Consider the following 45,506-nt stretch of genomic DNA (forward strand, 5'->3'; position numbering starts at 1 on the left):
GCCGGTTCCGGACGACCTGGACACCGCCGCGGTCCGTACTACCGACGCGATCCCGTTCGACCGCCCGCTCATGGAGCCGGTGCCATGAGGAGCGCGTGCCGGGCCGGTGCCGTGACCGCCGCGTACGGAGCAGGGGCTGCCGGGTCTGGGGCGCATCCCTGCATCCCCTCCGCCGTTCCCCCGGCCCGCACCGGGCGCCACCTCAGCCACCCCCCGTCCCGTCCCCACCGCCCGAACGGCGGTACCGCGTGCAAGGGAGCCCGCGATGAGTGAGCTGATCACCGCGGAACTGGTCGACCTCGACCTGTCCGCAGAAACGAAGGAAGCCGCCGCCCGGTCCCTGGCCGAGCGGATGGCCGCCTCCGGTCGCGTCACCGATCTGGAGGGCTTCCTCGCGGATGTCGCCGCACGCGAGGCCCAGATGCCGACCGGTCTGGACGGCGGGATCGGCATTCCGCACTGCCGCAGCGAGCACGTCACGGAGCCGACGCTGGCCTTCGGACGCAGCGCCTCCGGTATCGACTTCGGCGCGCCGGACGGCCCCGCCGACCTGGTCTTCCTGATCGCGGCCCCAGCGGGCGGCGACGCCGACCATCTGTCGATCCTCTCGACCCTCGCCCGCCATCTGATGGACGAGAGCTTCACGGGCGCGCTGCGGTCCGCCGCTGAACCGGAGCGTGCGGCGGGGCTGATTCGGGGGGACGAACCGGGGGCGGCCGAGGGGGAGGCGGAGCCGGCCGCGACCGTGGCGGTGGCCGACGAGACCTCTACCGCGGCGGCCGACGAGACGCCCACTGCGGCGGCCGCCGAGCCGGCCGCTGAGCTGGGCGCCGAGCCCGCACCCACCCAGCCCGCCACCGAGACCCCTCCCACCCCCTTCCGCATCGTCGCCATCACCTCCTGCCCCACCGGCATCGCGCACACCTACATGGCCGCCGAGTCACTGGAGAAGGCCGGACAGGCCGCCGGTGTCGAGGTGTTCGTCGAGACCCAGGGCTCGGCAGGCTTCCAGCGGCTCGACCCGCAGCTGGTCGCGGACGCGGACGGCGTGATCTTCGCGCATGACGTCGAGGTGAGGGAGAAGGAACGCTTCGCCGGGAAGCCGACCGTCGACGTCGGAGTGAAGGCGGGCATCAACCGCCCCGCCGAACTCATCGCCGAAGTACGGCAGAAGGCCGCACACGGCGAGACCAGCGCCCCGGCGCGGGCCACCGCCCCCATGGACAAGGCAGCCGAGCCGGGCGACAACTTCGCCACCCGGCTGCGCAAGTGGCTGATGACCGGCGTCAGTTACATGGTGCCGTTCGTCGCCGCGGGTGGCCTGCTCATCGCGCTCGCCTTCGCCATCGGCGGCTACACGATCAACAAGGCGCCGTCCGTCGCCGAGCACTTCCTCTGGACCGAGTCCGCCAGCTGGGCGGCGCTGCTCTTCCAGATAGGCAGCGTCGCGTTCGGCTTCCTCGTCCCGGTCCTGGCCGGCTTCATCGCGTACGGCATGGCGGACCGGCCGGGCCTGGTCCCGGGCTTCGTCGGCGGCGCCATCGCGCTCACCATCAACGCGGGCTTCCTCGGCGGCCTGATCGCCGGCCTGCTCGCGGGCGCCGTGGTGATGGCGATTCAGCGGGTCCGCATCCCACCGGTGCTGCGCGGCATCATGCCGGTGGTGGTCATCCCGCTGATCTCCGCGGCGATCGTCGGCTTCCTGATGTTCCTCGTGATCGGCAAGCCGATCGCCGCGCTGCAAAAGGGGCTGACGGACTGGCTGTCCGGCCTCACCGGCGCCAACGCGATCATCCTGGGCGTGATCCTCGGCCTGATGATGTGCTTCGACCTCGGCGGCCCGCTCAACAAGGTGGCGTACGCCTTCGCGGTCGGCGGCCTCGCCAACCCCAACGAGGGCAGCCTCAAGGTCATGGCCGCGGTGATGGCGGCCGGGATGGTCCCGCCGCTGGCGATGGCGCTGGCCACGACCGTCCGGGGCCGGCTCTTCACCAAGGCCGAACGGGAGAACGGCAAGGCGGCCTGGGTGCTCGGCGCCTCCTTCATCACCGAGGGCGCGATCCCCTTCGCGGCCGCCGACCCGCTGCGCGTCATCCCCTCCGCGATGGCCGGCGGCGCGGTCACCGGCGCCCTCTCGATGGCCTTCGGCTGCACCCTCCGTGCCCCGCACGGCGGCATCTTCGTCGTCCCCCTGATCGGCCAGCCCCTCCTCTACCTCCTCGCCATCGCCGCGGGCACGGGCGTCAGCACCGCCCTGGTCATCCTCCTCAAGGGCCTGCGCAAGCCGTCCCCCACCCACCCGGCGCCCCTCCCGGCCGACACCCCGAACGAGGTACCGGCGGCCGCCTGATCCCCGCCGCCTCTGTCTGCCGTTTCCCTGCCCGAGCCCCTGGCGGACCACTACCGTGCGTATTCCGGCCCTTACGTGAATGGGCCCGGAATTGGGCGCGAATGCCGCTTGTCCGCGGTAATTCGTCGCCACGCACCGTTAGTTCCACACCTTCCACGGAGGAGGTCGCCATGCCGCCGAGGCGAGCGGTCACCGGTCGCAGTCAGGAGCCCCGCCAACGGTTCATGGAGGAGCTGCGATTACTACGGGCCCAAAAGGGCGACAGCCTCCGGCAGCTCGGTGAAGCGCTGGGGTGGGACTGGTCGCTGTTCGGGAAGATGGAGAGCGGCCAGACACTGGGCGGCCCGGAGGTGGCGCAGGCCCTGGACCAGTACTACGGGACAGCTGGACTGCTGCTGACGCTCTGGGAGTTGGCGGCGGGGGATCCTACGCAGTTCCGGGAGCAGTATCGGCGGTACATGACTCTTGAAGCCGAAGCGACAGGCATTCTGTGGTACTCGCCGTGTGTGTTGCCGGGCCTGCTACAGACGGAGGCGTACGCCCGCAGGCTGCTGCTTCGTGGCAGCCTAGGGCCGGGCGCCAAACTCGACCAGCAGGTGGCGGCGCGGATGACTCGCCGCGAGATCCTGTCCGAGGACGGGGCGCCGCCATTCCGCGCGATCCTCGACGAGAACGTGCTGCGTCGCACGCTGCTGGACCGCGAGGAGTGGCAGGAGCAGCTGAAGCTCCTCAACGAGATCGCCGGGCAGACCAATGTGACGCTCCAGATCCTCCTGTTCGCCGCTGGGCCGTGCGAGCTGATCAACACGGATACCGCACTTCTGCGACTGCCGGAGGGCAGAACAGTCGCCTGGGTGGAGACTGGGTACGACGGGCAACTGGTCGAGGAAAACGCCGGAGTTGAGCAGCTTCAGTTCAGCTACGATCGGCTGCGCGACCACGCGCTGTCCCCGCGTGAGTCCGCGGTGTTCATCCAGCGTCTCCTGGAGGAAGTCCCATGTCTGCTCCCCGATTCGAAGTGAGTACCGCTCGATGGCGTAAGTCCAGCTACAGCAACCAAGAAGGCGGCGCGTGCGTCGAGGTGGCCGACGGCTTCCCCGCCCTTGTTCCTGTCCGTGACAGCAAGGCCCCCCATGGCCCCGCCCTCCTCTTCGGGGCGCCCGCCTGGGCATCCTTCGTCACCGCCGTGAAGAGCGACGGGCTTCCCCGCGCCTGACCCCACACCCTGGTCCCAGGGGATCGGCCCGAAGGCACGGAGAAGATGACGGAATCCCCGGACACGGACAAGCTCGGAGCGTTCGGATGACGGGCGAGCAGCCGTCCGAAGTGACCTTGTCCAAGCCGGTCCGGCCAGGCGGCCAGGAGCAGTCGGTTCCGGCCGGTGTACGCAGTGGCCGGTGGGTGACCGTGGCCGCGCCGCTCGCGCTGGTGGTGCTCACCGCGGCATGGCTGTTTCTCGGGGCCGGGGCACCGGGAGGCGACCGCTCCGCCGGCCTCGCGGAACGGCTGCACGGCACGCCCTGGCCGTCGCTCCGTGCCGTCGGTCTGCTCGCCGGCCTGCCGACGCTGGTGTGCCTGTGGATCGTGCTCGCGGTGGCGGAACCGGACTCCGGAGGCCGGGCGGCGGCGTTGCGCGAGGCCGGAGCGGTGACGGGCAAACTCCGTATCACCGCCATCGAGCACGAGGTGACCGAGGGGCGCGGGCGGCAGGCGGACGCCACGGCCCAGTACACCGTCCTCCTTCCGCCGGCGAACGGGCAGTGGGGTGGCCGCGGGGTTCCGGCGAGCTTCACGGCGGACACCGAACGGCGCCAGGAGGTCGGCGGTGAGATGTATGTCGGCTACGTCCCGGCGCACCCCGAGCTGGGGGCCGTGGGTGACGATCAACAGGCCGAGGTGGAACGAAAGTTGGCCGGGCGGACGGTGGAAGCCGCCACGTTCTGGGTGGCCGCCGGTTTCTGGATCCTGGTGACCTTGGCACTCTGCGCAGGCTGGTGGCGGGAGGGCGTCACGCGTCGGGGTGCGTGCAGCACCGGCGAGGGCTGGGTCGCCCTGCGGGTCCGCGTCACGGGCGGCGGAAAGCATACCGACGCCCCGCCGGCCGAGGGCACGGATCGGATGACCGCGCGCGAACGCCGGGACAGCACCCGGCAGCTGAAGTGTCTGCTGCTCGCCGTCGACGGCACGGACCGGACCGTCCCCTTCCACGGTGAGCTGTCCAGCACCGTCGCGGGGACCGTCCTGGCAGGAGCTTCAGGGCGGCTGATGTGGCATCCGCAGCGGCGTCGGGGCAAGGACATGCTCGCCGAGCTGATCGGCGACGACGGCTGGCAGTTGCCGGGTGCGGTGCCGGCCCGTGTGGCGCATCACATGGGGGCGGCCACGCCGGGCCCGGACCGCAGGGCGCTTCCCGGGGCCGGGCGGCAGGTCCGGCTGCTGGACCTCGGCGCCGGTTGGTCCGCCACCGTCCCGAAGCCGTTGCTGGCCTGCCTGGTCTGCTCGTTGGTGAGCATGGGGGCGCTGCTGGCCGTGCCGGACAACGGTGCGTGGCGGCTGTGGGCCGGTGCGGCCGGTCTGCTGGCACCGCTCGCCGCCCTGTTGGTGCGGACGTCCCGGGCAGCCCCCGACAGCGATTGACGGGTCGCACCGGGCAGCGACCGAACGGGCCGTCGCAGCAGCGGCTGACGGCCCGCCCCGGCGGCCACTGACCGACACCGGACGGGCCGTCCCTCCTGCGCGAGGGGCGGCCCTTCGCCATGTCGACGGCGATCCAGCGATGCGGTCCTCTCCCCCACGGCCCTGCACGGCCACGCACCCAAAGGTAAGTACGCACCAAAAAGTAGGTACTTGTCCCCTGTCGCGCTCCGGCCAAGACTGAGGAGGCGGCCTCCGGAACCCTCGGGCGGCCGTTGAATCATGCGCAATGAGTGAGGCGGGAGTTCGGTTCGTGACGACGGTGAAGAAGCGTGTGGCGGTTCTTGGGCTGGGGAGCATGGGGGCGGCGTTGGCGGAGGCGCTGCTGGGGGCCGGGCATGACGTGACCGTGTGGAACAGGACGCCCGGTCGGGCCGAGGGGCTTGTGGCGCGTGGGGCGCGGCGGGCCGGGTCGGTGGCCGAGGCGGTCGGGGCCGGTGAGATCGTGCTCGTCTGCATCCTTGATTACGGCGATATCGGACCACTGCTGGAGCAACAGGGCGGCGGGCGGGCGGCGTTGCAGGGGCGGGTGGTGGTCAATGTGACCAACGGGTCGCCCGAGGAGGCCCGTGCGATGGCGGAGCGGGTGACGGCTCTCGGGGCCGACTACCTCGACGGCGGGATCATGGCCGTGCCCGAGATCATCGCGAGCCCGGAGGCTTTCGTGCTCTACAGCGGCTCGCGGGAGGCATTCGCGGCGCACCGGGAGGTGCTGGACGCGTTCGCCCGCAGCGTCTACCTGGGTGAGGACCCAGGGCTCGCGCCGCTGCACGACCTTGCGCTGCTGAGCGGCATGTACGGCATGTTCGGCGGCTTTCTGCACGCGGCCGCGCTGGTGCGCTCGGCGGGCGGCCCGGTGGCGGAGTTCACCACGACGCTGCTTCAGCCGTGGTTGGCGGCGATGGCCGGTGGCCTGCCCGCGATGGCGGCACAGATCGACTCGGGTGACTACACCGTCACCGGGTCCCCCCTCGCCATGCAGGTCGCACACGACAGCATCGGGGAGGTCAGCCGCGCCCAGGGCGTCAGCCCGGAACTGTTCGCGCCGCTGTTCGCCCTGATGGAGCGGCGGGTGGCGGACGGCCATGGCAGGGAGGGGCTGGCGGGCCTGGTGGAGCTGGTACACCCGCGCTGAGGCGCACGGAGCGGTCCCGTACGGGCAATGGGGGGCGGTCCCGTACGGGCAAGGCGGTGGCCGGCCCCCTGCCAGGGGACCGGCCACCGCCTTCAGATGTGCCTCGCGAGCGCCGTCCGTCAGGCCGCGCTGCCCGCCTTCCACTCGGACCAGGACATGTTCCAGCCGTTGAGGCCGTTGTCGGGCTTGACGGTCTCGTCCTTCGAGTTCTTGACGATGACGACATCGCCGATCAGGGACTGGTTGAAGAACCACTTGCCCGGGGTGTCGCCCCCGCCGCCCTTGTTGTCCCGCAGGCCGACGCAGCCGTGGCTGGTGCCGGCCTGGCCGAAGATGGACGGGGAGCCCCAGTAGTTGCCGTGCAGGAACGTGCCGGAGGCCGAGAGCCGCATGGCGTGTGGGACGTCAGGGATGTCGTACTCGCCCTTGCCGTCCTTGTTCTTGAAGCCGACCGTGGAGCCGTCCATACGGGTCTGCTCGAACTTCTCCGAGATCACCATCTGGCCGTTGTAGGTGGGGTTCTCGGGGCTGCCGCCGGAGATCGGGACGGACTTGAGGGTCTTGCCGTCGCGCTTGACCGTCATGGTCTGGGTGTTCATGTCGACGGTGGAGACCTGCGAGCGCCCGATGGTGAAGGTCACCGTCTTGGACTGGACGCCGGTGATGCCCTGGCCGCCCTTGACCCCGTCCAGGTCGATCTTCATCGTGATCTTGGAGCCGGCCTTCCAGTAGTCCTCGGGCCGGAAGTCGAGGCGCTGGGTGCTGAACCAGTGGCCGACGACCTGCTGGCCGCTGCTGGAGGTCACCGTGATGTGGGACTGGACGTCCTTCTTGTTGGTGATCGCCTTGTCGAAGTTGAAGGACACCGGCATGCCGACGCCGACGGTCTTGCCGTCGTCGGGGGTGTAGCTGCCGATGAAGCTGTTCGCGGAGGACACCGTCGTGAAGGAGGCGTTCTCGGTGGCGGCCCGGCCCTTGGCGTCCTTGGCCTTCGCCACGATCCGGTACTTGGTGCCGCGCTCCAGCTGGACGCCCGGCTTCCAGGACGTGCCGTCCGGCGATATGGCGCCGGCGACGTCCTTGCCGCTGGCGTCGGTGAGCTTCACCTCGGTCAACTTGCCGTCGGTGACCTTCACACCGGTGTCGTTGATGCTGGCGTTGGTGGCGCCGTCGTCCGAGGAGACCTTGATCTTGACGTCGGAGGCGTTCTTGGCGGCCGCGGCGTCCGCGCCGGCCTGGCCGTTCTTGCCATCGTCGTTGCCACCGGCCGAGGCGTCCCCGCCACAGGCGGACAGGGTCAGCGCGCCGGCGGCGAACAGGGCCGTCACGGCGAGCGTGCGGCGCATCCGCCGGTTGCGGCGCGGCGTGCCCGGCGCCGGCTGCTCGACTGACGGGAGCAGCTGGTGCGGGGTGCGGGACCGAGCGGGCGCGGGGTTGTCCGGCGTTGTCACGAGCTGCTCCATAACAGGGGTGTTGTGATCCGTGCTGGTAAACAGCACGAGCGGGCGGATTTGGTTGCGGGTACGGCTCTCTTGTGATGAAGGTCACATGCGCGGTGGCAAGGGGTCGTCGGACGACCCTGACAGCCAGGTTCGCAGTGCCGTGCCGTGTTCGTCCAGGCGGGGTGGAGCGAAGGGTTGGGTCACCGGGGTACCCGAAAGGCGGAGTGGGCTGGTGACTTGGGGGACGCGCCCCTCCCCAACCGGTGTCACCGGATCGAGACCGAGGCGCGCCGCCAACTCCAGGGCCTCGGAGACGGTATTGACCGGACCGCACGGCACGGACACGGCGGTCAGTCGCTCGGTCCAGCCGCGCGGGGTATCGGAGGCCAGCCGCGCCTCCAGCGCTTTGATGAGATCTGTACGGTTTTGCACCCGGTCCTCGTTGCGGGCGAACCGGACGTCCCCGGCGAGTTCCGGCGCGCCCAGTGCCCGCGCCAGCTCCCGGAACTGACGGTCATTGCCCACCGCCACCGCCAGCAGCTGCCCGTCGCGGCAGGCCAGCGTCTCGTACGGGGCGATGCTCGGATGTCGATTGCCCATCGGGCCCGGGTCGAGCCCGGTGGCCAGATGACCGGACGCCTGATTGACCAGCGAGCCCAGCAGCGACGAGAGCAGATTGACCTCGACCAGCTGGCCGCGGCCGGTGCGGTCGCGGTGGCGCAGCGCCGCGAGGATGCCCGTGGTGGCGTCCTTCGCGGTCAGTACGTCCACCAGCGCGACGCCCGCCTTCAGAGCGGTGCCGCCGGGCTCCCCGGTGATGCTCATCAGCCCTCCGACGGCCTGCACGACGAAGTCGTAGCCGGGCAGCCGGGCGCCCGCGCCGGAGCCGAAGCCGGTGATCGTGCAGTGCACCAGGCCCGGGTTGGCGGCGCGGGTGGCCGTGTGGTCCAGGCCGATGGGGGTCCCCCCTGGACGGAGCTTGTCGGGTCCTTGGGGGAGGGCCAGCGCGCCGGGGCGGAAGTTCTCGATCAGTACGTCGGCCCGGCGCGCCAACTCGCGGGCCGCGGCCGCGTCGTCCGGGTCGGCGAGGTCCAGGGCCAGGCCGCGCTTGGAGCGGTTTGCGGCGTCGAAGTAGGCGGCCGTGCCGCGGTGCGGGGTGCTGTCCTTGTGTGGCGGGCCGTCCTCGGGCGGGGTGCTGTTCTTGGGCCGTGCCCGCCTCGCGCCGGATGGGGTGTCCGTGCCGGACGGGGGCTCTGCGGCGAACGGGGGGTCTGCGACGAACGGTGGGCCCCAGGCGCGGGTGTCGTCTCCGGTGCCGGGCCGTTCGACCTTGATCACCTCGGCGCCGAGGTCGGCGAGCGTCGCGGCGGCCAGCGGTCCCGCCAGTACCCGGCTGAAGTCCGCGACGAGGATGCCGTCCAGGGCGCGGGCGGGCGGTGCACCGGGCGGAGTGGCGTCGGCGGACGCGGGGGTGGCGCCGGCGGGCGGCCGGGGCTGCGGCCGGTGCGGCTGCGGCACGTGCGTACTCCTCACGTCGCGGACGGGTGACGTCATCGTCCGGGACGATCTTCGCCGGGCGGAAGCCTCCGGGGTGTCCAACGGGGCGGGGGCAATCCTGCCGGGGCGGCCTCATGGGGTGGCGCCTTCATGGGGCGTGCCGGGAATGTAGCGATATGTCATAGGAGATGTGTCACTTCGGGACGTACGGCCCAAGATCTCCTGTCCGAACCCCCGGGGAGTGGTGTCTACTGGCCTCCGGGCTGTTTCTTTCGGATCGGCCCGGATCAGTCCGCGGCGTCCACTGACAAGTCCTGGCCCAGCGCCTCACCCCTCCGGGAGGACCACATGCTTCCCTCCGCTCCAATTCTTCAGCAGATCAGCTTCGGCGTCCTTGTCGCCGTGGGCGTCATCTGGGCCATCGGGATCACCAGACTGCTGCGACGGGGCCGGTACGAGGCCGCCCTGCGGCGGGACCAGCGGGAGATGCGGGCACGGTATTCGTCGCGGGGACGCTTCGCACCGGGTGGCTCGTTCGCCGCACCCGGGCCGGAGGGGCTGCCCGGGACGGAGCTGCCCGCACAGCCGGAACTGCTCGGATCGGTGCCGCGGCAGACCGGGCCGGGCGGGCCGCCCTCGGAGTGCGTGGAGCTGAGCGCCGCCGAGCGGGCGGCCTTCGAGGGGCTCGTACGGCAGCTGAGCAGCCGTAGTTGAGCGGGTCATAGCCCTTGGCCCGTCGTGGCCGACCGGGCGTAGGGACCGGCCGCGTGGGCCGGCCCCGGATTCAGCGGACCGGGCCCAGCCGCAGCAGGGCCAGTGCGGCCAGCATCTGTACGGAGACCGCGGCCGCCGACTTCCACGTCGACAGGTGGTGCTGGCCCCGTATGAGCAATATGGCGAGGACATAGCCGAAGCCCCAGGTCGTCCAGGTCGCGGCCTGGACGAAGGTGGCGTCGGTCGGCAGCCAGGCGGCGATCGCCAGCCGCGGCAGATCCGTCACCCAGAAGAGCACGATGAACAGGCTCGCGGTCGGCGCGAAGCGGCCTATGCCGCCGAGCGTGCGGGCGATCGCATGGGCGACCGCGCCCAGCACGAAGCTGGCGGCCAGCACCCCCGCCTCGGCCAGCCCGATGAGCTGGAGGCCCGCGATGCGGTCGACGGCCCACTGGGTGTGGAACGCGTCCACCGACAGCACCCCGATGGCACCGCTGATCAGCGACAGCAGCACCGCCGCGCTCCAGGCACTGCGGTCCCGCGCCTCGTCCAGCACCTCCACCGGGCGGTACCAGAGCCCGAATATCAGCCGGTGCCACCACAGTCGGCGACGAGGAGCCGGCTTGCCGGGGGCCGGCTGGACGAGCGTGGGCGGTGGAGGCTGAGGGGGCGGTGCGGACATAAGCCGTTTCTACCACCGGCCATTCCGGGGCGGCGCGGGGGCGTCGAGCGGGGCACGGCCGGTACGGGTGAGACGCTCGGCCGATGACCTTGCAGACACCGGACCACGACGAGGCGCACGGCGGCGGGCTCGGTAGCCGGCTCAACTGGCTGCGGGCGGCGGTCCTCGGGGCCAACGACGGCATCGTGTCCACCGCCGGGCTCGTCGTCGGGGTCGCCGGAGCCACCGACTCACGGGGCGTGTTGTTGACGGCGGGGCTGGCGGGGCTGCTGGCCGGTTCCCTGTCGATGGCGGCCGGTGAGTATGTATCGGTTTCCACTCAGCGCGATTCGGAGAAGGCCGCGCTGGCGCAGGAGAAGCGGGAGCTGGCGACCGAGCCGCAGGCGGAACTCATCGAGCTGACGGGGATGTTGGAAGGGAAGGGGCTGGACGCGCAGCTGGCCCTGGAGGTGGCCGAGCAACTCACCGAGCACGATGCGCTGCGGGCCCATGCCGAGGTGGAGTTGGGCATCGATCCCGACCAACTCACCAATCCGTGGCATGCGGCGGGGGCGAGCTTTCTCGCGTTCACGGTGGGGGCGTTGCTGCCGTTGCTGGCGATTGTGCTGCCGCCGGCCGCGTATCGGTTGTGGATCACGGTGGGGGCCGTGGTGGTGGCGCTGGCGTTGTGTGGGTGGAGCAGTGCGCGGTTGGGGAGTGCGCCGGTGGGGCGGGCGGTGTTGCGGAATGTGGGGGGTGGGGTGGTGGCTATGGGGGTTACGTATGGGGCGGGGTCGGTTTTGGGGGCGGTGGGGGTTTGAGGGGGTGGGGTTTGGGGGCGTGGGGGGCTGACGTGGGTGGGTGGCTCTCCCACCGTGGCGTCCGTCGGTACGGCGGGCGGGCGGGCAGGCGCGGGCGTGGGTGGGGCCTGTTCCGCCGCCCTCAGGCCGTCCCATACAGGTCGCGGTAGGACGGGAAGATGCCGCCGGGGCCGCGCACCGTTTCTGCGGTGAGGGTGGCGTTGACCACGGCGCGGGTCAGGACGTCTGCGCCGGCGGCGAGGAGGTCGTTCAGGGCGCCGGCTTCGGTGTGGATGCCGAAGGCGGGGTCGGTGGGCGAGTCGTCGGGGGTGAGGGGGCGGGTGGCGGTGGACAGGGCGAAGACCGTGTCGCCGTCGGAGAGGAGATGGACGGGGCGGAGGGCACGGGCCAGGCCGTCGTGGGCGGTGCCGGCGAGTTTGTGGGCCTGGGCGCGGGTGAGGGTGGCGTCGGTGGCGACCACGGCGAGGGTGGTGTTGAGCGGGGGGACGACGGACGCGGCCGAACGGGTCAGGGAGGTTTCCCGGGCCTCGGCCAGGCGGCGCAGGGCTGCGGCGTGCACCTCAGGGGACGGCAGGGCGGTGGGGTCCTCGTACAGATGGCCGTAGAGGGCGCCGGTGCGCGGGTCGGTGACGGAGCCCGCGGCGTTGACGGCGGCCAGGGCGGCGACGGTGGCGCCCGAGGGGAGGACGGTGCTCGCGGTGCCGGTGCCGCCCTTGAGGCCGCCGGCCACCGCGCCCGTGCCGGCGCCCGTGTTGCCCCGGGCGACGGGAGCGCCGGGCTCGGTGGCCGCTGCGGCGGCGGCCGCCTCCCGGCCCAGGGCGGAGTCGGGGCGGGCCCGCCAGTTGCCGCCGCGGCCCAGGTCGAAGAGGGCCGCGGCCGGGACGACCGGGACGACCTGGGCGGGGTCGGGGCCGACGCGGAAGCCCCGGCCCTGGTCCTCCAGCCAGGCGGCGACACCGGACGCGGCGTCAAGACCGAAGGCGCTGCCGCCGGTCAGCACCAGCGCCTCGACACGCTGGACGAGGTTGCGCGGGTCCAGCGCGTCGGTCTCCCGGGTGCCGGGGCCGCCACCGCGTACGTCGACCGCCGCGACGGCACCGCCCTCGGGGGCCAGGACGACGGTGGTGCCGGTCAGATAGCCGTCACCGATGCGCTGGGCGTGGCCGACCCGGAGGCCGAGGACGTCGGTGAGGGCGTCCTGCGGCCCCGTGGGGTGCGGCCGGCCCGTCGGCTGCTCAGTAATCGGCCGGTCCCATCACGATGACCGGGTGCAGGTCGGGGTCGAGGGTGCGCAGCAGCTCCCGTATCACCGCGGGCCGGAGGCTGATGCAGCCCTGGGTGGGGCCGTCGTGGTCGACGTGCAGCCAGACGCCGCCGCCCTTGGCGGCGCCCCACGGACGCCGCTGGTTCAGGGGGGAGGTCCCCGGCTCGCGGTTGTAGTTGATGGCGATGACGTAGTCGAAGGCGCCGGCCAGCGGCTCACCCTCGACGCCGGTGCCGTCGGCGACGAAGCTGCCGTTGCGGTCGTAGGGGAGCTTGGTGCCCTCGGGCGGGGGCAGCAGGCCGCCCGCGTCGGTGAGGGAGTAGACCCCGATGGGCGAGCGCAGATCGCCGTAGCGGTGGTCGTCGGTCCAGCCGCGGGCGGCGTTGTGCGCGTACCAGGTGGGGCCCGGCTCCCAGTCGTCCGAGCCCTCCTCGCGGGTGTAGAGGACGACACGGGACTTGATCGAGTTCATGTCCTGGCCCGTGACGACCAGTACCTGGCGGGAGTCGGCAGGTAGGCGCTTCCTGGCCGCGTCGCTGAGGCCCGGGATCGGCCGTCCGACCGGGGCGTTCGGTGCGGCGTTCGGGGCGGTTTTCGGCGCGGACACGGGTGTACGTGGCGTGTCCGGGCCGGAAGCCGTCGTCAGCATGGTGCTCTTGGCGTCGGTCCCGCTGTTGTGGTCGTCGCCCGAGGCAGGCCACGCCCACAGGGCGGTGCCGACCAGGGTGGAGAGGGCAAGACCGCCCACGGCCTTGCTGCGCCGGGACAGTCTCGTCCGCGGGGCGCGGGACTGAGCGTGGCGGGCCATGGCTGGCGTCTCCTCAGGTACGGACGGCGGTCGGTCCCGGGGCTTTCTGTGGGTCTCCCACAAGGACACCCCTGTCATAAAAAGGGCAATCTGCACCCTACCGGTTCTGCGTCCCCGCGCCTCCGCTGGACGGTGTGGACAAGGGGGAACAAGCGCCCGAAGTGGCGGGAAGTGGGCTCCATTGGTGGGTAATTGACGGGCAATGGGGTGGGGTGTGGCCGTGTCCGTGCTGCTGACGGGCCCTCATCCGGCGGAGGGGTGAAGATGGCCGAATCTGATGCGGGATCAGGGCGGCGGCAGGGCCGGACGGGGCGTCAGGTCCGTCGGTCGGGGGAGGGGCCGGAGGGGCGCGGGGGCGGGTGGCCGCACCTTCGGCGAGATCGGTGCCGGGGGATCGTCGAGATGGGTGACGGGGGCCTTCACTCCACCAGGGCGGTGCCCTGACGGGAGGTGAGGGTGACGCCGGCCGCCACGGTGGCGGAGGCCACCAGTCCGGTCGCCAGGACCGCGCCGTGCCCGGCGAAGGTGCACGCCAGGACCAGCAGCGCCGACACCGGCAGCACCAGCTGCTGGGCCGGGCCGCGCTTCTGGTGCCGGGAGTGGATCAGCCACACCGTGAGCAGGAACAGCGCCGCCGGCACCGTGACACAGGCGGCCGCCGCGAACGCCGACAGATGCGCCCGGCCGAAGGACTCCGCCACCGCGACCTCGATGCCCGCGCCGACCGCGGCCACCGAGCCGAACACGAGGTAATGCCCATAGCCCCACAGGAACGCCTGACGGTTCGAGCGGAGATGCAGGTGGATGGGCGCCGCGAAATAGATCCAGTACGCGGCGAAGACCAGCAGCAGCCCGCCGCCCGCGATCGGCAGCAGCGTGTCGAGCGCGTCGTTCCTGTCCAGCGCCGCCTGCACGGCCAGAGTGGCCGCCGCGATCGTCTCGCCCAGCACGATGATGGTGAACAGGCCGTAGCGCTCCGCGATGTGATGCGGATGCCAGGCCGTCTGCCGCTCCCGTTCGGCCAGCGCGGGGACCGCCAGCTCCAGTAGGCCCACGACCACGAACACATAGGGGATGTCGTGCTCGGGCAGCACCAGCAGACCCAGCCAGCCGATCTGGCACACCGTCACCCCCAGGGCGTAGCGCAGCGCGGTGCGCCGTTCGGCGCCCGCGCTCCCGTGGGCGGCCCGCAGCCACTGGGTGACCATGGCCAGCCGCATCACCAGGTACCCGAACCAGATGACGGTGAAATCGCTGTGCTCGAAGGCCCGTGGCACGCCCGCGGCCAGAATCAGCACCCCCGCCATCTGGACGAGCGTCACCACGCGATAGAGCGCGTCGTCGGTGTCGTACGCCGAGGCGAACCAGCTGAAGTTCATCCAGGCCCACCAGACGGCGAAGAAGAGCATCAGATAGCCGGAGACGCCGTGCCCCGGGTGCCCCTCGGTGAGCGCGTGCGCCAGCTGGCGGCCGGCCTGGGCGACCGCCACCACGAAGCACAGGTCGAAGAGGAGCTCCAGCGGCGTGGCGGCGCGGTGCCGCTCGTCGCGGCTGCGCGCCCGCATGAGGACCGGCACCTCAGCTCCTCTCGTCGGGCGGGGGCGGCCGCCCTCAGTAGAGCGCGGGCCGGCCATACCGCCAACGAGGGGAGCGGGGCGCGGCGTGTCGCCCGGGGCCGGCGGCTACTCGGCGACCGCCTCCACGATCGAGGGAAACGCCGGGGTGGGCAGCACCCGCGTCAGCCGGAATCCGCCGGCCGACAGCAGCGTCGCGAACTCCTCCGCGGTGCGCTCCCGCCCGTCGAGCACCGCCATCATCGCGACGTCCATGGTCTTGCCGAAGTGCGGGGCGTTGCCCGGCGGCAGCACCGATTCGATGACCAGCAGCCGGCTGCCGGCCGCCATCGCCCGGTGGCAGCTGCGCAGGATGCGCCGGCACGGTTCGTCCGCCCAGTCGTGCAGCACGTGCTTGAGGACGTAGAGGTCACCGCCCTCCGGTACGGACTCGAAGAAGTCGCCCTCCTGGGTGCGCCAGCGGCCCTTCAACTCGTCGCCGTCCAGGAGGTGGTGGGCCAGCGGCGGCGCCTGGTCGAAGAGCACACCGGACAGCTGCGGATGGCGGCGCAGCGCGGCGCGCAGCAGCCCGCCGCGGCCGCCGCCGATGTCCACGACCGTGCCGGTCGCGGGGAAGGGGTAGGCGGCGCCCACCGCCTCGTCCACCGGGGCGGACACCGACGACATCCCGTCGTCGAAGAGCCGGCGGGCGGCCGGATCCGACAGCAGATGCGCGAAGAGCGGCGCCCCGAAGATCCGCTCGAAGGACGCGCCGCCGTGCACCACGGCCTCCGGCAGGGCGGCCGACGTCCGCAGGAACAGCTCGTCGGTCGCCATCAGCACGGCGGCGTGCAGCGAGTCGGGGACATCCGTACGCAGCGGCTGGGCGGCCGGCGTCAGCTGGTAGGCGCCCGCGGCGTCCTCCCGGAAGATGCCGCGGGTGGCGAGATAGCGCAGCACACGGCGCAGATGCGGGGCGTGGGTGCCGGTCTTCGCGGCCAGCTGCTCGGCGGTGCGCGGCCCCTCGGCGAGATGGTCGGCGAGGCGGAGCTGCGCCGCCGTGCGCAGCGCGGCGGAGAAGAGATGGCCCAGCGCCAGATCCATCAGATGAGCCGTGAGGTCGCGGGGCTCGCCGGTCGGTCGGTTGGGGGAAGTGGCCAACGTCAGCCTCCAGTCATCGGCTCGGGCTCGCTGATCCCGGTCGCAGGCGTGATCCACGGTTGCAGCCGCGGGCTCCGGTGTCACGGGCGGAGGGAACGGCAACCGCGAAGTCCGGCCAGGGCGGGCGGCCAGCGGTGGCCGGCCGCGCGGGCCCTTAGGGGCCGGCTCCGGGGAATGCCGGGGCCACCGGCACGGTGCCGGCGGGCGGTTCCATGGTCGAATGCCGGTATGAGCGAAAGCGACACGACAGGCACGACCGCTGACGCCGGCCACCGCGGCAGCTCCGCCCCCGCCACCGTCCTGGCCCCGCTCGACGACCGTCTCGCGGACCTCGTGGCCCTCTACGAAGACCTGCACCGCCACCCCGAACTCGGCTTCCAGGAGACCCGTACGGCCGCCGAGGCCGCCCGCCGGCTGACCGCCTGCGGCTATGACGTCACCACCGGCATCGCCGAAACCGGCGTCGTCGGCGTACTGCGCAACGGCCCCGGCCCCGTGGCCCTGCTGCGCGCCGACATGGACGCACTGCCCGTCACCGAGAACTCCGGCCTGGACTACGCCTCCACGGTCCCCGGCCGGATGCACGCCTGTGGGCACGACGTCCATGTGACCTGCCTGCTGGGAGCCGCCGACCTGCTCGCGGCGGGCCGCGACCACTGGTCCGGAACCCTGATCGCGCTCTTCCAGCCCGCCGAGGAGGTCGGCAGCGGCGCCCGCGCCATGCTCGACGCCGGCCTCTACAGCGCCGGCCTGGTCCCCACCCCCGATGTCGTGCTGGCCCAGCATGTCGCCCCGTTCGGCGCCGGGCTGATCGCCTACTGCCCCGGCCCCTGCATGGCGGCCGCCGACAGCCTGGAGATCACCTTCCACGGCACCGGCGGCCATGGCTCGCGCCCCGAGACCACCACCGACCCGATCCTGATGGCGGCGTCCTTCGTCCAGCGGGTGCAGTCCGTAGTGGCCCGCGAGGTCGCCCCGAAGGACCAGGCGGTGGTCACGGTCGGCTCCTTCCACGCCGGGGACACCGCCAATGTGATCCCCGACCGCGCCGTCATACGCCTCAGCGTCCGCACCTTCGACGAAACGGTCCGCACCGCCGTGCTCGCCGCCATCGACCGCATCGCGCGCGCCGAGGCCGCCGCCTCCGGCGCGGACCGCATACCCGACACCGAGGTCCTGGACTCCTTCCCCGTCACCGTCAACGACCCCACGACCCTGCGGGAGGTCAACGAGCAGTTCACCGAACTCTTCGGCGCCCAGCGGCTGTTCGCCTACGACCCGGCCACCGGCAGTGAGGACGCCGGCCTGCTGGCGACCGCCGCCGGGGCCCCGCTCTACTACTGGTGGCTGGGCGGCTGGGACCCGGAGGAGTTCCGGACAGCACTGGCAGCCGGCCGGCTCGCCCAGGACATCCCGTCGAACCATTCCCCGCAGTTCGTCCCCGTGGTCCGGCCGACCCTCAGCATGGGCGTGGAGGCGATGACGGCGGCCGCGCTCAGTCGGCTGGGAGCTGGGGCGAAGGGGTGAGGGGGCGGTGAGGCGGCGGGCGTGAGGCGGCGGGCGTGAGGGGGCGGCGGGGCCGGGGGTTCGGGCGGGTCAACGGCCGTGTTTGACCTTGCCCTTGGGGCAGGCCCCAGCATCGGGCGTGCCGGGCGAGGTGCCCGGTACGAGGAGGACGGACGGGTGGACGCAGACGGGCGCACGGCGCCGTACGACGACGGTGCGCTGCTGACCATCGGGGCGTTCGCCCGGGCCTCCCGGCTCTCGCCGAAGGCGCTGCGCCTCTACGACGAGCTCGGCCTGCTGCCCCCGGCCCATGTCGACCCGCACAGCGGCTACCGCCACTACGCCCCCGCCCAGTTGGAGCGGGCCCGGCTGGTGGCCTGGCTGCGCCGGCTCGGGATGCCGCTGGCCCGCATCCGCGAGGTGTGCGAGCTGGCACCGGACGCGGCGGCCGTAGCGGTCGCCGCGTACTGGGCGCAGGTCGAGGCCGACACCGCGGCCCGCCGGGACCTCGCCGCCTTCCTCGTCGACCAGCTGGAGAGGAAGAACACCGCCATGACCACACCACACACTCCCTTGACGATGCGCTACGCCGCCCTGACCGACCAGGGGCTGGTACGCCCGGCGCACCAGGACGCCGCGCACGCCGGACCCCGGCTACTGGCCGTGGCCGACGGCTACGGCCCGGACGGCGGCCCGGCCGCGACCGCCGCCATCGACGCACTCAAGGACCTGGAAGACCAGGACCTGACCTCGGCGGACCTGCTGGGCGCCCTGGAGGAGGCGGCCCACCGCGCCCACCGCGCCGCCCCGGTGGCGAACGACGCGACCGGCAGTACGACCGGCAGCACCCTCACCGCGCTGCTCCGCTCCGGCACACAGCTGGCGCTGCTGCACATCGGGGACTCCCGCGCCTACGTCCTGCGCGACTCCGGCCTCTTCCAGATCACCCACGACCACAGCCTGGTCCAGTCACTGATCGACGAGGGCCGGCTCACCCCCGAGGAGGCGGCCTCGCATCCGCAGCGCGCCCAGCTGCTGCGGTCCCTCGACGCGGCCACCGAGTTCGCCCCCGATCTGCAACTCCTGGAGGCCCTGCCCGGAGAGCGCTACCTGCTGTGCACCGACGGCCTGGCCGGGGTGCTGCCGGCCGCGACCATCCAGCAGGTGCTGACCGCGGCCGACGACCCCGACCAGGCCGTACGCGAACTCATCCGGCTGGCCCGCGAGGCGGGGGCGCCGGACAACGTGGGGTGTGCGGTGGGGGAGGTGACGGGGGGATAGGGCGGGGTCGGGGGCGGTCCCTTAGGGGGTAGGCGGGCCCCTTGCATGAGCCCTGCCCGGTGGGGGGTGTGGTTACGCCAGGCCCTTGAGCATGCCCTTGAAGTAGAGCTGCGGCAGGCCGTAGCGCTTGAGGAACCACATGTCGGTGCGTTCCCGGGTGGTGTCGAGGAAGGGGATCGAAGGGGTGGGCTGAAGGTCGTAGTCGAACTCGGCGAGCAGCATCTTGTGCCGGGCGGTGACCAGGGGACAGGAGGTGTAGCCGTCGTAGCGGGCGGTGGCGGGACGGCCGCGCAGCCCGGCGAGGAGATTGGCGACCGCGACCGGAGCCTGCTTGCGGATCGCGGCGCCCGTCTTGGACGTCGGCAGATTGGCGACATCGCCGAGCACGAACACATTCGGGAAATCCGGGTGTTGGAGTGTTTCCCGGTCGGCCTTGACGTACCCGTAAGGGGAGTCGGGGTCGGCGAGCGGGCCGTCCGCCAGCCACTGGGGGGCGCGCTGCGGCGGTACCGCGTGCAGCAGGTCGTAGCGGACGGTCTCGGCCGTGCCCGTGGTGTGATCGGTGATCACCGCCTCGCGCGCCGCACCGTCGAGGCGGGTCATCTCCGAACTCAGCCGCACCTCGATCCCGTACCGCCGGGCCGTCTCCGTCAGCGCACGGGAGAACACCGGCACCTTGAACATCGCGGGCTCCGGGAGCACCAGAATCGTGCGGATCGCCCCCAGCACCCCGCGCTTACGCCAGTGATCCGCCGCCAGATACGCGATCTTCTGCGGGGCGCCGCCGCACTTCACCGGCCCGGACGGCATGGTGAACACCGCCGTCCCGCTCCGCATCCGGCGGATCAAATCCCAGGTCAGCGGCGCGAGATCGGGCCGGTAATTGCTGCTCACCCCGCCGTGGCCGAGCGCCGCGGCGAGACCGGGCACGCCGTCCCAGTCGAGCTGGAGACCCGGCGCGAGCACCAGCCGCCCATAGGAGAGGACCCGGCCCGAGGCGGTGGTCACCGTCCGCGCGGTCGGGTCCACGGCGGTGGCGCGCTCCCGCAGCCAGCGCACCCCCGGCGGCATGACGTCCGCCTCGGTGCGCAGCGACGCGCGCAGCGGCGCCTGACCGCCGCCGACCAGCGTCCACAACGGCTGGTACCAGTGCGTCTCGGACGGCTCCAGCAGCGCGATGTCCCGCACACCGGCACGGCGTAACCGGGCGGCGACGGTGATGCCTGCGGTGCCGCCGCCGACGATGAGGACCTGGTGATGGGACGGGGCGGCGGGTGCGGGGGCCATGTGCTCCTCCTGGAGGTGGTGGGAATCGGGTGGTCGGTGAACGGGGCGTGGGGTGTCGGGAGTGGAGCTACCAGAGACGGGGCAGCGCGGTGGCCGCCATGACGACGGCGAGGACGGTGACCAGACAGGCGAAGGCCGTGGCCAGCACCTGAGGGCGCAGCCGGGTGGTCAGACGGTTGCCGAGATTGCTGCCGAGCGCCGCACAGGCCGCGAAGGCGGCCAGCAGCGGCCAGTCCAGGGCCCCGGTGCCCGCCCGGGTGGCCAGCGCCGTAAGGGAGTTGATGAGGATGACGAGAAGCGAGGTACCGATCGCGACCGGCATCTCCAGCCCCAGCACCAGAGTGAGCGCCGGCACGACGACGAAGCCGCCACCGACCCCGAAGACCCCGGTGAGCAGCCCGACGGCGGAGGCCGTCACGGCAAAACGAACCGGCCGCGGGGGCACGGGGCGGGCCGAGCCGCGCACCTTGCCGGAGGGCGCCGGGGCCGCGTTGTCCCGTAAGGGTGAGGTCTCCGCGGGCTCCTGTGCGGAGAGCGTCTCTGCGGGCTCTTGGGGGGAGGGCGACTCCGCGGGCGCCGGCAGGGACACCGGTTCCGCTGACTCCTCCGGGGCTGACTCCTCCGCGGTCTCCTGCGAGGCCCGCGACTCCGCCGGTTCCCGTAAGGACGGCAACTCCCCGGGCTCCCCCAAGGAATCCGCCCCCGCCGCCCCCCGTAAGGGCACAGCCTCCGGCGCGTCCCGTAACGGCGTGCCCTCCCCGGGGTCCCGTAAGGGACGGCTGCCCGCAGCCGCCCGCCGCTCGCCCCGCCCCCGTAACACCAGCATCGCCGCCACCACGAGCAGCAGCCCGGCGAACGCCGCCATCAACACCGTGGGGTCCAGCGCCGCGCTCCACCGGGAGCCGAGGTAGCTGCCCGCCGTCCCCAGGGCCCCGAACACCGCACCGGCCGCCCACCGGACCCGCCCGGCCCGGCCGTGACACAGCAGCCCGGTCACCGCGCCGACCGTGACGACGACCAGCGCCCCCGCGGTCGCCTCGTGCGGCGACTGCCCCAGCAGATAGACCAGCGCCGGCACCGCCAGCACCGAACCACCGCCGCCGAGCGCACCCAGCAGCAGACCGATCAGCAACCCGCACGGCAGCGCCGCCAGGGCTACGAGGACGGACACGAGGCCCGCGGCGCAAGGGCGACGGCCCGGCTGTCACCGGACCACTCCGCGACGAACGTGAACCGGTCGCCGCGCACCACCGTCTCCCGCCACTCCACCGGCCGCTCCCCGGCCTGCCCGAGCCGCTCGATGGCGAACGCCGCCTCCCGATCGGCCAGCCCCAGCAGCCACGCCTGCCGGATGTCCGGCAGGAACGGCTGGATCCGCTCCCGCCCACCGGTGACCTTCACCCCGCAGCGCCGCGTCAGCTCGCCGTAGAGCGAGGTGTGCCCGAAGTCGGCCTCCAGCAACGGCTCGGCAACCTCGGCGGGCACATACGCGGTGTCGTGCGCGAGCGGCTCGCCGTCCGCCAGCCGCAGCCGCTCCAGCACGACCAGCGGCGCCTCCGGGACCAGCCCCAGATGCCCCGCGACCGTCCCTTCCACGGTCCGCTCCAGCCGCAGCACCTCGCTGCGCTGCTCCACCCCCTGGCCCTCCAGCTCACGGAAGAGGCTGTAGAGCGAGCCCAGCGGCTGTTGTATGCGACGGGTGTCCAGCCGGCTCGCCCGGCCGCGCTCGGCGATCACCAGGCCCTCGGCACGCAGTTTGCGCAGCGACTCCCGGACGGTGTGCCGGCTGACCTCGTACTCGACGGTGAGCCGGTGCTCGGCCGGGAACTCCGCATGGAACGCTCCGGATTCCATCCGGCGGCGCAGATCGGCGGAGAGCTGCGCCCACAGGGGCAGCGGCGAGCGCCGGTCCAGGGGACGCGGGCCGTGCGCACCGTGCGGCGGCTCGGTCGTCATGGTGGATTCCTCCGCGGGCGTACGGGGGTTGCAGGGTGCTGCCGGAGCGCTGGACGCCGAGCGCAAGCCTCGATCGGCCAGTTGGTGGCCCATCAATTGCTGTCGGATCCATACGGGGTGACGGGTCATTCACACCTGCGCGGCTTGTCGCCCGCCCTCCGGCTACCTAATGTACGTACATCCGTGCATCCGCACAACGCACCCTGCCCGAACGGGCCCCGGCCGCCGCGCACGGGCCCCGCGCACCCCTGGAGGCCGACCGTGCACTTCGCGCAGTACTACCTCGACTGCCTCTCCCAGGCGTCGTATCTGATCGGCGACAAGACCACCGGACGCGCCGTCCTCGTCGACCCGCGCCGCGACATCGACGACTACCTGCACGACGCCGAAGCCGCCGGCCTGCGGATCGAACTCGTCATCGAAACGCACATTCACGCCGACTTCCTCTCCGGCCACCTCGAACTCGCGCGGGCCACCGGCGCCACCATCGCCTTCGGGGAAGCCGCCGAAACCGGCTTCCCCATACGGCGGTTACGGGACGGCGAGCGCCTCTCGCTCGGCGCGGACGACGGCCAGGGCGTCACCCTCACCGTGCTCGCCACCCCCGGCCACACCCTCGAATCCATCTGCCTGGTCCTGCACGAACACCCCGACGACGACGTGCCGTTCGGCGTGCTCACCGGCGACACCCTCTTCGTCGGCGACGTCGGCCGCCCCGACCTGCTCTCCGCCGCCGGCCACACCCCGCAGGACATGGCCGCCCGTCTGCACCGCTCCCTGCACACCAAACTCCTCACCCTCCCGGACGCCACCCGGGTCTTTCCCGCACACGGCGCCGGCTCCGCCTGCGGCCGCAGCCTCTCCAGCGAAACCAGCTCCACCATCGGCGACCAGCGCCGGTACAACTACGCCCTCCAGCCCATGCCGGTGGACGACTTCATCCGCCTGGTCACCGCAGGACAGCCCGCCACCCCCGGCTACTTCGCCCACGACGCGGCCCTCAACCGCGACGGCCACCCCCTCCTGGAGCCCGGCCCGCCGCCCGCCCTCACCCTCGACGAGGCCCTCGCCGCCCGCGACCGGCAAGGCGCCGTCCTCCTCGACTGCCGCCCGCTGGCCGCCTACACCCGCGCCCACCTGACCGGCTCACTCCACACGAGCCTCGACACCCGCTTCGCCGAATACGCCGGCAGCGTGGTCACCCCGGGCACCCCCATCGTGCTGCTCGCCGACCCCGGAACCGAACAGGAAGCCCGCCTCCGCCTCGCCCGCATCGGCTACGACCACGTCCTCGGCCACCTCCCCGACCCCACCGCCGTACTGGCCCGCACACCCGCCCTCAGCAGCAGTAGCCGGCGCATCCGCCATGAGGAACTGGACCTGGGGGAGCCCCGGTTGGCGGGGGCGGGGGCGGGGGCGGCGGAGGCCGAGGGAGACCGGACGGGCGGCACGGAGTCGACCGCCGCGCAGTCGGGCGACGCCGTACCGATGGACGCCATACCGTTGGGCTCCCCACCGGCCAATGCGCAGCCGACGGACATCCAGCTGATCGATGTGCGCAACCCGTCCGAGTACGAGGCGGGAGCCCTCCCCGGCGCCCGTAACCTCCCCCTGGCCGGCCTGTCCCACCGCATCACCGAACTGGACCCGTCCCGCCCGGTGGTCCTGTACTGCCGCAGCGGCAACCGCTCGGTGATCGCCGCAGCACTGCTGGAGGCACACGGGTTCTCCGAGGTCTGCGATGTCATCGGGGGGTACGAGGCGGTGGGTGCGGGCGCGCAGTAAAGCCGCGCGCTCGCGGAGGAAAACGAGAAAAGGGACGAGAAAAGGGCGGGGAGAGGGGGATGAAGTGCACCGGAAGGGGGCAGGAACGCGGAAGCGGATTGCGCGCACGGCCGGGTCAACCGGAGAGATGAGCCGGGACGTCTGGTGCGGCGACTACGGCGACCGAAAGAAACCGGGCCCGCAGCGCTCTGCTGCGCGTGGTACGGGAAGGGGCGGCGTCAACCCCGTACAACGGACGTTCAGCGAACGTTGATCGGTGATCTCCATGCTGAACCGCATGTTGAGCCGTGTGACTTCAGAGCATGCAGACGACGCCCGGGAAGTGCAAGAGCCGGAGGCGTCGCGGATCGCCCTCACCTGGAGTGGGGAGCCCGGACGCCAGGAGGAGCTGACGCACGGCATGCTCCTCGACCAGGCCGAGCGCGCCGCCGCCGTCCTCAAGCGGCTCGGCGTACGGGCCGGTGACCGGGTCGCGGTGCATCTGCCACTGGTGCCCGAGTCGGTGATCGCCACCCTCGCCTGCGGGCGACTGGACGCGATACGCGCCACGCTGCCGGTCTCCCTGACGGTGCCCGAACTGGTCGCGCGGACCCGTGAGTCCTCGGCCCGGGTACTGATCACGGCCGACGCAGCGTTCTGGGACGGCGCCGTACGCCCGGTGAAGCCCCTCCTCGACCACGCCCTGGCCCGGAGCACGGCCGCGGACGGCGCCCTGGACCGAACCGTCCTGGTGGTGAACCGCTGCTCCCGCCCCGTCTCCTGGAAACCGGGCCGCGACATGTGGTGGCACGAGGCACTGGGCGTACCGTCCGCGGCCCACTGACGGCGTCCTTGCGGCAAGCGGGCGGCGGCCCGCTTCCCGAGCAACGCGTCCTGGCGTCACGGGGGCTGCCAGGAGCGGTCGAGGCCCATCGAGGGGGCTCGTGGGGAGTGGCCTCCGGGGAAGTCGGTTCAAGGGGTGGGGCCCCTCGGCGGAGTTCTTCGGGGGAGCGCGGCGCGGGGGAGCGCGGGCCTTTCGGGGAGTACGCCCCTTGGGGAGGGCCGGAGCGAGGGGACCCCGAGGGCTGGGGGCGAGGCGGGGCGTGGCGCTTGGGGGAGCGTGGCACGCGGGGGCGCGACGCTTCGGGGGAGCGCGGCGCGGGGAAACCTCGTGGTTCTGGGGCGGGGCGGGGCGTAGTCCTGGAGGCGCGGCGCTTGGGGGAGCGCGGCGCCTCGAAGGGCGGGGTGGTCGGGGGGGCGGTGGGGCAGGCCCGGTGCTTCGGGGCGCGGCACGGGTGCGGGGCTCAGTGGAAGCGCGGCGGGGGCGCGGCGCTTCGTGAGAGTGCGGCGTGGGGCCTGGCGGTTCGGGTGTGCGGTGGGGGCCAAGCCCTTGGAGGCGCGGCGCTTGGGGAGCCTGGCTTTCCCGGAGGGCTCAGCCCGGCCCCCGTACCCCTGAAGAGGCGCGGACTCGCTCACTGAAGAGACTCGGGCCCCACCGACTGACGAGCTTCACGACGTCACCCACCGGCGAGGCGCAGCCCGCGGAGCCCGTACAGCCCTCACCCACTCAGGTCACCAAACGGGCCATTCGCCTCACCCGCGCCTAGCGTGGAGCACGTGTGAAGCGCCGGCCCCAAGCATCCGGCCGAGCTCCGGCCCGACCATCGGCCCAAGCGCTGGTCCCCACACCACTCCGATCAGCGTCCCATCCCCCGGGCCCTCCCCCCGCCACCACCCCCACCCCACCCCCACTCCGTCCCCCACCGGAAAGGTCGCCGGCCCATGGCTCGTCATGAGTACGCGCACCCCCGCCATCCCCTGCCCGGCAGTGATCGCAGGTGGCCCCTCAGGCGTAGCCGCGCGTCACAGGGGCCGCCGACCCGGCCCCATGACGGACATCGCCCGCACCCCATACCCACCCACGACAAGGGCCGCTGAGGCAGGGGGTGTTCGCCTCGCCTCCACCCGGCTCACGTCGCTCGCTGGGCGGTCACGTCCTTGCCCGTGACGGTGTGCGGGCACTCCGGCGCGGGGGCATTCCGACGAACCTTTAGAGGTCGTTTCGTTTGGTAGCCGCACCGCGGGGCGCCCTCGGCTGCCCTTACCATCCGCCGTGAAAACCGGTATGCCCGTCCCGCAGGTATGTCCGGCGGGTGGCAATGACACGATGGGGGAATGGTGACAAAGCCCGAAGAATCCTTGGAGTGCCGGTCCATGGTTCCCGAGCCCTGGCCGGATGGGGAATCCCTGCATGCTGAGCTCCTCGCGGCAAAGGAGAGGGTTTACGACCCCTGTGGGTTCACCTGTTCTCGGCCAGTTCCCGAAGCGGAGAGTGCTGAGTACGCGGCACATGAATTCACGCTCGACGGCTCCTCCGTCCGGTTCCGGGTTGCCAAGACCACCCCGACGAAGGTCGGTCAGTTCGTCACGGTGTGGAAGCGGAGCCCCGGCGGGCCGATTCAGCCGTTCGACTCCGGGGATCCGGTGGATCTTTTCGTCATCAGCACTCGCGAGGGCGGTCACTTCGGGCACTTCGTCTTTCCGCGCGAGGTGCTGTGTGAGCGCGGCATCGTTTCCCGGAACGGCGCCGGCGGAAAGCGGGCGTTTCGCGTCTACCCGCCGTGGGTGGAGACCACCAATCGGCAGGCCCGCACCACCCAGACGTGGCAGGTGAACCACTACCTCCAGATCCCTGAGAACGGGCCCCTCGATCTGGCCCGCGCCCAGGCGCTCCATCACCCCTGACCGACAGGCCCTGTCGCCCCGTGGGAAGGCGCGTCCCCCACTCATGCCCAGCCGCCCCGGCACCGGACGGGCCTCAGCGCCAAGCCGCCCGCCCCCCTCCCGCCCCGCCCGTACCCTGGACACGTGAGCACCACCCCCGAACCCGAGCCGACGCCCGCGCCCCACGACGGCTCCGACGCCGAGCAGGCCCCCTCCGACGCCGAGCAGGCGCCGTCCGCCACAGAGCCGACGCCCGCGCCCTCCGACGCCGAGCAGCCGCCCCCCGCCACCGAGCGCACCACCCCCGCGCCCTCGCCCACCGTCCGCCCGGCGGCCCCCCGGTCCGCCGCGAAGCTGATCTTTGACGACCCGTTGAACCAGCAGTCCTCGGACGACACCGACCGTGGCTGGGGCGAGCGTCCGGCCGGGGGCGACAGTGCTGCCGATCTGGCCCGTTTTCTGGACGAGAAGCCGCCGCACCACCTCTGAGCGAAGTGCGCGGGCGGCGTGCGCCGGGCGTGGGGGTCTGCTAGTCGCGGGTCTTCTGGGTGCCGATGGTGCCCGTGGTGGGTGCGGGCGCGGACGGTGAAGCGGTGCGCTGGGCGAGCAGGGCATCGCGGATTTCGGTGAGCAGTTCGATCTCGGTGGGGTCGGCGGGGGCCGCCTCCAGTGCCTGACGGGCCGCCTGGCGTTCCTTCCACTTGTTGATCGGAAGGATCATGAGGAAGTAGACGACCCCGGCGGTGATCAGGAACGTCAGGGCGGCGCTGAGCACCGAGCCCCAGAGGATGTAGATCCCGTCGGTGAATGCGCCCGTCTTGGGATCCTTGGCGCAGACCGCGGTGAGGCACGCCTGGTAGTGATCGAGGTTCTGCGAGCCGAGCGCGCCCACGATGGGGTTGATGATGCCCTTCACCACCGCGTTGACGATGTTCGTGAAGGCCGCACCGACGACGACCGCGACCGCGAGTTCGATGACGTTGCCGCGCATCAGGAATTCCTTGAATCCCTGAAGGACGCCCTTGCTCTCGCTCACCTGACAGCCTCTTTCCATGCTCACTACGGACGGTGCACCAACAATCCGCACCGCAACTTACGGCAGGGCAGGGGAGAGGTGTCCAGTCGTGTGACATGAACCATCCAGCGGCCGGTGCGTCGGCACGGAATCGGTGGTTCCGGGAGAAGGGGCCGAGCGTGCGGGCCGTAGGGACGGAAGCCGCGGTACCGGTGCGGTGGGCGCGCCCCCATTGGCGCGCGGCGGGTGCCCCGCCATGCGCAGCAGTCTCGCGTGGGGTGGGCGCGGAGGCCACTCGATCTTGGAGCATGGTCACCGCCCTCCCGGGGCCGTCGCCGACGGGCAGCCGGGGGCCGGGACGTCTCGTACGGCGCCGTACGACGCGCCGCCGGCCAGTGCTGCGGCGGTCAGCGCCAGGCCGGCCGCCAGTAGGCGCTGTCGCGCGGGCCGCCCGCCTCGGCGCCGCCCGCCGCCTGCCCGGACCGGTGCGAAGTGCGGCACTTCACACGGCGGGGGAGCGGGCAGCGGCGGGGAGAGGGCATCGGGGACGGCCAGGGGAGGGGGCGCGTGAGTGGTCCGGAGCATGGGGCACCGCCAGGGGGTGAGGGGTCGGGTGAACCGCTGATCACCACCGTGCCGGAAGACTCCGTCCGCCCGCTCCGGGCTGTGGACGGCCCCGCTCCTGTGGACAACTCGGCCACCCGGGAGGGGGAGGCCGAGCGCTCCGCGGGGCGTTACGGCAGCTCGATGCCCAGGTCCCAGCCGGTGTGGGCGCCGGTGCACAGGCAGTCGCGGGCCGCGTTGCCGGGCAGGCCGGCGATCGCGTCGAAGAGGACCTCACGCAGCCGGCCGACGTTCTCGGCGAAGACCCTGAAGACTTCGTCGTGGGAGACGCCCTCACCGGTCTCGGTGCCCGCGTCCAGGTCGGTGACCAGGGTCAACGAGGTGTAGCAGAGGCCCAGTTCGCGGGCCAGGACGGCTTCGGGATGGCCGGTCATGCCGACCACCGACCAGCCCTGTGCGGCATGCCAGCGGGATTCGGCGCGGGTCGAGAAGCGGGGGCCCTCGATGACGACGAGGGTGCCGCCGTCGACCGGCTCCCAGTCGCGGCCGCGGGCCGCGGTGAGGGCGGCCCGGCGCCCGGTGGGGCAGTACGGGTCGGCGAAGGTCAGATGGACGACGTTGGGGGTGCTGCCGTCGGGGAGCGGCTCGCCGTCGAAGTAGGTCTGGGCACGGGCCTTGGTGCGGTCGACGAGCTGGTCGGGGACCATCAGCGTGCCGGGGCCGTACTCGGGGCGCAGCCCGCCGACCGCGCACGGGCCGAGGACCTGGCGTACGCCGAGCGAGCGCAGGGCCCACAGGTTGGCGCGGTAGTTGATGCGGTGCGGCGGCAGGTGGTGGCCGCGGCCGTGCCGGGGCAGGAACGCGACCTGGCGGCCGGCGATCTCTCCCAGGAACAGCGAATCGCTCGGGCGCCCGTAGGGGGTGTCTACCGTGATCTCGGTCACGTCGTCGAGGAAGGAGTAGAAACCCGATCCGCCGATAACGCCAATCTCCGCGTCAGCCATGCCGATCACACTATCGGGGCGCGGCGGAGGGGGAAGGCCGGTCGCGGGGACGAAAGGAAGCCGTAAGACGACGGACCCCGCCGTCGGTGACGGCGGGGTCCGGTGACGTGCGGGGTCAGGCGGCGGAGCTGGTGCCCGAGCTGCTGCCGGTGGACGAAGCGGCGGCCGGGGCGGAGGACTTGCTGTCGGAGCTGCCGGACGAGGAGCTCGACGCGTCCGAGGAGGACGTCGTGCCCGACGTGGAGGTGCTCTTGGCGGGGCTGCTGCTGGACGATGAGCCGCGGCTGTCGTTGCGGTAGAAGCCGGAGCCCTTGAAGACGATGCCGACCGCGGAGAACACCTTCTTGAGGCGTCCGTTGCAGGCGGGGCACTCCGTGAGCGCGTCGTCGGTGAACTTCTGCACCGCCTCGAGGCCCTCGCCGCACTCGGTGCACTGGTACTGGTAGGTCGGCACTTGTCTTCCTCCTGGCACTCTCACTCGATGAGTGCTAACGACGCTCCATATTGCAGTATTCCCGCCCGCCAGTCCACCGTGACCGGCGGACGGTGACCCACTCCACGCTCGGTCAGGCGCGCGCCAGCTCCCGTTCGCGGTCCTCGGAAACGGCCGGGACCCGGTCGCCGGCGCCGTCCGCCGGGGAGCCGGCGACCACGGTCGAGGAGCGCGGCAGCAGGTGGGCGCGGAGCGCCAGCAGCACCGTCAGGGCCAGCGCCGTACCTGCCAGCGGCACCAGGAAGCCCATGCTCGGGCCGAAGCGGTCCGCCAGCTGGCCGGACGAGGTGGCCGCGGCCGCCTGGCCCAGCGCGACCGCGCCGGTCAGCCAGGTGAACGCCTCGGTGCGGGCGGCGGCCGGCACCAGCGACTCCACGAGGGTGTAGCCGGTGATCAGGGCCGGGGCGATGCACAGGCCGACGACCAGGCCGACGGCGCCCAGCAGCGGCACCGCGGTGACCGCCCACAGCGGCGTGGTGGCCAGCGCCAGCAGCCCGTAGGCGACCAGCAGCCGGCGCCGCGGGCCGACCTTCCAGGCGAGGGCGCCGCAGGCGATACCGGCGAGCATGTTGCCGCCCGCGAAGATCCCGTAGAGCACGCCGTTGATGCCGGGCTGGCCGATGTGCTCGGTGAAGGCCGTCAGCGAGACCTGCATCCCGCCGAAGACGGCACCGATGCCGAGGAACGCCACGATCAGGACGCGTACGCCGGGCACCGACAGCGCCGAGACGCGCGGCCGGTCGCCGGACTGCGCCCGGTGCACCGCCGGCTGGCTGCGCCGCTGCGCGGCGAACAGCAGCCCGCCGGCCAGGGTCAGCGCGGCCTCGGCGACCAGCCCGGCCGCCGGGTGGACACCGGTGCACAGCGCGGTCGCCAGTACGGGGCCGACCACGAAGGTGAACTCGTCGGTCACCGACTCGAAGGCGGCGGCCGTCGGCATCAGCGGACTGCCGCCGAGCCGGGCGGCCCAGCGGGCCCGCACCATCGGGCCGACCTGCGGCGTCGAGGCGCCCGTGGGGACCGCCACCGCGAACAGCGTCCACAGGGGGGCGTGGGCCAGGGCGAGGATGATCAGGGCCACGACACCGGCGGCATGCACCAGGACGCCGGGAATCAGCACCGCGCGCTGCCCGAAGCGGTCGGCGAGCTTGCCGCTCTGCGGGGCGAACAGGGCCATCGCGACACCGGTCGTGGCGGACACCGCGCCCGCGGTGCCGTACGAGCCGGTGGTGGACTGGACGAGCAGCACGATGCCGATCGTCAGCATGGCGAAGGGCTGCCGGGCCAGGAAGCCGGGCAGCAGGAATGTCCATGCACCAGGGGTGCGGAGCAGCGGTCCGTATCCGGAACGGGAGTCCTTGACCGCGGATGCCACGGCCGGGCCTTTCTGCCGCCTGGTAGCGCGCCACCCGCGAGGTCGTCACGGGAACGCGCCGAGAGCTGTCCTCTCGCGCAGGACCGAGTGATACCGCGTGGTCCGCACCGGGAGAGGTGGCTGCGTAAGGCAGGGGGACCGCGGCCGCCGAGCGGTCGCGCCAGCTCTGCATCAGGCAGAGTTGGTTCGTCGATGTGCCTCTTCATACTACAGGCCGCGGGGCGTAAAGCCCTGGGATCGGACAGGGCATCACGCAGATTCCCTTGGGATCCGTGGAGAGATGCAGCACATTCCCGCTCGGGGGGCCGGACCTCAGCGGTGGCGGTGCCGCGTCCGTCCCGTGGGGCCGCCGGTCCCCAGCCAGCCGGCCAGTTTGCCGCCCTGGGAGACCGCCTGGAGCCGCCGCTCCGCCGCGTCCCGGACCGGATCGGTGGCGACCACCAGCAGCTCGTCGCCGCGCCGCAGCACCGTGGAGGGCGAGGGCACGAAGCTGGAGCCGTCCCGGACGACGAGGGTGACCGCGGCGCCCGCGGGCATCCGGAGCTCGCCGACCTCGACGCCGTGCATACGGGACGCCGGGCCGATGGACGTGGACAGCAGATGGCCGCGCAGCCGCTCCAGGGGCGCCGACTCGATGCCCAGGTCGGCGGCCTCCTCGCCGTCGCCCAGCCGCAGCCGCCGGGCCAGCCAGGGCAGCGTCGGCCCCTGGATGAGGGTGTAGACCACGACCAGCACGAAGACGATGTTGAAGACCCGTTCGCTGCCCGGGACATCGCTCACCATCGGGATGGTGGCCAGCACAATCGGTACCGCACCGCGCAGCCCGGCCCACGACAGCAGGGTCTTCTCCGCCCACGGCACCTTGAACGGCATCAGCGCCACGAACACCGAGGTCGGCCGGGCCACCAGCGTCAGGATCATGCCGATCACCAGCGCCGGGACGATGTCGTCGATCAGGTTGTGCGGGGTCACCAACAGGCCCAGCAGGACGAACATGCCGATCTGGCCGAGCCAGCCGAGGCCCTCGGCGAAGCCGCGGGTGGCCGGGGCGTGCGGCAGTTTGGCGTTGCCGAGGATCACCGCGGCCAGGTAGACGGCGAGGAAGCCGGAGCCGTGCGCCAGGGCGCCGGCCGCGTAGGCGGAGACCGCGATGGCCATGACGGCGATCGGGTACAGACCGGACGCGGGCAGCGCCACATGCCGCATGGCGTACGCGCCCAGCCAGCCGATGGCCAGACCGATGGCGGCGCCGATCGTCAGCTCCAGGGCGATCTCACCGAGCAGGGTGTACCAGTGCTCGACCGGCCCCGCGGTGGAGAAGGCGACGACGAGGATGACCACCGGGGCGTCGTTGAAGCCGGATTCGGCTTCCAGTACGCCGGTCAGGCGGGCCGGCAGCGGCACACTGCGCAGCACGGAGAAGACGGCCGCGGCGTCCGTGGAGGAGACCACGGCGCCGATCAGCAGCGCCTGGCGCCAGTCGAGTCCGGCCAGGGAGTGCGCGCCGGCCGCGGTGACCCCCACGCTCACCGCGACGCCGACCGTCGAGAGCGCGGCCGCCCTGGGCAGCGCCGGCCTGATCTCTTTCCACTTGGTGCCCAGGCCGCCCTCGGCGAGGATCACGACCAGCGCCGTATAGCCCAGGAGTTGGGTCAGCTCGGCGTTGTCGAAGATGACGCCACCGGGCCCGTCCTGTCCGATGGCGACGCCTATCCCCAGGTAGATGAGCAGGCTGGGGAGCCCGCTGCGCGAGGAGAGCCGTACCGCGGCGACCGCGATGAGCAGTACGAGCGAGCAGACCAGCAGGAGTTCATTGAGGTGGTCGACAGACAGGAGCTGATCCTTCCTCGCACGGGTTCCGGCGGCTTTCCTTACCGTATCTAGTTACTGAGGCTAACAATTTACCATTACTTGAATGTTGGCTGCGCTGGCGGTGACTCCGCGTAGGGGTCTTTGAACCCGTGCGCCTATGGTTGCTCCAGCACTCCCACCCTGCCCCTCGAAGGACAGAGATGCCCGCCAACAAGTCCGGCCCGGTCCCCAGGAAGAAGAAGGGGCGGCGCGGCCGCCTCGTCGCGATTACGGTCGTGCTGCTGCTCGTGGCGGGCATCGGCTTCGGCGCGTTCTGGGGCGTCAGTACCGTCCGTGCGTCGTTCCCGCAGACCACGGGCTCGCTCAAACTCCCGGGACTGACCAACCCGGTGGACGTCACCCGCGACGCCCACGGCATCCCGCAGATCTACGCCGACACCGACGAAGACCTCTTCCGCGCCCAGGGGTACGTCCAGGCCCAGGACCGCTTCTGGGAGATGGACGTGCGGCGGCACATGACCGCCGGCCGGCTCTCGGAGATGTTCGGCAAGAGTCAGGTCAAGACCGACTCGTTCCTGCGCACCCTCGGCTGGCACGAGGTGGCGCAGAAGGAGTACGACACCAAGCTGTCGCCCAGCACCAAGAAGTACCTCCAGTCCTACTCGGCGGGCGTCAACGCCTACCTCAAGGACCACCAGGGATCCGCGCTGTCCCTGGAGTACGCGGCGCTGGACTTCGAGAACGACTACAAGCCCGAGAAGTGGACCCCGGTCGACTCGGTGGCCTGGCTCAAGGCGATGGCCTGGGACCTGCGCGGCAACATGCAGGAGGAGATCGACCGGTCCCTGCTGACCAGCCGCTTCACCCCCGCGCAGATCGCCCAGCTCTACCCGGCATACCCGTACAAGCGGAACAAGCCGATCGTTGAGGGCGGCGCGGTCGACCCCGCCTCCAAGCGGTTCACGCCCAGTGGTTCGGTGAACGCCGCCCCGGCCGGCCCCGGCGGGGTCACCGCCGGCCTCCAGACGCAGCTGTCCTCGCTGTCCAAGACGATGAACGAGATCCCGGCGCTGCTCGGCCCCAACGGCAACGGCATCGGCTCCAACTCCTGGGTCGTCTCCGGCGCCCACACCACCACCGGCAAACCGCTGCTCGCCAACGACCCGCACCTGGCACCCCAGATGCCGTCGCTCTGGTACCAGATGGGCCTGCACTGCCGCAGCACGAGCGCCAAGTGCAACTACGACGCCTCCGGATTCACCTTCTCCGGGATGCCCGGCGTCGTCATCGGCCACAACCAGGACATCTCCTGGGGCATGACCAACCTCGGCGCCGACGTCACCGACCTGTATCTGGAGAAGGTCAATGCCGACGGCTACTTCTTCGACAACAAGCAGCAGCCCTTCATAACCCGCAAGGAGACCATCAAGGTCGCCGGCGGCGAGAGCCGCGAGATCACCGTCCGGTCCACCAGGAACGGGCCGATCGTCTCCGACCGCGACAGCGAACTGGTCAACGTCGGCAAGGACGCCCCCGTCGGCAACGCCGCCCCGGACCGCGGTGACGGCTACGCCGTATCGCTGCGCTGGACCGCGCTGGACCCCGGCAAGTCCATGGACGCCGTCTTCGAGATCAACCGCGCCAAGGACTGGAACGACTTCCGCAAGGGCGCCGCGCACTTCGAGGTCCCGTCCCAGAACCTGATCTACGCCGACACCAAGGGCAACATCGGCTACCAGGCTCCCGGCCGGATCCCGGTCCGCGGCAAGGGGGAGGGCCAGTTCGACGGCACCTACCCGGCGCCCGGCTGGAACCCGAAGTACCAGTGGACCGGCTACATCCCGCAGAAGGCCCTGCCGTACGAGTACAACCCCCGGCGCGGCTACATCGTGACCGCCAACCAGGCCGTCACCGACGAGAAGTACCCCTACCTCCTCACCAAGGACTGGGGCTACGGCTCCCGCAGCCAGCGGATCAACGACCTGATCGAGTCGAAGATCAAGGACGGCGGCAAGGTCTCCACCGACGACATGCAGACCTTCCAGAAGGACAACAGCAGCGAGATCGCCCGGCTGCTGACGCCCTACCTGACGAAGATCGACATCAAGGACAAGTACGTCCGCGACGCCCAGCAGCTGCTGGAGGGCTGGGACTTCACCCAGGAGCCCGACTCCGCCGCGGCCGCCTACTTCAACGCCGTCTGGCGCAACACCCTCAAGCTCGCCTTCGGCAACAAGATGCCCAAGGAGGTGCGCCCCGACGGGCAGTGCCTCACCGTCCGCCCGGCCGACGAGACCGGCCCCGCCGACGAGAACGACAAGTACCTCCGCGAATGCGGCGAGCGGGCCGGGGACACCGCCCAGCCCGACGGCGGCGACCGCTGGTACGAGGTCGTCCGCGGCATCCTCGACGACCCGGACAACGCCTGGTGGAAGACCGAGGACCGGCCCAACCGCCCCGGTGACAAGAACCGCGACCAGCTCCTGGCACACGCCATGAAGGACGCGCGCTACGAGCTGACCTCCAAGCTGGGCAAGAACATCGACAACTGGAGCTGGGGACGGCTGCACCAGATGTTCCTGACGAACCAGACCCTGGGCACCGACGGACCCGGCATGCTCCAGGGCCTGTTCAACCGCGGCCCCTGGAACCTCGGCGGCGGTGAGGCCGCGGTCGACGCCACCGGCTGGAACGCCGCCGGCGGCTACGGGGTCACCTGGGTCCCGTCGATGCGGATGGTGGTCAACCTCGCCGACCTCGACAAGTCCCGCTGGATCAACCTCACCGGCGCCTCCGGGCACGCCTACGACGCGCACTACTACGACCAGACCGACAAGTGGGCCAAGGGCGACCTGCTGCCCTGGGCGTACAGCGAGAAGGCCGTGAAGAACGCGGGCAAGGACACGCTGACGCTGTCCCCGTAGGGGCGGGCGGCGGGCACACCGCCACCTGGTGAGCGCCGAGCCGTCGGGCGGGCCGGAGGAATCCGGTCCGCCCGACGGCTTTCCGGTTCTCGCGACGGCTTTCCGGTTCCTCCCCACGGCTTTCCGGTTCCTCCCCGGCCGCCGCCTGCCCGGCTGCGCCGCCCGCCCTTATACGGCCCGCCTCAGCCCTCCGCGGACTCACCCGGCTCCGTGAACCGGTGCACCCCCGACGGGGTCACCGCGGCATGCACATGCCGGTCGTGCGGCTCGCCCGGCACCTCCGCCAGCACCTCCGCGTCGTACAGCAGCACCACCAGCGACGCCCGCGCCCCGGCCCGCTCCAGCCGCGCCAGTACCCGGTCGTAGGAGCCGCCGCCGCGCCCCAGCCGCAGCCCGCGGCGGTCCACCGCGAGCCCCGGCAGCAGCACCACGTCCGCCTCCGTGACGGCCTCCGGGCCCAGCCGCTGCCCGTCCGGCTCCAGCAGCCCGCGGCCCGCCCGTACGAGGCCCCCGGCGCCCTCGTAGAGCGCCCAGTCCAGGTCGTTGTCGGGCAGCAGCACGGGCAGCAGCACCTGCACCCCTTCCGCCCGCAGCAGATCGAGCAGCGCGCGGGTGGACGGTTCACCGCCTATCGAGACATACGCGGCGACCGTCGGCAGCGCCCCGGGGCGCGGCGCGACCGGCCACACCAACTCGTCCAGCTCCAGAGCACGTCGGGCCAGCGCCTCGCCCGTCGCCGCGACGACATCCGGCGGCAACGCTCTCCTCACCTCCAGGAGATCCCGCCGCAACCTGCGCTTCCTATCGTGATCGATGCTCACTGTGCGCCCTTGCTCCCGCTCTCGTGCTCTATTCACCAGACCCTCATCATCGTGCCGATAGGGCCGGTTATGGTGTCGCGCATGACCCCATCGCACACACGGATCAGCAAGGCTGTCATCCCCGCAGCCGGCCTCGGCACCAGGTTTCTCCCCGCCACAAAGGCCACACCCAAGGAGATGCTCCCGGTAGTCGACAAGCCCGCCATCCAGTACGTGGTGGAGGAGGCCGCCGCCGCCGGGCTCTCCGACGTCCTGATGGTGACCGGCCGCAACAAGCGCCCCCTTGAGGACCACTTCGACCGTAATTACGAGCTCGAAGAGGCCCTGCACCGCAAGGGCGACGAGTCCCGCCTGGCCAAGGTGCAGGAGTCCAGCGACCTGGCGACCATGCACTACGTGCGCCAGGGCGACCCCAGGGGCCTGGGCCACGCGGTGCTGTGTGCCGCACCACACGTGGGTGACCAGCCCTTCGCGGTCCTCCTCGGTGACGACCTGATCGACCCCCGCGACCCGCTGCTGGCGCGCATGGTCGAGATACAGGAGCAGCACGGCGGCTCCGTCATCGCCCTCATGGAGGTCGACCCCGCGCAGATCCACCTCTACGGCTGCGCGGCCGCCGCCCCCACCGGCGACGACGATGTCGTGGTCGTCTCCGACCTGGTCGAGAAGCCCGACCCGGCCGAGGCCCCCAGCAACCTCGCCATCATCGGCCGCTACGTCCTCGACCCGGCCGTCTTCGAGGTGCTGCGCAAGACCGCCCCGGGCCGCGGCGGCGAGATCCAGCTCACCGACGCCCTCCAGGCGCTGGCCGCCGACCCCGCCCTCGGCGGCCCGGTGCACGGCGTGATCTTCAAGGGCCGCCGCTATGACACCGGCGACCGCGGCGACTATCTGCGTGCCATTGTCCGACTGGCATGCGAACGTGAAGACCTGGGCCCGGACTTCCGGACCTGGCTTCGCAGTTACGTCACCGAGGAGATGTAAGACGTTGAACCACGCCACCGGCCGGACCAGCCACCAGGACCGCGTCTGGTCGGTGGCCGAGCATCTCGACGACGTCCTGTCGAAGATCGCTCCGCTCGACCCGATCGAGCTGCAACTCCTCGACGCCCAGGGCTGCGTGCTGGTCGAGGACATCACGGTCCCGGTCGCCCTGCCGCCCTTCGACAACAGCTCCATGGACGGCTACGCGGTCCGGGCCGCCGATGTCGCGGACGCCACGGAGAGCGCCCCGGTCACCCTCACCGTCATCGGCGATGTCGCGGCGGGCAGCGGCGAGCTGCCCCGGATCGGGCCCGGCCAGGCCGTCCGCATCATGACCGGCGCCCCGGTACCGCCCGGCGCCGGGGCCGTCGTCCCCGTCGAGTGGACCGACGGCGGCACGGGCCAGGGGCCGGCCGACACGATGCGCGCCCACAGCGCCGCCCCCCAGGACGCCGGCGGCGAGGTCCGTGTCCACCGCCCGGCCGCCACCGGCGCCCATATCCGCACCCGCGGCAGCGATGTCACCGAAGGTGAGCCGGCCCTGTCGGCGGGCACGGTCCTCGGCCCCTCCCAGATCGGCCTGCTCGCCGCCATCGGCCGCGGCACGGTCCGGGTCCGCCCCCGCCCCCGCGTCGTGGTGCTGTCGACCGGCAGTGAACTGGTCCAGCCCGGCGAGGCGTTGGGCCCCGGCCAGATCCACGACTCCAACAGCTTCCAGCTCACCGCCGCCGCCCGGGCCGCCGGCGCCATCGCCTACCGCGTCGGCGCCGTCGCCGACGACGCCGACACCCTCCGCTCCACCCTGGAGGACCAGCTCATCCGGGCCGACATCCTGGTCACCAGCGGCGGTGTCAGCGTCGGCGCGTACGACGTCGTCAAGGAGACCCTGACCGCCCTCTCCGAGGACGACGGCACGGTCGAGTTCCGCCGGCTCGCCATGCAGCCCGGCAAGCCCCAGGGCTTCGGCCTCATCGGCCCCGACCGCATCCCGCTGCTCGCCCTGCCCGGCAACCCCGTCAGCTCGTATGTCTCCTTCGAGCTGTTCGTCCGCCCGGCCATCCGCGCCCTCATGGGCCTGCCCGAGGTCCACCGCCCCACCACTCCCGCCCGGTGCACCGAGGCCGTTGCCTCCTCGCCCAAGGGGAAGCGCCAGTTCCTGCGCGGCTCCTACGACGCCGGGGCCGGCACGGTCACCCCCGTCGGCGGCGCCGGCTCCCACCTGATCAAAGCCATGGCGCACGCCAACGCGCTGATCATCGTCCCCGAGGACACCACCGAGGTCCCCGCGGGCGCGGACGTGGACGTCGTCCTGCTCGGATAGCCCGCTGCCGCCGGGGGTACGGTGTCGTCCCACAGGCGGCAGTTTGGTACCGGGAGAACGATGAGCAGCGGCCAGCAACACCTCACCCATCTCGACGCGGCGGGCGCGGCGCGGATGGTCGACGTCTCCGGGAAGGACGTCACCGCCCGCACCGCTCGCGCCCGCGGCCGCGTCCTGGTGTCATCGCAGGTCATCGAGCTGCTGCGGGGCGAGGGCATGCCCAAGGGCGATGCCCTCGCGACCGCCCGGATCGCCGGCATCATGGGCGCCAAGCGCACCCCCGACCTGATCCCGCTCTGCCACCCGCTGGCCGTCTCCGGCGTCAAGGTCGACCTCTCCGTCACCGACGACGCCGTCGAGATCACGGCCACGGTCAAGACCACCGACCGCACCGGCGTCGAAATGGAGGCGCTGACCGCCGTCTCCGTCGCCGCGCTCACCGTCGTCGACATGATCAAGGCCGTCGACAAGGCCGCGGTGATCTCCGACATCCGCGTGGAGGAGAAGACCGGCGGCAAGTCCGGCGACTGGAGCCGGTCATGACACCCGCCCGCGCCCTCGTCGTCACCGCCTCCAACCGCGCCGCGGCCGGCCTCTACCCCGACAAGAGCGGCCCGCTGCTCGCCGAGGGCCTGGCGGCCATGGGCTTCGAGGTCGAGGGCCCGCAGGTGGTGCCCGACGGCGAGCCGGTGGAGGCCGCCCTGCGCGGCGCCGTCTCCGCCGACCGGTACGCCGTCATCCTCACCACCGGCGGCACGGGCCTGTCACCCACCGACCGCACCCCCGAGGCCACCCGCCGGGTCCTGGACTACGAGATCCCCGGCATCCCCGAGGCGATCCGCGCCGCCGGCCGCACGAAGGTCCCCACCGCCGCGCTCTCCCGCGGCCTGGCGGGCGTCGCCGGTACGACCCTGATCGTCAACCTCCCCGGCTCCTCCGGCGGGGTCCGCGACGGCCTCGCCGTCCTCACCGACCTGCTGCCGCACGCCGTCGACCAGATCCGCGGCGGCGACCACCCCAGACCCTCCGGGAGCCCGAGCTGAACGCGCCCTGGCCGGTCATCCTGACGGACGGTGAGGTCACCCTCCGCCCGATAAGGGTGCGCGACCAACGGGCCTGGCGTGAGGTCAACCGCCGTAACCGCGACTGGCTGCGCCCCTGGGAAGCGACCATCCCGCCGCCCCCGCCCGGCCTCGCGCCGCCGCACCGCCCCACGTTCCGTCAGATGGTCCGCCATCTCCGCGGCGAGGCGCACGCCGGCCGGATGCTGCCGTTCGTCGTCGAATACCGCGGCCGGCTCGTCGGCCAGCTGACGGTCGCGGGTATCACCTGGGGCTCGATGTGTTCCGCCCATATCGGCTACTGGGTCGACCAGGAAGTCGCCGGCCGCGGGGTCATCCCGACGGCCGTGGCGCTCGCCGTCGACCACTGCTTCCGGGCCGTGGGCCTGCACCGCATCGAGATCTGCATTCGCCCGGAGAACACCCCCAGTCGCCGGGTGGTCGAAAAGCTCGGGTTCCGCGAAGAAGGCATCCGCCCGCGCTACCTTCACATCGACGGCGCCTGGCGCGACCACGCCGTTTTCGTCCTCACCGCGGAAGAGGTGCCCGAAGGTCTGCTCAACCGCTGGCGGCGGGGGAAACCCCGGACGCCCGGCGCACCCCACAAATAAAATAAATGTTCGAATGTATTCGCCGAATGACCGGATCGGCGGAGGAGCTGATCTCTACGATCACAAAAAAGTTCGAGATATCAGCCAGATCGTGCGACACACCGGCGCAATTGGCGGATGGCCCCATGCAAACCCCTCTACCGTGTGAGTTGTGAGAAGCAGCGGCCTCATCTACGCAGTCATCGTCGGGGCCTGGGCTGCCTATTTGGTGCCGATGTGGCTCCGTAGGCAGGACGAGCTCAACGAGGCCCGTCCGACCGAGCGCTTCAGCACCGCCATCCGGCTGCTGTCCGGACGCGCGGCGATGCAGCGCCGCTACGACAAGCGGCAGGGGGAGCACCCCGCCGACGATGCGGGCGACGAAGCGGACCCGGACGCTCCGGCCGACGAGGCCGCCGCCCGGGCCTTCGGGGACCCCGCTGCGAACCCGGTCGAGGCCGGCCACACCCGGGTGCAGACCGCCCCGCCGCGCGTCTCCGCCGCCGAGCGGACCAAGCGCGCCAAGGTCCTCGCCCGCCGCCGTCGCACCATCACCATCCTGTTCCTCACCTTCACCATCGGCGCCGTCGTCGCCGCGGTCGGCGGCCTCCCCTTCCTCTGGGCCCCCGCCCTCCCCGCCCTGCTCCTGACCGCGTACATCATTTACCTGCGCGCCCAGGAGCGGCGGCGCTTCACCTTCACCATGGACCGGCGCAAGGCGGAGGCGGCGGCCCAGCGACTGCGGGAGGGCCGACGCCGCCCTGCGCAGGCGGCCGACCAGCCGCCCGCCGACGAGCACCCCGCCGAGCCCGGCATGGACACCCCGGCCGAGGCCGCCCCGGAACCGCCCCGCCCCGCGACCCCCGCCCACACCGCGGGCCGCCGCGCCCTGGTGGAGGAGACCGACCACGCCGAGTGGGTCGACCAGCAGCGCGAACGCGAGCGTCCCGCCGCCGGCAGCTGGGAGCCGGTCCCGGTCCCCCTCCCCACCTACGTCACGGCCCCGGTCGCCCCGCGCGCCACCAGCCATGTCGATCTGGACGCCGACGACGCCTGGAGCTCCGCCCGCTCCAGCGCCGCCGCCGACCGCCCCCACCACGACCCCCCAGCGGACCGCCCCACCCACCCCGGCCGCCGCACCCGCGGCCGCACCCCCCTCTTCGACCAGTACGAGGACGAGGACCGCCCACGCGCGGCGAACGAGTGACGGCCCTCCGCTGACCAGCACCGGAAGCGATTTCCGAGCACCGCGACCGAGATGCTAGAGTTTCACTCGTCGCAAGGGCCTGTGGCGCAGCTGGTAGCGCACCTCGTTCGCAACGAGGGGGTCAGGGGTTCGAATCCCCTCAGGTCCACAGCACGTCAAAGCCCCCGCCGGGGATATCCGGTGGGGGCTTTTTCGTGCGTTCTGCCGCTCGCGTCCATGGTGTCGGGGCGCCAACCGCCGCTCCCGGGGCTGCCGCTCGGCCTTGCGGGTCCCGGGGAGGGAAGAGCCAGGTCGATGGTCAACCCCGGTGCGGGCTGAGGGGGGCTCAGAGGGGGTGGGGTGGGGGCCCGTCGGTGGTGGGGTTAGCGGTGGTGGCGGTGAGGGTGGTGGTGGTGAGAGTGGTGGTGGTGACGGCCGTGGCTGTGGCCGTGGCTGTGGCCGTAGCGGTGGCCGTGGCGGTGGCGGTGGTGGTGCTTGGGCTTGTGGCTGTGGTGGTGGAGGGAGCGTGAGGTGGGGAGGGGATGGGTGAGGAGGATGCCGCGTTTGGCCAGGTAGGGGAGGGGGTTGATGTCCGAGCCGTAGTGGCGGCTGGTGCGGACCTCGAAGTGGAGGTGGGGGCCGGTGGCGCGGCCGGTGGCGCCGCTGTAGCCGAGGTGGGTGCGGGCGCGGACCTGCTGGCCGGGGCGGACCGTGATGCGGGAGAGGTGGCCGAAGAGGGTGTAGTGGCCGTCCTTCATCCGGATCGTCACGGCCTTCCCGTAGGCGCCCGACCGTTTGGCGAGGACTACGGTGCCGGAGCCCACGGACCTGACCTTGGTCCCGGCGCGGACGGCGAGGTCGATGCCCGTGTGGTGACCGGCCTGCCAGCTGCCGCGGACGCCGTAGGGCGAGCTGATGCGGTGGCGGGCCTTCGTGGGGTGGCCCCAGGTGCCGGCCGGGGCGGCGAGGGCCACCTGGGAGGCCGCCAGGGCGAGGACGCAGCTCGTGGCCGTCGGGGCTATGGCGAGCAGCAGCATTCTGCGCAGCGGGGTGCTTTTGCGGAACGTGGTCATAGTTGCGAGCCCACGCCTGGTGACGGGCGCGCGCATCCCGGGGCGGGGCACCGGGCCGCCGAACGGGTGGCGGAGCGTCCGCCGGGCGGGTCCTCTTCGGGCGGGCGGCGGGAGACGAGTTCGGGCGGGGGACGGGCCGGGGCGAGTTCGGGTGGGCGGCGGGGGCGAGCTCGGCAGGTGCCGGACGGGCGGGGGCGAGCTCGGGTAGGTGCCGGACGGGCGGGGCGGTGGTGGCTGTGGTGGCTCAGTTCGCCGGGTGGGCGGCTGCTGTGAGGTGTTCGACGGTCTTGAGGACCTCGGCGGCGCCGTCCTCGGTGGCGAGGCGGTGGGCGGCGGCGCGGGCGTGGTCGCGGCGGGCCGGTGCCTCGGTGGCCTGGGTGATGGCGTGGGAGAGGCGGGCGACGGCGCGGTCCCCGGAGAGTTCCCTGAAGGGGATCGGGGCGGTGGCGACGCCCAGGGAGGCCAGGCGGGCGGCCCAGAAGGGCTGGTCGGCGGTGACCGGGACCGGGATGGTGGGGATGCCGGCGCGTACGCCCGCGGCGGCGGTGCCGGCGCCGCAGTGGTGCACCACCGCGGCCATCCGGGGGAAGAGGAGGGCGTGCGGGACCTCGCCGATGGTGAGGAGGTCGGCGTCCGCGGAGGTGTGCCCGGCGGACAGGCCGGCCCAGCCGGACTGGAGGATGCCGCGGACCTTGGCACGGCGCAGCGCGGCCGCCGCGAGCGCGCTCAGCCGCTCGCCCGCACCGCCCGCCATACTGCCGAAGCCGAGGAACACCGGGGGCGGGCCCGCGGCGAGGAAGTCCTCGACAACGGACGGGAGTTGGGCGTCCGGGGCATGCCAGGGCCACCAGTTCCCCACGACGTCGAGGCCGGGGCGCCAGTCCGTGGGGCGGGGCAGCAGGACCTCGCTGAAGCCGTGCAGGACCGGCCGGCCGGTGGCTTCGGCGCGGCGGCGGACCGTACGGGGGGTGGCGGGCGGCAGTCCGAGGCGGGCGCGCAGCTCGCGGGTCGCGTCGGAGTAGAGGCGGTCGATGACGCGGAGCGAGAGCCGGCCGGCGGCGCGGTTGCCCCAGCGGCCCAGTGAGCGGCCGCCGCTGACCACCGGGGCGAAGTCGCCGGTGGGGGCGCCGGGCACGAGGGGCAGGTCCAGGAACGGGATGCCCCGCGCCTCCGCGAGGTGGTGGCCGAGCGGTGCGGTGGTCGCGGAGAGCAGGAGCAGGCCGGTGTCCTCGCGGGCGGCGTCGGCGAGGCCGCCGCCCAGCTCCTTGATGAAGGCGGCGGCCTGGCGCATCAGGTCGCGGTTGCCGCCGGGACTAGAGGGCCGGCCCGGCTCGGTGGCGTCCGCGATGGCGGTGCGGCGGGTGCGGGGGTCGGCCGGCAGCGGGCGGAACTCCAGGCCGGCGGCCCGTACGAGCGTGGCGTAGCCGTCGTGGGTGGCGAGGGCGACCTCGTGGCCGGCCGCGCGGAGCCGGGCGCCGAGGCCGGTGTACGGGGCGATGTCACCGTACGATCCGGCGGCCGTGATGAGGATCTTTGTCATGGAGCGGTCAACTTTCTGCGGGTCGGGTCGGGTCGGGTGGGGTGGGAGCGTGTTCGGTCGGGTGGGTGGGGCGCGCTGAAGGGCGGGCAGTTGCCCGGCACCCCCGTGACCGGGCAGCTGCCCGCCCTTCAGCTCGCGCCTCAGCCCCCTCGGCCCGTACCGCCAGCAGCCCGCCCCTCGCCCCGTACGGACAGCCCCCCTCAGCCCTCATCCCCCGGCGACCGCCGCACCGCGTTGGCATGTACGGCGGTGTGCAGATACGGGGCGAGGCCGGGGCGTTGTTCGGTGGGAGGGACGAGCAGGGCGAAGGCGCGGGGGTCGGTGGTGAAGTCGTCGGCGATGCGGGTGTGCATGTCGGTGGGGCACGGGGTGAACCAGCGGGCGATGTGCCGGCGGTGTTCCTCGGCGAGGTCCATGGCGGGGGTGCCGTCCGGCGGTTCCCCGGCGTCGAAGGCGGCGCGGAGGCGCCGGCGCCAGTCGGCGGCCTCGGTCATGATCGTCGCCCAGTCCTCCTTGGAGTGTGCGGCGGCCCGCGCCATCGAGCGCTGATGGCCCTCGCGGTGCTGCCACTTGATATGGGCCTGGGTGGCGTAGGTGAGGTCGAAGGTCACCTCGCCGAAGACCTCGAACCGCTCCTCGGGGGTCAGCTCCACGCCGGTCTGCTGGACCTCCATGGCGTGTTCGGCGACCTCGACCAGTCGTCGCAGCTTGGTGATCTGGTCGTTGAGGAGGCGGTGCCGGGCGCGGAGATGGTCCAGGGCGTTGGCCTGGGGGTCCTCCAGGATGGTGGCGATCTCGTCTAGGGGGAAGCCGAGTTCCCGGTAGAAGAGGATCTGCTGGAGCCGTGCGAGGTCGGCATCGCTGTAGAGGCGATAGCCGGCGGGGCTGCGGTCGCTGGGGGAGAGCAGGCCGGATGTGTCGTAGTGGTGCAGGGTCCGCACCGTGATCCCCGCGAAGCCGGAGACCTGTCCGACCGAGTAGCTCATCGCAGCGCCTTTCGTCCCGTCATGTCCGGCCGGACCGCCGTCTTCCGGTGGTGAGGTCACCGGTTGCCCCAGGGCCGTGCCGTGGCTTCAGCGTGGGGCCTGACGTCGCGTGAGGGTCAAGCGGGGCGGGGACGGGGCG

Annotated in this window: 40 protein-coding genes and 1 tRNA gene (1 of these 41 cut by a window edge); 22 read left to right on the plus strand and 19 right to left on the minus strand. The window is 72.3% G+C overall.

The annotated features are described in order from the left end of the window. From pfkB to AC3EUV_RS22995, 6 genes are all read left to right on the plus strand, one after another. Window positions 1-88, plus strand: partial view of a 1-phosphofructokinase gene (gene pfkB / locus AC3EUV_RS22970; RefSeq protein ID WP_432143077.1) — the 3' portion only. The gene continues 860 nt to the left of window position 1, outside the view; the window shows 88 of its 948 coding nt (coding positions 861-948); its start codon lies beyond the left edge, outside the window; its stop codon occupies window positions 86-88. Window positions 89-265: 177 nt separating this feature from the next. Next, window positions 266-2,350, plus strand: coding sequence for a PTS fructose transporter subunit IIABC (locus AC3EUV_RS22975; protein ID WP_435603763.1), 2,085 nt, complete (start codon window positions 266-268; stop codon window positions 2,348-2,350). Between the two features lie 170 nt (window positions 2,351-2,520). Continuing rightward, complete coding sequence (locus AC3EUV_RS22980) at window positions 2,521-3,372, plus strand: helix-turn-helix domain-containing protein (RefSeq protein ID WP_435603764.1); 852 nt, start codon at window positions 2,521-2,523, stop codon at window positions 3,370-3,372. After that, complete coding sequence (locus tag AC3EUV_RS22985; RefSeq protein ID WP_435603765.1) at window positions 3,348-3,566, plus strand: DUF397 domain-containing protein; 219 nt, start codon at window positions 3,348-3,350, stop codon at window positions 3,564-3,566. The genes AC3EUV_RS22980 and AC3EUV_RS22985 overlap by 25 nt, the downstream gene beginning before the upstream one ends. An 86-nt stretch (window positions 3,567-3,652) precedes the next feature. After that, complete coding sequence (locus tag AC3EUV_RS22990; RefSeq protein WP_435603766.1) at window positions 3,653-4,987, plus strand: hypothetical protein; 1,335 nt, start codon at window positions 3,653-3,655, stop codon at window positions 4,985-4,987. Between the two features lie 286 nt (window positions 4,988-5,273). Beyond that, window positions 5,274-6,179, plus strand: a complete 906-nt coding sequence (locus AC3EUV_RS22995; RefSeq protein WP_488187984.1) for an NAD(P)-dependent oxidoreductase — start codon at window positions 5,274-5,276, stop codon at window positions 6,177-6,179. Between the two features lie 119 nt (window positions 6,180-6,298). Here the strand turns inward: AC3EUV_RS22995 and AC3EUV_RS23000 are convergent, their stop codons facing one another. After that, the gene (locus tag AC3EUV_RS23000; RefSeq protein ID WP_435603768.1) at window positions 6,299-7,642 is read right to left on the minus strand and encodes a L,D-transpeptidase; all 1,344 of its coding nucleotides are present in this window, start codon (window positions 7,640-7,642) and stop codon (window positions 6,299-6,301) included. A gap of 81 nt (window positions 7,643-7,723) precedes the next feature. Next, window positions 7,724-9,139, minus strand: coding sequence for a CaiB/BaiF CoA transferase family protein (locus AC3EUV_RS23005; RefSeq protein WP_435603769.1), 1,416 nt, complete (start codon window positions 9,137-9,139; stop codon window positions 7,724-7,726). Window positions 9,140-9,466: 327 nt separating this feature from the next. On the opposite strand from AC3EUV_RS23005, the gene AC3EUV_RS23010 reads away from it, so the two are divergent. Further along, window positions 9,467-9,832: a hypothetical protein gene (locus tag AC3EUV_RS23010; RefSeq protein WP_432143095.1), complete on the plus strand. Its 366-nt coding sequence runs from the start codon at window positions 9,467-9,469 to the stop codon at window positions 9,830-9,832. Between the two features lie 70 nt (window positions 9,833-9,902). Here AC3EUV_RS23010 and AC3EUV_RS23015 read toward each other — a convergent pair whose 3' ends face one another. Next, on the minus strand, window positions 9,903-10,514 hold the full coding sequence (locus AC3EUV_RS23015; RefSeq protein ID WP_432143096.1) for a YIP1 family protein: 612 nt from the start codon (window positions 10,512-10,514) through the stop codon (window positions 9,903-9,905). 83 nt (window positions 10,515-10,597) lie between these two features. Here AC3EUV_RS23015 and AC3EUV_RS23020 point away from each other — a divergent pair, with 83 nt between their 5' ends. Further along, window positions 10,598-11,314: a VIT1/CCC1 transporter family protein gene (locus AC3EUV_RS23020; protein ID WP_435603770.1), complete on the plus strand. Its 717-nt coding sequence runs from the start codon at window positions 10,598-10,600 to the stop codon at window positions 11,312-11,314. Window positions 11,315-11,435: 121 nt separating this feature from the next. Here AC3EUV_RS23020 and AC3EUV_RS23025 read toward each other — a convergent pair whose 3' ends face one another. From AC3EUV_RS23025 to AC3EUV_RS23040, 4 genes are all read right to left on the minus strand, one after another. Beyond that, a complete protein-coding gene (locus AC3EUV_RS23025; protein WP_435603791.1) occupies window positions 11,436-12,557 on the minus strand; it encodes a P1 family peptidase in 1,122 nt (373 codons plus the stop codon). Beyond that, complete coding sequence (locus AC3EUV_RS23030; RefSeq protein ID WP_432143098.1) at window positions 12,550-13,386, minus strand: L,D-transpeptidase family protein; 837 nt, start codon at window positions 13,384-13,386, stop codon at window positions 12,550-12,552. The genes AC3EUV_RS23025 and AC3EUV_RS23030 overlap by 8 nt, the downstream gene beginning before the upstream one ends. Window positions 13,387-13,805: 419 nt before the next feature. After that, window positions 13,806-14,963, minus strand: a complete 1,158-nt coding sequence (locus tag AC3EUV_RS23035; RefSeq protein ID WP_432143099.1) for a low temperature requirement protein A — start codon at window positions 14,961-14,963, stop codon at window positions 13,806-13,808. Window positions 14,964-15,068: 105 nt separating this feature from the next. Continuing rightward, the gene (locus AC3EUV_RS23040) at window positions 15,069-16,100 is read right to left on the minus strand and encodes a methyltransferase (RefSeq protein ID WP_432143100.1); all 1,032 of its coding nucleotides are present in this window, start codon (window positions 16,098-16,100) and stop codon (window positions 15,069-15,071) included. A 228-nt stretch (window positions 16,101-16,328) separates the two neighbouring features. Between AC3EUV_RS23040 and AC3EUV_RS23045 the strand changes: the two genes are divergently transcribed. After that, window positions 16,329-17,627: an amidohydrolase gene (locus tag AC3EUV_RS23045; RefSeq protein ID WP_432143101.1), complete on the plus strand. Its 1,299-nt coding sequence runs from the start codon at window positions 16,329-16,331 to the stop codon at window positions 17,625-17,627. Between the two features lie 156 nt (window positions 17,628-17,783). Next, window positions 17,784-18,887: a MerR family transcriptional regulator gene (locus tag AC3EUV_RS23050; RefSeq protein ID WP_435603771.1), complete on the plus strand. Its 1,104-nt coding sequence runs from the start codon at window positions 17,784-17,786 to the stop codon at window positions 18,885-18,887. A 72-nt stretch (window positions 18,888-18,959) separates the two neighbouring features. On the opposite strand, the gene AC3EUV_RS23055 is transcribed toward AC3EUV_RS23050, so the two are convergent. The 3 genes from AC3EUV_RS23055 to AC3EUV_RS23065 form a co-directional block, all read right to left on the minus strand. Beyond that, window positions 18,960-20,174 (minus strand): NAD(P)/FAD-dependent oxidoreductase, encoded by a 1,215-nt coding sequence (locus tag AC3EUV_RS23055; protein ID WP_435603772.1) that lies wholly within the window; start codon window positions 20,172-20,174, stop codon window positions 18,960-18,962. Window positions 20,175-20,241: 67 nt separating this feature from the next. After that, window positions 20,242-21,345: a sulfite exporter TauE/SafE family protein gene (locus AC3EUV_RS23060; protein WP_435603773.1), complete on the minus strand. Its 1,104-nt coding sequence runs from the start codon at window positions 21,343-21,345 to the stop codon at window positions 20,242-20,244. Further along, on the minus strand, window positions 21,330-22,130 hold the full coding sequence (locus tag AC3EUV_RS23065; RefSeq protein ID WP_435603774.1) for a GntR family transcriptional regulator: 801 nt from the start codon (window positions 22,128-22,130) through the stop codon (window positions 21,330-21,332). The genes AC3EUV_RS23060 and AC3EUV_RS23065 overlap by 16 nt, the downstream gene beginning before the upstream one ends. 261 nt (window positions 22,131-22,391) lie before the next feature. Here AC3EUV_RS23065 and AC3EUV_RS23070 point away from each other — a divergent pair, with 261 nt between their 5' ends. The 4 genes from AC3EUV_RS23070 to AC3EUV_RS23085 all read left to right on the plus strand — a co-directional run bounded on the left by AC3EUV_RS23070 (window position 22,392) and on the right by AC3EUV_RS23085 (window position 27,107). Continuing rightward, the gene (locus AC3EUV_RS23070; RefSeq protein WP_435603775.1) at window positions 22,392-23,915 is read left to right on the plus strand and encodes a rhodanese-like domain-containing protein; all 1,524 of its coding nucleotides are present in this window, start codon (window positions 22,392-22,394) and stop codon (window positions 23,913-23,915) included. A 289-nt stretch (window positions 23,916-24,204) separates the two neighbouring features. After that, window positions 24,205-24,738 carry an AMP-binding protein gene (locus AC3EUV_RS23075; RefSeq protein WP_435603776.1) on the plus strand — a complete coding sequence of 178 codons (534 nt, stop codon included), beginning with the start codon at window positions 24,205-24,207 and terminating at the stop codon, window positions 24,736-24,738. 1,370 nt (window positions 24,739-26,108) lie between these two features. Next, a complete protein-coding gene (locus tag AC3EUV_RS23080; RefSeq protein WP_488187985.1) occupies window positions 26,109-26,639 on the plus strand; it encodes a MepB family protein in 531 nt (176 codons plus the stop codon). Between the two features lie 123 nt (window positions 26,640-26,762). Continuing rightward, the gene (locus AC3EUV_RS23085) at window positions 26,763-27,107 is read left to right on the plus strand and encodes a hypothetical protein (protein WP_435603778.1); all 345 of its coding nucleotides are present in this window, start codon (window positions 26,763-26,765) and stop codon (window positions 27,105-27,107) included. A gap of 40 nt (window positions 27,108-27,147) precedes the next feature. On the opposite strand, the gene mscL is transcribed toward AC3EUV_RS23085, so the two are convergent. The 5 genes from mscL to AC3EUV_RS23110 form a co-directional block, all read right to left on the minus strand. Further along, window positions 27,148-27,654, minus strand: a complete 507-nt coding sequence (gene mscL, locus AC3EUV_RS23090) for a large conductance mechanosensitive channel protein MscL (protein ID WP_435603779.1) — start codon at window positions 27,652-27,654, stop codon at window positions 27,148-27,150. A 713-nt stretch (window positions 27,655-28,367) separates the two neighbouring features. Then, entirely contained in the window at window positions 28,368-29,201 is an 834-nt protein-coding gene (locus AC3EUV_RS23095; RefSeq protein ID WP_435603780.1) for an S-methyl-5'-thioadenosine phosphorylase, read from the minus strand. A gap of 115 nt (window positions 29,202-29,316) precedes the next feature. Continuing rightward, window positions 29,317-29,655 carry an FmdB family zinc ribbon protein gene (locus AC3EUV_RS23100; RefSeq protein ID WP_435603781.1) on the minus strand — a complete coding sequence of 113 codons (339 nt, stop codon included), beginning with the start codon at window positions 29,653-29,655 and terminating at the stop codon, window positions 29,317-29,319. Between the two features lie 112 nt (window positions 29,656-29,767). Beyond that, complete coding sequence (locus AC3EUV_RS23105) at window positions 29,768-31,069, minus strand: MFS transporter (RefSeq protein ID WP_435603782.1); 1,302 nt, start codon at window positions 31,067-31,069, stop codon at window positions 29,768-29,770. Window positions 31,070-31,381: 312 nt separating this feature from the next. After that, the gene (locus tag AC3EUV_RS23110; RefSeq protein WP_432147016.1) at window positions 31,382-32,902 is read right to left on the minus strand and encodes a potassium/proton antiporter; all 1,521 of its coding nucleotides are present in this window, start codon (window positions 32,900-32,902) and stop codon (window positions 31,382-31,384) included. 179 nt (window positions 32,903-33,081) lie between these two features. Between AC3EUV_RS23110 and AC3EUV_RS23115 the strand changes: the two genes are divergently transcribed. Next, window positions 33,082-35,805: a penicillin acylase family protein gene (locus AC3EUV_RS23115; RefSeq protein WP_435603783.1), complete on the plus strand. Its 2,724-nt coding sequence runs from the start codon at window positions 33,082-33,084 to the stop codon at window positions 35,803-35,805. 182 nt (window positions 35,806-35,987) lie between these two features. Here the strand turns inward: AC3EUV_RS23115 and AC3EUV_RS23120 are convergent, their stop codons facing one another. Further along, the gene (locus AC3EUV_RS23120; RefSeq protein ID WP_435603792.1) at window positions 35,988-36,620 is read right to left on the minus strand and encodes a 5-formyltetrahydrofolate cyclo-ligase; all 633 of its coding nucleotides are present in this window, start codon (window positions 36,618-36,620) and stop codon (window positions 35,988-35,990) included. An 87-nt stretch (window positions 36,621-36,707) separates the two neighbouring features. Here AC3EUV_RS23120 and galU point away from each other — a divergent pair, with 87 nt between their 5' ends. The 7 genes from galU to AC3EUV_RS23155 all read left to right on the plus strand — a co-directional run bounded on the left by galU (window position 36,708) and on the right by AC3EUV_RS23155 (window position 41,937). Beyond that, window positions 36,708-37,610: a UTP--glucose-1-phosphate uridylyltransferase GalU gene (gene galU / locus AC3EUV_RS23125; protein ID WP_435603784.1), complete on the plus strand. Its 903-nt coding sequence runs from the start codon at window positions 36,708-36,710 to the stop codon at window positions 37,608-37,610. A 4-nt stretch (window positions 37,611-37,614) separates the two neighbouring features. Continuing rightward, window positions 37,615-38,931 (plus strand): molybdotransferase-like divisome protein Glp, encoded by a 1,317-nt coding sequence (gene glp, locus AC3EUV_RS23130; protein ID WP_435603785.1) that lies wholly within the window; start codon window positions 37,615-37,617, stop codon window positions 38,929-38,931. A gap of 60 nt (window positions 38,932-38,991) precedes the next feature. Further along, window positions 38,992-39,474: a cyclic pyranopterin monophosphate synthase MoaC gene (gene moaC / locus AC3EUV_RS23135; protein ID WP_435603786.1), complete on the plus strand. Its 483-nt coding sequence runs from the start codon at window positions 38,992-38,994 to the stop codon at window positions 39,472-39,474. After that, complete coding sequence (locus AC3EUV_RS23140) at window positions 39,471-39,974, plus strand: MogA/MoaB family molybdenum cofactor biosynthesis protein (RefSeq protein WP_435603787.1); 504 nt, start codon at window positions 39,471-39,473, stop codon at window positions 39,972-39,974. Before moaC ends, AC3EUV_RS23140 begins: the two co-directional genes overlap by 4 nt. Beyond that, window positions 39,971-40,603, plus strand: coding sequence for a GNAT family N-acetyltransferase (locus AC3EUV_RS23145; RefSeq protein WP_432147015.1), 633 nt, complete (start codon window positions 39,971-39,973; stop codon window positions 40,601-40,603). Before AC3EUV_RS23140 ends, AC3EUV_RS23145 begins: the two co-directional genes overlap by 4 nt. Before the next feature lie 151 nt (window positions 40,604-40,754). After that, the gene (gene sepX, locus AC3EUV_RS23150) at window positions 40,755-41,789 is read left to right on the plus strand and encodes a divisome protein SepX/GlpR (RefSeq protein WP_432147005.1); all 1,035 of its coding nucleotides are present in this window, start codon (window positions 40,755-40,757) and stop codon (window positions 41,787-41,789) included. Between the two features lie 75 nt (window positions 41,790-41,864). Continuing rightward, a tRNA-Ala gene (locus tag AC3EUV_RS23155) sits at window positions 41,865-41,937 on the plus strand. 214 nt (window positions 41,938-42,151) lie between these two features. On the opposite strand, the gene AC3EUV_RS23160 is transcribed toward AC3EUV_RS23155, so the two are convergent. The 3 genes from AC3EUV_RS23160 to AC3EUV_RS23170 all read right to left on the minus strand — a co-directional run bounded on the left by AC3EUV_RS23160 (window position 42,152) and on the right by AC3EUV_RS23170 (window position 45,367). Then, the gene (locus AC3EUV_RS23160) at window positions 42,152-42,841 is read right to left on the minus strand and encodes a M23 family metallopeptidase (protein ID WP_432147004.1); all 690 of its coding nucleotides are present in this window, start codon (window positions 42,839-42,841) and stop codon (window positions 42,152-42,154) included. 244 nt (window positions 42,842-43,085) lie between these two features. After that, the gene (locus tag AC3EUV_RS23165) at window positions 43,086-44,381 is read right to left on the minus strand and encodes a glycosyltransferase (RefSeq protein WP_435603788.1); all 1,296 of its coding nucleotides are present in this window, start codon (window positions 44,379-44,381) and stop codon (window positions 43,086-43,088) included. Window positions 44,382-44,581: 200 nt separating this feature from the next. Continuing rightward, the gene (locus tag AC3EUV_RS23170; RefSeq protein WP_435603789.1) at window positions 44,582-45,367 is read right to left on the minus strand and encodes a MerR family transcriptional regulator; all 786 of its coding nucleotides are present in this window, start codon (window positions 45,365-45,367) and stop codon (window positions 44,582-44,584) included. Window positions 45,368-45,506: the final 139 nt, after the last annotated feature.

The sequence above is a fragment of the Streptomyces sp. bgisy130 genome (assembly GCF_057708345.1).

Coding starts and splice junctions, on each gene's coding strand:
- AC3EUV_RS22975 (WP_435603763.1), top strand. CDS start 266: ATGAGTGAGCTGATCACCGCGGAACTGGTCGACCTCGACCTGTCCGCA.
- AC3EUV_RS22980 (WP_435603764.1), top strand. CDS start 2,521: ATGCCGCCGAGGCGAGCGGTCACCGGTCGCAGTCAGGAGCCCCGCCAA.
- AC3EUV_RS22985 (WP_435603765.1), top strand. CDS start 3,348: ATGTCTGCTCCCCGATTCGAAGTGAGTACCGCTCGATGGCGTAAGTCC.
- AC3EUV_RS22990 (WP_435603766.1), top strand. CDS start 3,653: ATGACGGGCGAGCAGCCGTCCGAAGTGACCTTGTCCAAGCCGGTCCGG.
- AC3EUV_RS22995 (WP_488187984.1), top strand. CDS start 5,274: ATGAGTGAGGCGGGAGTTCGGTTCGTGACGACGGTGAAGAAGCGTGTG.
- AC3EUV_RS23000 (WP_435603768.1), bottom strand. CDS start 7,642: ATGGAGCAGCTCGTGACAACGCCGGACAACCCCGCGCCCGCTCGGTCC.
- AC3EUV_RS23010 (WP_432143095.1), top strand. CDS start 9,467: ATGCTTCCCTCCGCTCCAATTCTTCAGCAGATCAGCTTCGGCGTCCTT.
- AC3EUV_RS23015 (WP_432143096.1), bottom strand. CDS start 10,514: ATGTCCGCACCGCCCCCTCAGCCTCCACCGCCCACGCTCGTCCAGCCG.
- AC3EUV_RS23020 (WP_435603770.1), top strand. CDS start 10,598: ATGACCTTGCAGACACCGGACCACGACGAGGCGCACGGCGGCGGGCTC.
- AC3EUV_RS23030 (WP_432143098.1), bottom strand. CDS start 13,386: ATGGCCCGCCACGCTCAGTCCCGCGCCCCGCGGACGAGACTGTCCCGG.
- AC3EUV_RS23045 (WP_432143101.1), top strand. CDS start 16,329: ATGAGCGAAAGCGACACGACAGGCACGACCGCTGACGCCGGCCACCGC.
- AC3EUV_RS23055 (WP_435603772.1), bottom strand. CDS start 20,174: ATGGCCCCCGCACCCGCCGCCCCGTCCCATCACCAGGTCCTCATCGTC.
- AC3EUV_RS23065 (WP_435603774.1), bottom strand. CDS start 22,130: ATGACGACCGAGCCGCCGCACGGTGCGCACGGCCCGCGTCCCCTGGAC.
- AC3EUV_RS23080 (WP_488187985.1), top strand. CDS start 26,109: ATGGTTCCCGAGCCCTGGCCGGATGGGGAATCCCTGCATGCTGAGCTC.
- AC3EUV_RS23095 (WP_435603780.1), bottom strand. CDS start 29,201: ATGGCTGACGCGGAGATTGGCGTTATCGGCGGATCGGGTTTCTACTCC.
- AC3EUV_RS23115 (WP_435603783.1), top strand. CDS start 33,082: ATGCCCGCCAACAAGTCCGGCCCGGTCCCCAGGAAGAAGAAGGGGCGG.
- galU (WP_435603784.1), top strand. CDS start 36,708: ATGACCCCATCGCACACACGGATCAGCAAGGCTGTCATCCCCGCAGCC.
- moaC (WP_435603786.1), top strand. CDS start 38,992: ATGAGCAGCGGCCAGCAACACCTCACCCATCTCGACGCGGCGGGCGCG.
- AC3EUV_RS23140 (WP_435603787.1), top strand. CDS start 39,471: ATGACACCCGCCCGCGCCCTCGTCGTCACCGCCTCCAACCGCGCCGCG.
- AC3EUV_RS23160 (WP_432147004.1), bottom strand. CDS start 42,841: ATGACCACGTTCCGCAAAAGCACCCCGCTGCGCAGAATGCTGCTGCTC.
- AC3EUV_RS23165 (WP_435603788.1), bottom strand. CDS start 44,381: ATGACAAAGATCCTCATCACGGCCGCCGGATCGTACGGTGACATCGCC.
- AC3EUV_RS23170 (WP_435603789.1), bottom strand. CDS start 45,367: ATGAGCTACTCGGTCGGACAGGTCTCCGGCTTCGCGGGGATCACGGTG.